Below are 57,425 nucleotides of genomic sequence, written 5' to 3'. Positions count from 1 at the left end.
ACCGCCGACAACGGCAAGCCGCCGGTCATGCCGGCCTCCGTGCTCGCCGAGGTCCGCAAGTCGCAGGGCGTGAAGTCCGCCGAGGGCGCGGTGTTCTCCACCTCGGTGACCGTCGTCGACGCCGACAAGGACAACCTGTCGCCGTCCAGCGGCGCGCCGACCATCGTCGGCGGCTGGAACGGCAACGAAGCCCGCACCATGAAGATCACCTCCGGTGCGGCGCCCAGGAGCGCCGACCAGATCATGGTCGACGCCGACACCGCCGACAAGCACGGCCTGAAGCTCGGCGACCCGATCGGCGTGATCAGCGCGACGGGCACCCACACCGCGAAGATCTCCGGCATCGCCGACTTCACCGTCACCAACCCCGGTGCCGCGATCTTCTACCTCGACACGAAGACCGCCCAGCAGACCCTGATCGGCGAGAGCGGCGTCTACACCAACGTCAACGTCACCGCGGCCGCCGGCGTCAGCGACGCGCAGCTGAAGAAGAACGTCTCGGCCGCGCTCGGCGGCGACTTCCAGGTGCAGACCGCCAAGGAGACCGCCGACGCCAACCAGAAGGGCGTCGCCGGCTTCATGAACGTCATGAAGTACGCGATGCTCGGCTTCGCCGGGATCGCCTTCCTCGTCGGCATCTTCCTGATCATCAACACCTTCTCCATGCTGGTCGCCCAGCGCACCAGGGAGATCGGCCTGATGCGGGCGATCGGCTCCTCCCGCAAGCAGGTCAACCGCTCCGTGCTGGCCGAGGCGCTGCTGCTCGGCGTCGTCGGCTCGGTGCTCGGCGTCGGCGCCGGCGTCGGCCTCGCGATCGGCCTGATGAAGCTCATGGGCCAGATGGGCATGGAACTGTCCACCGGCGACCTGACGGTGGCCTGGACGACCCCGGTGGTCGGCCTGGCCCTCGGCGTGATCGTCACCGTCCTGGCCGCCTACCTGCCCGCCCGGCGCGCCGGCAAGATCTCCCCGATGGCCGCGCTGCGCGACGCGGGCGCCCCCGCGGACGCCAAGGCCGGCTGGATCCGCGCCGCGATCGGCACCGTCCTCACCGGCGGCGGCGCCTTCGGCCTGTATCTGGCGGCGGCGGCCGACCAGGCCAAGGAGGGCTCGCTGTGGCTCGGCCTCGGCGTGGTGCTGTCGCTGATCGGCTTCGTCGTCATCGGCCCGCTGCTCGCCGGCGGTGTGGTCCGGGTCCTCGGCGCCGTCCTGCTGCGCATGTTCGGCCCCGTGGGCCGCATGGCCGAGCGCAACGCCCTGCGCAACCCGCGCCGCACCGGCGCGACGGGCGCCGCGCTGATGATCGGCCTCGCCCTGGTGGCGTGCCTGTCCGTCGTCGGCTCCTCCATGGTGGCGTCCGCCACCGACCAGCTCGACAAGACCGTCGGCACGGACTTCATCATCCAGTCCGACAGCGGCCAGCTGATCACCTCGCAGGCGGTCAAGGCCGCGAAGTCCGCGCCGGACGTGGAGCGGGTCACCGAGTACAAGTGGACCCAGGCCGACTTCACCACCCCCGACGGCAAGACGCTCAAGGACACGGCGATCACGGCCGCCGACCCCTCGTACGCGACCGACCTGCGCACCGAGACGGTCGCCGGCAAGCTCCCCGACGCCTACAAGCCCGACTCCATGTCCGTCCACGAGAAGTTCGCCAAGGACCACGGCATCAGCCTCGGCTCCAAGGTCGAGGTGGCGTTCAAGGACGGCCGTACGGCCGACCTGACCGTCCGGGCGATCACCAGCAGTGACGTCGTGATCGACGCGGGCGCGATGTACACGTCCATCTCGACGATGGCCAAGTACGTCCCGGCCGACAAGATGCCGCTGGACTCGCTGCTCTTCGTCAGCGCCAAGGACGGGCAGCAGGAGGCCGCCTACACCTCCCTGAAGTCGGCCATGCACGACTACCCGCAGTACACCGTGCGCGACCAGACCGACTACAAGGAAGCCCTGAAGGACCAGATCGGCCAGCTGCTCAACATGATCTACGGCCTGCTGGCCCTGGCCATCATCGTCGCCATCCTGGGCGTCGTGAACACCCTGGCTCTGTCCGTGGTGGAGCGCACCAGGGAGATCGGCCTGATGCGGGCGATCGGCCTGTCCCGCCGCCAGCTGCGCCGCATGATCCGCATGGAGTCCGTCGTCATCGCCCTCTTCGGCGCCCTCCTGGGCCTCGGCCTGGGCATGGGCTGGGGCGCCACCGCGCAGCAGCTGCTCGAGCTGGAGGGGCTGATGATCCTGGAGATCCCCTGGCCGACGATCATCGGCGTCTTCGCCGGCTCGGCGTTCGTGGGACTGTTCGCGGCACTGATCCCGGCGTTCCGGGCGGGGCGGATGAACGTCCTGAACGCGATCGCGACGGAGTAGTCAGTCGCACTGAGAACCACCGCACACGGGGGTTGCGGGGGACCGGCGCCGGGGAGTCCATGACTCCCCGGCGCCGGGTGCTGTGCGGCCCCGCGAGCCCGGCTTCCTGCTCGACCGCTTCGGGCGGCGGGTGGGCGTAGGTACCGGGGGTCCAGGGGGCGGAGCCCCCTGGTGGGCCAGGACACCGACGCCCAGCACCTGAGACGGGGCGTTATCCACAGCCCCCGCCGCCCGGCCGCGCAGCGTCGTACGCTGGAGACCCCCGGCCCGCGGCGCGCGTCGGGCCCGTCGTGATGTCCACCCTGGACGGAAAAACCCGAATGAGCCGGACGGAAAAGCCCGAATGAGCCTGCACGGTCTGCTCGACGCCGTAGTCCAAGACGCCGCCCTCGCGGAAGCGATCAGCGCGGCCGCAGACGGCAACCGCATGCACGTCGACCTGGTCGGCCCCCCGGCCGCCCGCCCCTTCGCGGTCGCCGCCCTGGCCCGGGACACGGGCCGCCCGGTGCTGGCGGTGACGGCGACGGGCCGCGAGGCCGAGGACCTGGCCGCGGCCCTGCGCTCCCTCCTCCCGCCGGAGGGGGTCGTGGAGTACCCCTCCTGGGAGACCCTCCCGCACGAGCGGCTCAGCCCTCGAAGCGACACCGTCGGCCGCCGCCTGGCCGTGCTGCGCCGCCTGGCCCACCCCCGCCCCGACGACCCCGAGACCGGCCCGGTCTCCGTCGTCGTCGCCCCCGTCCGCTCCGTGCTCCAGCCGCAGGTCAAGGGCCTCGGCGACCTGGAGCCGGTCGCCCTGCGGCCGGGGCAGACCGTCGACCTCGAGGAGATCGTCGACGCCCTCGGGGCCGCCGCGTACGCGCGCGTGGAGCTGGTGGAGAAGCGCGGCGAGTTCGCCGTGCGCGGCGGCATCCTCGATGTGTTCCCGCCCACCGAGGAACACCCCCTGCGCATCGAGTTCTGGGGCGACGACGTAGAGGAGATCCGCTACTTCAAGGTCGCCGACCAGCGCTCCCTCGAAGTCGCCGAGCACGGTCTGTGGGCGCCGCCGTGCCGCGAACTGCTGCTCACCGAGGACGTCCGCGCGCGTGCGCGTGCCCTGGCCGAACAGCACCCCGAGCTGGGCGAGCTGCTCGGCAAGATCGCCGAGGGGATCGCGGTCGAGGGCATGGAGTCCCTCGCCCCGGTCCTGGTCGACGACATGGAACTGCTGCTCGACGTGCTGCCCAAGGGCGCCATGGCCGTCGTGTGCGACCCGGAGCGGGTCCGTACACGCGCCTCGGACCTGGTGGCCACTTCGCAGGAGTTCCTCCAGGCCTCCTGGGCGGCCACCGCCGGTGGCGGAGAGGCGCCCATCGACGTCGGCGCGGCCTCCCTGTGGTCCATCGCCGACGTCCGGGACCGGGCCCGCGAGCTGGACATGATGTGGTGGTCGGTGTCGCCGTTCGCCGCCGACGAGGAGCTCACGGAGACATTTGCCGCTGACGCGGCGGGGGACACCCTCAAGCTCGGCATGCACGCCCCGGAGACCTACCGCGGCGACACCGCCAAGGCCCTCGCCGACACCAAGGGCTGGCTCGCCGACGGCTGGCGCACGGTGTTCGTCACCGAGGGGCACGGCCCGGCGGCCCGTACGGTCGAGGTGCTGGGCGGCGAGGGCATCGCGGCCCGCCTCGACTCCGACCTCGCGGAGATCTCCCCGTCGCTGGTGCACGTGGCGTGCGGCTCGATCGAGCACGGCTTCGTCGACACGGCCCTCGGACTGGCGGTGCTGACCGAGACGGACCTGACCGGCCAGCGGGCCGCGGGCCGCGAAGGCGCCAGGATGCCTGCCCGCCGCCGCAAGACCATCGACCCGCTCACCCTGGAGCCGGGCGACTACATCGTCCACGAGCAGCACGGCGTGGGCCGCTACATCGAGATGGTGCAGCGCACCGTGCAGGGCGCGACCCGCGAGTACCTGGTCGTCGAGTACGCGCCCGCCAAGCGCGGCCAGCCCGGCGACCGCCTCTACATCCCCACCGACCAGCTGGAGCAGATCACCAAGTACGTCGGCGGCGAGGCACCCACCCTGCACCGCCTGGGCGGCGCCGACTGGACGAAGACGAAGGCCCGCGCCAAGAAGGCCGTCAAGGAGATCGCCGCCGACCTCATCAAGCTGTACAGCGCGCGCATGGCGGCCCCCGGGCACGCCTTCGGGGCGGACACCCCCTGGCAGCGCGAGCTGGAGGACGCCTTCCCCTACGCGGAGACGCCCGACCAGCTCACCACCATCGCCGAGGTCAAGGACGACATGGAGAAGACGGTCCCGATGGACCGGCTGATCTGCGGCGACGTCGGCTACGGCAAGACCGAGATCGCGGTCCGGGCCGCCTTCAAGGCCGTCCAGGACGGCAAGCAGGTGGCCGTCCTGGTGCCCACGACCCTGCTGGTGCAGCAGCACTTCGGGACGTTCAGCGAGCGGTACGCGCAGTTCCCGGTCAGCGTGAAGGCGCTCTCCCGCTTCCAGACCGACACCGAGGCCAAGGCGGTCCTGGAGGGCCTGCGCGAGGGCTCGGTCGACATCGTCATCGGCACCCACCGGCTGTTCTCCTCGGAGACCAAGTTCAAGGACCTGGGCCTGGTCATCGTCGACGAGGAGCAGCGCTTCGGCGTCGAGCACAAGGAGCAGCTGAAGAAGCTCCGGGCGAACGTCGACGTCCTGACGATGTCCGCGACCCCGATCCCCAGGACCCTGGAGATGGCGGTCACGGGCATCCGGGAGATGTCGACGATCACCACCCCGCCCGAGGAGCGGCACCCGGTGCTGACCTTCGTAGGCCCCTACGAGGAGAAGCAGATCGGCGCCGCCATCCGCCGTGAACTGCTGCGCGAGGGCCAGGTCTTCTACATCCACAACCGGGTCGAGTCGATCGACCGGGCCGCTGCCCGGCTGCGCGAGATCGTCCCCGAGGCGCGCATCGCCACCGCCCACGGCCAGATGTCGGAGCAGGCGCTCGAGCAGGTCGTCGTCGACTTCTGGGAGAAGAAGTTCGACGTACTCGTCTCCACGACGATCGTCGAGTCCGGCATCGACATCTCCAACGCCAACACGCTCATCGTGGAGCGCGGCGACAACTTCGGGCTCTCGCAGCTGCACCAGCTGCGCGGCCGGGTGGGCCGAGGCCGCGAGCGCGGTTACGCGTACTTCCTCTACCCGCCGGAGAAGCCGCTGACCGAGACCGCGCACGAGCGGCTCGCGACCATCGCGCAGCACACCGAGATGGGCGCGGGCATGTACGTGGCGATGAAGGACCTGGAGATCCGAGGCGCGGGCAACCTCCTCGGCGGCGAGCAGTCCGGCCACATCGCGGGCGTCGGATTCGACCTGTACGTACGGATGGTGGGCGAGGCCGTCGCGGACTACCGGCGCCAGCTGGAGACCGGCGAGATCGAGGAGGAGCCGCCGCTCGAGGTCAAGATCGAGCTGCCCGTCGACGCGCACGTCCCGCACGACTACGCGCCGGGCGAGCGGCTCCGTCTCCAGGCGTACCGCGCCATCGCCTCCGCCAACACGGAGGAGGACGTCAAGGCCGTCCGCGAGGAACTCGTCGACCGCTACGGCAAGCTGCCCGAACCGGTGGAGAACCTGCTGCTCGTCGCCGGTCTGCGGATGCTCTCGCGTGCGTGCGGCGTCGGCGAGATCGTGCTCCAGGGCAACAACATCCGCTTCGCCCCCGTGGAGTTGCGCGAATCGCAGGAACTGCGGCTCAAGCGGCTCTATCCCGGGACGGTCATCAAGCCGGCGGCGCACCAGGTGCTGGTGCCGCGCCCGAAGACCGCGAAGGTCGGCGGAAAGCCGCTGGTCGGGCGGGAGTTGCTGGGCTGGGTCGGGGAGTTCCTGACGTCGGTGCTGGGGTCCTGACGCCCTGAGTGCGAAGGACCGCCGCCAGCCGGTCGCGCACCGCCACCTGCGCGGCGATGCGCGCGTCCAGCACGGCGAGGCGCTCGGCGGCGGTCCGCACGGCCCGGCCGGAGGCGGGTCCGGCCATGACATCGCCGTCCAGGCACGGCAGGAACACCCGTACGTCGTCGAGCGTCAGCCCCACGTCGAGCAGCTGCCGGATGTTGCGGACGCGGACCACCGCGGTGGCGTCGTACAGGCGGTAGCCGTTCGCGGCCCGTTCGGAGGTGATGAGGCCCGCCTGCTCGTAGTGGCGCAGGGCGCGCGGGCTCGTGCCGGCCGCCTCGGCGAGCTCGCCGATCCGCATTCGATGTCCGGCCATGCGCGTCAGTCTCATGTGACGAGCGCGCCGCCGTCCACCGGAAGTACCACGCCGGTGATGAACGAGGCCTGCGGCGAGGCCAGTCGGGCGATCGCCCACGCCACCTCCGCGGGGTGGCCGACCCGGCCGAGCGGTGTGTGGGCGAGCTGCCACGAGCGGATCGCGGCGCGCTGCTCGGGGGTGTGACCGGCGTGGTCACCGATCGGGGTGTCGATCGCGCCCGGGGCCACGGCGGCGACCCGGATCCCCAGCGGGGCGAGCTCCACCGCCCAGCTGCGCGTGAGCACCTCCAGGGCCGCCTTTCCGGCCGCGTACAGGGAGTTGCCGGGCCAGCCGCGCTGTCCCACCGCTGTCGTCACGTTCACGATCACTCCGCGGCTCTCCTCCAGCGCCGGGAGCGCGGCCTGGGTGAGCAGGAGGGGCGCGAGGAGATTCGTCGCCAGCTGTGGCTCGACGGCGGCACGCGTGTACGTGCGCAGGGACTGGGTGCTGACGATGCCCGCGTTGTTCACCAGTACATCGATACGGCCGTGCCGGTCGAGCGCCGTACGGACGATGGTCTCCGGGCCGTCCTCGGCCGTGATGTCGGCGGCGAGCGGGCTGATGCGGGACGGGGCGTGGGCGGCGGTCTCGGCCAGGGGCGCCGCGCGGCGGCCCACCGCCACGACGTGCGCGCCCTCGTCGGCGAACGTGTGGGCGGTGGCCCGGCCTATGCCGGTGCCGGCGCCGGTGACGAGCACGGTTCGGGCGGTCTTGGGATCGGAGGATGCCGCGGTCTTCGGATCGGGGGCTTCCGGGGTCTTCGGATCGCGGGATGCCGAGGATTTCGGATCGGGGGATGTCATGCGGTGATCGTCCGACCTTGACGCCGATGTCAAGGTCAAGCCCCGCGTGGGAAGCCGCCCCCGGAACGTCGGAAGCCGTCCGTGGGAGGTGCGTACGCGTCTCCCACGGACGGCCTCTGCGGGAGGAGGGGCCTTATTGCTGGTCGGGCCGGTCGCGGTCCCGGTCCATGCCGAGCGAGCCTTCCACCCGCTGCTGCCCGGAGTCGACCTGGTCCTCGTACTTGCCGCCGGTCCTCTCGTTGACCTTCTGTTCGGCGGCGTCCGAGCCTTGCTTGCCCTTGTGCCGCCCCTGGCTCTTGAACTTGTCGAAGATGCCCATGCAGAACTCCTTCGGAAAGTGATTCAGGACCGACGATACGCGTGACATGCGAGGTATGCCCATTTAGGACGGGTGTGGTCTGGACCTCTTCCTCGCTACCGTGGACCAGGCACGGACAAGCAGGGGAGGGGCGCACGGTGACGCGTCTGAGGGGCGGGGCGGCGCTGGCTGTCGCGATGGTGTTCGCCGGTTCGACGCTGGCCGGCTGCGAGGGCCTGGCCCCGCCCGCGGACGGCGGCGGACCCTCCGGTTCCGGAGCGGCGGCCGCCGGTGACGACCGGGCGGTGAACCCGCTGGACAACCCGGACGGCACGAAGCCGGGGCTCGCGGCGATCACCTCCACCGCCGACCGGGCGAAGGCACGCGCCCTGATCGAGAAGGTGGCGACGAAGGGGCGCGGCCCCAGGACGGGATACGAACGGGACGAGTTCGGCTACGCCTGGATGGACTCGGCGCCCCGCGACGTTCCCTTCTCGCGCAACGGCTGTGACACGCGGAACGACCTCCTGAAGCGCGACGGGCAGGACCTCCGGTTTCGGTCCGGGTCGGACTGCGTCGTCATGGCGCTGACGCTGCACGACCCGTACGCCGGGAAGGACATCGAGTGGACCAAGTCCCGTGCGACGAGGGTCCAGATCGACCACGTCATGCCCCTGTCGTACGACTGGCAGATGGGCGCCGCGCGCTGGACGAAGGACAAGCGGGAGTCCATCGCCAACGACCCGCTCAATCTCGTCCCGGTCGACGGCCCCACCAACAGCTCGAAGGGCGACTCCGGCCCCGCGTCCTGGCTGCCGCCGAACAAGACGATCCGCTGCTCCTACTCGGTGCGCTTCGCCCAGGTCTCCCTCGAGTACGACCTGCCCGTGACGGCCGCCGACAAGGAGATGATGCTGCGGCAGTGCGGGGGGTGAAGGGTCTGGCGTCCTTCGTCATGACGGCCGATTCGCTCGACACCTTGCGGACCGAGCTCCGGGGGCTCGCGGAACCCGGGGCCAGAGTGCAGCAACTGCGGGTGCTCCGTCCCCCGGAGGACGACGAACTGCTCGGCGTGCGCGTGCCCGCGCTGCGCGGGCTGGCCCGGGCCCACCGTGACCTGGCACTGGAGGACGTGGAGGTCCTGCTGCGCAGCCGCGTCCACGAGGAGCGGCTCGCCGGGCTCCTCGTCCTCGCCGAGCGGATGCGGAAGGCGCGTGGGGCGGAGCGTGCGGCGCTGGTCGACTTCTACCTGGCACACACCGACTGCGTGGACAACTGGGACCTGGTGGACGCCTCCGCGCATGTCGTGCTTGGGCCCTGGCTGGTGGACGGTCCGTCGGACGCCCCGCAGATCCTGGACCGGCTCGCCGCGTCGGCGTGGCGGTGGGACCGCAGGATCGCCGTGGTCGCCACGCTGGCACTGATCCGCGAGGGACGCTTCGAGCCGACGTTCCACCTGGTGCGCGGGCTGTGCCGGGATCCGGAACCGCTGGTCCACAAGGCGCTCGGCTGGATGCTGCGCGAGATCGGCCGCCGGGACGCGCCCCTGCTGGTGACGTTCCTCGAACGCCATCAGGCCGAACTGCCGCGCGTCACCGTGCGGTACGCGACCGAGCTGCTTCCGGCGGGCGAGCGGGCACGGTTCGTGCGCACGCGATAGTGCGTACGACAGAGAAGGGGGAGCGAAGGGGGAGCGAAGAATGCCGTCCGGACTCATAGCCCTGGCCCTCGGCGGCTTCGGGATCGGACTCACCGAGTTCCTGATCGCCGGCCTGCTGCCACAGGTGTCGTCGAGTTTCGAAGTGTCCGAGGCGGCTGCCGGGTGGCTGATCTCCGGGTACGCCCTGAGTGTCGCGGTCGGGGCGATCGCGCTGACCGCCGCGACGGCACGGCTGCCCCGGAAGCCGGTCCTGGTCGGCCTGGTCGCGCTGTTCGTCATCGGGAACCTGCTCTCCGCCGCCGCCCCGAACTATCCGGTGATGCTGCTCGGCCGGATCGTGGCGGCGCTGTGCCACGGCTCGTTCTTCGGGATCGGCTCGCTGGTCGCGCGGAGCCTGGTCGCGCCGGAGAGGAAGTCCCGGGCCGTGGCCGTCATGTTCGCGGGGCTGACGGTCGCGAACGTGCTGGGCGTGCCGTTCGGTGCGCTGGTCGGTGAACGCTGGGGCTGGCGGGCGGCGTTCTGGGCGGTCACCGCGATCGGCGTGCTCGCGATGGCGGGAATCGCCGCACTCGTCCCCGGCCGGGCGGGGGAGCGGGGGCCGGCACCGCCCAGCGGCCTGCGGGACCAGCTCCGGGCCTTCCGGTCCGCGCAGGTCTGGCTGACCCTGACGGCCACCGCGCTGGGCTACGGCGGCATGTTCGGCGCGTTCAGCTACATCGCGTACACGTTCACCGAGGTCAGCGGCTTCGCCCCGGCGGATGTCGCCTGGCTGCTGATGGTGTACGGCGTCGGCCTGGTCGTCGGCAACCTGGTCGGCGGGCGCGCGGCCGACCGCGACCGGGACCGCGCCCTGATCCTGGCCCTGCTCGGACTCACCCTCACCCTGGCCCTGTTCGGACTGCTGGCCCACAGCGCCACCGCGTCCGTCGTCCTGGTGTTCCTGATGGGGGTGACCGGGTTCGCCAGTGTGCCCGGCATGATCACCCGCGTCACCGACGTCGCCGGCGGGGCGGCGCTGGCCGCCAGTGCCAACGTGTCCGCGTCCAACATCGGCAACGCCCTCGGCGCCTGGCTCGGCGGCCTGGCCATCTCGGCGGGCCTCGGCTACACCGCACCGCTCTACGCCGGCGCCGGGATCGCCCTGACCTCTGTCGTCGTCATGGCGGTGGCCGCACGCCAGGCCAAGTCGCCCCAGGCGGCGGACCGGGTTCCCGCCGGGTAATTCGATTCCGGGTGGGCGCCCGCTCGCCTAGCGTGACCGCATGCAGCCGAAGATATCGACCCTCGCCGACCGCCCCGACATGACGGAGCGGGTCGCCGGGATGGCGGACACCTGGCCGGAGTTCGTGATCCAGGACCTCGTGGGCGCCGCGCACTTCCCCCGGATCGCCGCCGAAGTCCCCGAGTACGTGCTGTTCGCCGAGGACGAGCGGGGCGAGGTCGTGGCGAGCGCCTACAGCGTGCCCTTCGCGCTCGGCGCCGAGGGCCGCGGCGAACTGCCCGCGGGCGGCTGGGACACGGTCCTCGTATGGGCCTTCTCCGACCTGCGCCGCGGTGTCCGCCCGGACACCGTCAGCGCGGTCTCGGTCTCCATCGCCCCGCACGCCCAGGGCCGCGGTCTGTCCGCTGTGATGCTCTCGGCCATGCGCGACAACGCCCGGGCCCACGGCTTCAGCGAGGTCGTCGCCCCGGTCCGCCCCAACGCCAAGCACCTGGAACCGCACACCCCGATCGAGGAGTACGCCCGCCGCGTGCGCCCCGACGGCCTGCCCCAGGACCCGTGGCTGCGCGTCCACGCCCGGGCCGGCGCCACGATCGACTCCGTGGCGCCCACGTCCATGACGGTGGCCGCCTCACTGGCGCACTGGCGCCGCTGGACCGGGCTCCCCTTCGACACCGAGGGCGACATCGAGGTGCCCGGCGGTCTGGTGCCGGTGCGCTGCGAGCCCGCGCGCGGGTACGCCGTGTACGTCGAGCCCAACGTGTGGATGCGGCACCCCTTGTGAGGGCCGGGGGCGGAGGTGTGACCGGCGCGAAGTGATCAGCACGACAACGGTTCGGTACAACCCGTGACGGGTCGTCCGTGTCGGGCTATACGCTCGGACTCCCATCCGGGCTCTGCCATTCGCACACCCGTCCCCATCGGCTACACCGGTCCAGGAGCAGTCATGTACGGCCACGGCGCGGCCCCGCCTCCCCGCAGCGCGGCAACGGTCATCTCCCTGCGCGTGCTGTTCGCCGCGGCCGGTTTCCTCACGTGCGGAGTGCTGGCCTGCGTACCGCTCTTCCGGGTGGCCGTCCTGCGCGGCCGGGGCCTCCACTGGGCGCTGGCCTGGGTGAGTCTGCCGCTGTCCATCGCGTGCTTCGCGGTGATCGGCACACTGCCGGAGGGCGACTACCGGACCGACATCGCGCTGGCCGTGATGCTGCTGCTCGGCCTGGGCGCCTCCATCTACTTCCTGATCGTGGACATCGGCCATCACCACGGCGGACCACGGCAGTTCACCGGCTATCCGTCGCCCCACGCGCAGACGGCGACGCACACCCCGTACGGCTATCCGCACCCCGCCGCGCCGCCCTACGCTCCGACGTCCACTCCGATTCCACAGCAGCAGCCGCCGCACGCACCCGTCGCCGGCGACACCCCTCCCCCCGGCCCCGTACCGCCGTCGCCGCAGCGCCCCGCCCCCGCCCGCATCGACCAGGTACGCGCCGAACTCGACGAACTCAGCGACTACCTGCGCCGCCACGAGGGCGAAGGCCACCGGGACGGCAACCCCGAGGGCGGCAGGTGAGCGCGGCGGCGGGACGTGTCGTCGCCGGCCGCTACGAGCTGTCCACGCTCCTCGGCCAGGGCGGCATGGGCCAGGTCTGGACGGGGTACGACCAGCGGCTCGACCGGCGCGTGGCGGTGAAGCTGCTGCGCCCCGACAAGGTGGCCGGACAGGACGCGGAGGAACTGCGCCGCCGCTTCGTGCGCGAGTGCCGGGTGACCGCCCAGGTCGACCACCCGGGTCTGGTCACGGTGCACGACGCGGGCAGTGAGGGCGAGGAGCTGTTCCTCGTCATGCAGTACGTCGACGGGGCCGACCTCGGGGACCATCTCGCGGAGCAGGACCCGTACCCGTGGCAGTGGGCGGTCGCGGTCGCCGCGCAACTGTGCGCCGTGCTCAGCGCCGTGCACGCCGTGCCGATCGTCCACCGCGACCTCAAGCCGCGCAACGTGATGGTGAAGCAGGACGGCACGGTCACCGTCCTCGACCTGGGCATCGCCTCCGTCATGGACACGGACACCACCCGCCTCACCCACACCGGCACCCCCATAGGCTCACCCGCCTACATGGCCCCCGAGCAGGCGATGGGCGGTGCGGTCGGCCCCTACACCGATCTGTACGCGCTCGGCGTGGTCCTGCACGAACTGCTCAGCGGCGACGTCCCCTTCGCCGGCTCCACCGCGCTCGGCGTACTGCACCGGCACCTGTACGAGCCCCCGCTGCCCGTGCGCCGGACCCGCCCCGAGGTCCCCGAGGCCCTGGAGGCCCTCGTCCTGCGCCTCCTCGCCAAGGACCCGCAGCACCGGCCGGCCTCCGCGCAGGAGGTGTACGAGCATCTGGAGCTGCTCCTGCCCGCGCGCGGGACGCCCACCGGAGCACCTCTCGACCCCACCCGCCCGTTCCTGCGCCCGCACGCCCCCTGGCCGGACCGGGCGCGCACCCCGGCGCCCCAGCCCGCGCCCGCCACGCCCGTCACCGAGACGCCCGGCAAGACGGACATCGCCCGCGCCGTCGACGAGGTCAAGCGGCTCCTCGGCGAGGGCCGCATCACCCAGGCCGTCGACATCCTCGGCGCGACCCTGCCCGCCGCCGCCGAACAGCACGGCGAGCACTCCCCGGTCGTACGCACCCTGCGCAAGCAGTACGCGGCCACGCTCCTCGACGACGGCCAGTACCGGCGCGCCCTGCCCGAGCTGCGCCGCCTCGCCGACGAACGGGCCGCCGAGGCCGGCCAGGCCGACCCGCAGTCCCTGCGCTTCCGCTACGAGGCCGCCCAGTGCCTCGAACAGCTGGGCGAACCGGCCGCCGCGCTCGCCGAGTACCGGGCGGTGCTGCCCTACTACGAGAACCAGTACGTCGCCGCCGGCGGCCCTGAACTCGCGCACGACGTCCGCCGCCGCATCGGCCATCTCCTGCTCGCTCTCGGTGACCGCGGCGCCGCCCACGACACCCTCGCCCGGCTGCTGCACGACGTGGAGCGCACGCACGGCGCCGGCCACCCGCTGGGCGCGGAGATCCGCCGGACGCTGCAGTGGCTGGGGCAGGTCCGCGGCTGACCACCGGCCCGGGGACGGCGCGGCGGTGCCGGAAGTCCTGGTGAATCGTTGGTCGAATGGGTTGGCCAGAGCCTGCTCACTGCCTAACATCGATCAACGCAAGACCTTGTGCGCCCGCCCGTCGCCCGACCATCACCCCTGGCGGAGGCGCTACGCGCCGCACCTGTTGTTGCAATCTCCCCAGGAGGTTCCCTTGCACCGCCGCCGTCGCACCGCGCTCGTCCTCACCGCCGCGATCGCCGTCGCGGCGCCCCTCCTCACCGCCTGCGGGAACGACGCGCATCCCGGCGCCGCGGCCGTGGTCGGCGGGCAGCGGATCACCGTCTCCCAGCTGGAGGAGCGGGTCGGCGAGGTACGCGCGGCCCAGCGGGCGACCGTGCGGGACGACGCCCAGTACCAGCAGGCCATCGCCCGGACCGGCACCCTCACCCGCGACACCCTGCACACCATGATCCTCGACCGGGTGCTGCACCGCGCGGCCGAGAACGCCGGGGTGACCGTCACCCGCAAGGAGATCCAGGAGATGCGGTCCGGCCTGGAGGAGCAGGCCGGCGGGGCCAAGGCGCTGGAGACGACCTGGCTCCAGCAGTACGGCGTCCCGCCGGAGCGCCTGGAAGAGAACCTCCGCCTCCAGCTGGAGGCCCAGAAGCTCGCCGAGAAACTCAACACGGACACCAGCCGTCCCGAGTTCTGGAAGGCCCTGTCAGAGGCCTCCAAGGACCTGGACGTCGACCTCAACCCGCGTTACGGAGCCTGGGACGTCCAGAAGAGCAGCCGCGCCGACGCGAAGACGCCGTGGGTGCGGGACGTGACGACGGCCCAGACGCAGCAGGGCATGTAGGGCGCTCCTCCGCGGGGCCTGTGGATAACTTCGGGGGCTGTCGGCGACGTGGGATAGCTTCGAACCGTGAACGCAACCAGCGCCGAAGCCACTCCCGCCACCACCCCCACCCCCGGCCGCATCGTCCTGCTCACCACCAGTCACCGCGTCGCCCCCGGCCTGCTCTCCTGGCCCGCCTGGCAGGCACTGCGCGCGGCCGACCGGGTGCTGTGCGCGGACGGCACCCACCCCCAGCTGCCGTACCTGCGCGAGGCGGGGATAGCGGTGGACGAGGCGTCCCCGGCCGCCCAGGAGCTGGTCGACGCCTGCGCCGGGGGCCGCACGGTGGTCGTCGTGGCGACCGGCGAGGGCGAGCCGGCCCTCACGGACGGCCTGGCGCGCCTCGCCGGCACCGGCCGCGTCGACATGCCCGAGCTGGAGCTGCTCCCCGCCTCCTACGACCTGCCGGGCGCCCGCCTCCTCGACCTCGTCCAGGTCATGGACCGCATCCGCGCCGAGTGCCCCTGGTCGTCCCGCCAGACCCACAAGGGCCTGGCGAAGTACGGCATCGAGGAGGCGTACGAACTCGTCGAGGCGATCGAGGAGGGCGACCGCGACGAACTGCGCGAGGAGCTCGGTGACGTCCTCCTCCAGGTCGTCTTCCACGCCCGCATAGCCGAGGAGGACCTGGAGGCGCCCTTCTCCATCGACGACGTCGCCGGCGGCATCGTCGCCAAGCTGATCCACCGCCACCCGCACGTCTTCGGCGAGGAGACGGCCACCACGCCCGAGGAGGTCAAGGAGCACTGGCTGCGCACCAAGGCGGTCGAGAAGCAGCGCACCTCCGTCACCGAGGGAATCCCCCTCGGCCAGCCCGGCCTGGCCCTCGCCGCCAAGCTGGCCTCCCGGGCCCGCACAGCGAACCTGGACATACCCCTCCCACCCGTCGAAGGCATCGGCTACGACCTCCTCGCCCTGGCGGTCCGCGCCGAGTCGGAGGGCGTGGACCCGGAGGCGGCCCTGAGAGCGGCGGCCCGCGCCTACCGGGACGCGATCAGGGAGACCGAGGGCTGAGCGGACCGAGGCAGGGCGGCCCCGGAAGGCCGGATACGGTCGAGGAGTGACCGACCAGCACCGGCCCAGCCCGCCCGCCGCCGCTCCCGACCTCTTCACCTGGGAGTTCGCGAGCAACCCCTACCCCGCCTACGCCTGGCTCCGCGAGCACGCCCCCGTGCACCGGACCAAGCTGCCCAGCGGTGTGGAGGCCTGGCTGGTCACGCGGTACGCCGACGCCAAGCAGACCCTCGCCGACAACCGGCTCTCCAAGAACCCGGCGCATCACCGCGAACCCGCGCACGCCAAGGGCAAGACGGGTATCCCGGGTGAGCGCAAGGCCGAGCTGATGACGCATCTGCTCAACATCGATCCGCCGGACCACACCCGGCTGCGGCGGCTCGTGTCCAAGGCGTTCACGCCCCGCCGGGTCGCCGAGTTCGAGCAGCGGGTGCAGGAGCTCACCGACGGTCTCATCGACGGGTTCGCGGAGCGGGGGTCCGCCGACCTGATCCACGAGTTCGCCTTCCCGCTCCCCATCTACGCCATCTGCGACCTGCTCGGCGTCCCCCGCGAGGACCAGGACGACTTCCGGGACTGGGCGGGCATGATGATCCGTCACCAGGGCGGGCCCCGGGGCGGCGTGGCGCGGTCCGTGAAGAAGATGCGCGGCTACCTCGCCGACCTCATCCACCGCAAGCGGGAGGCGCTCCCCGCCGAACCCACCCCCGGCGAGGACCTCATCTCCGGTCTCATCCGGGCCTCCGACCACGGCGAGCACCTCACCGAGAACGAGGCCGCCGCCATGGCCTTCATCCTGCTGTTCGCCGGTTTCGAGACGACCGTGAACCTGATCGGCAACGGCACCTACGCGTTGCTCACCCACCCCGAGCAGCGCACCCGGCTCCAGGCCTCCCTCGCCGCGGGGGAGACCGGCCTCCTGGAGACCGGTGTCGAGGAACTCCTGCGCTTCGACGGCCCCGTCGAACTCGCCACCTGGCGCTTCGCCACGCAGCCGCTCACCATCGGCGGGCAGCGCATCGAGACCGGAGACCCGGTCCTCGTCGTCCTGGCCGCCGCGGACCGGGACCCGGAGCGGTTCGCCGATCCGGACGTGCTCGACCTCGCCCGCCGCGACAACCAGCACCTCGGATACGGCCATGGCATCCACTACTGCCTCGGCGCCCCGCTCGCCCGCCTGGAGGGCCAGACCGCCCTCGCCACCCTGCTCACCCGCCTCCCGGACCTGAGGCTCGCGGCCGACCCGGCCGAGCTGAGGTGGCGCGGCGGCCTGATCATGCGCGGGCTGCGCACCCTGCCGGTGGAGTTCACGCCCGCATCCAAAGGTGACACGCCGTCAGGGCTGTGATCTTCACGTGATCTACGCGGCATTAACTTGTGACAAGTGATCGTCTGCCTATACGTTCACCCATCATCAGTGCGACCCGGGAAAACCTGCGGAGCGCTGGTCACTGCTGTCTTCGCGAAAGGTCTCCGTATGCTCTCCGGGAACGGTCGGCACCGTCGCCCCCGCCAGGCTCCGGCTCTCCTCGTCGCGGCCGGGGTGACCGGGTCCGCCATCGCGATCCCGCTCCTCGGAGCCACCGGCGCGAGCGCGGCCGACGGCACGACCTGGGACCGGGTCGCGGACTGCGAGACGGGTGGCTCCTGGAGCCAGAACAGCGGCAACGGATACTTCGGCGGCCTGCAGTTGTCGCAGGAGGACTGGGAGAACCACGGCGGCCTCGACTACGCCCCGAGCGCCGATCTGGCCAGCCGTTCCCAGCAGATAGCCGTGGCCGAGAGAATCCTCGCCGACCAGGGGGTCGGCGCCTGGCGCACCTGCGGACTGCTCTCAGGCCTGGAGCAGGACAAGAAGTCGTCCGACTCGGAGGACTCATCCGAATCATCTGATGCGTCGGAGTCACCCGGATTGCTCGACTCTCTCGGGTCATCCCCTTCGTCGTCCGAGTCGCCGTCTTCTGACGAGTCGTCGACTTCGAAGGACGAATCCGGCAAGTCAGACAAGTCATCTGAATCCGAGGAGTCCGCCTCGCGGGGCGAGGGGTCCGGCAGCTCCCCGTCGGCGACGCCCGAGAGCGACAAGTCCGACAACTCGGGGCAGAGCGGGGACTCTTCGGAGCCCACCGGGACCGACACCGGCTCCGGCCGCCACCGCGGCCCCAGCGCCGACGAGACCCAGGCGCCCGAGGATGGCCGTACGGACGAGTCCACGGGCCGTCACGCCTCGCGTGACGACCGCGGCGACGAGGGCTCCGGCGACTCGTCCCAAGGTGCCTACATCGTGGGCATCGGCGACAGCCTCTGGTCCATCGCCGAGTCCTTTGACATCAGCGGCGGATGGCACGAGCTGTACGACGGCAACAAGAAGGCCGTCGGCGGCGACCCGAACCTCATCCGCCCCGGTGAGAAGCTCACCGTAGAGGGCGAAGCGGACGGGAAGTAGCGGTTCGGGCAGTGCGGAAACGGGGGTGGAAGTCGCCCCGAAACCGTGCGAGTTCGCGTCCTGCTTCACACTGAATGTCCCGTTTGATGCCCGTGAGAGATAGATCTCAGAAGCCCTGATCGTCTTTGAAATTCGGCGGATCGCGTGGCTACGGTCGTGACCGCTCGTCACCACGAGCCCCGGCTGCCGCAACGCCGAATCCTGCCAGCGGCCGTACGGGAACAGTCGTCGCGTCAAGCGCCGTAGGCAGGAGCGGGGGACCCAAGGTAGGTGCCCGACCGGCCAGTTGCGCCGGAAGGGCTAGGGGTGAAGCCGTGTCCCGGGAGGGGCGCGGCCGGGCAACTCAACCGGCCCGAACCCGACAGCTCACCTCGCAGGCGTCGGTGAGGGGATCCTTCCATGCTGTTTTCCAGCAAGGGCAAGCACCGCCGTCCGTCCAAGGCCAGCCGTGCCATCGCCGTCGCCGGTGTCACCGGCGCCGCTGTCGCCGCCCCGCTGATGGCCGCCGGCGGCGCCTCCGCCGCCACCGCCTCCGAGTGGGACGCCGTCGCCCAGTGCGAGGCCGGCGGCAACTGGTCCATCAACACCGGCAACGGCTACTACGGCGGTCTGCAGTTCTCCGCCTCCACCTGGTCCGGCTACGGCGGCACCAAGTACGCCGCCACCGCCGACCAGGCCACCAAGGAGCAGCAGATCGAGATCGGCGAGAAGGTCCTCGCGGGCCAGGGCAAGGGCGCCTGGCCGGTCTGCGGCAAGGGCCTGTCGAACGCCAGTGGCGGCGGCTCCTCCTCGAACGACTCCGGCGACTCCGGCAGCTCCTCGCAGCAGAGCGAGCAGAACACCGAGTCCCGCGAGACCCAGCAGCAGCCGGCCTCCCGCTCCGACGAGCGCCCGGCCGCGAAGAAGACCGTCACCACCCCGACCGGCAAGAAGGTCAAGAAGGGCGACGGCGAGTACAAGGTGGCCAAGGGCGACACCCTGAGCTCGATCGCGGCGGACAAGAAGGTCGAGGGCGGCTGGGAGAAGCTGTTCCAGCTGAACAAGGACATCGTCGAGGACGCCAACCTCATCTACCCGGGCCAGCAGCTGCACCTGAAGTAAGCAGCGGCCCTCCGCCCCCCAGGGGGCGGTCCCCGTCCCCACGGGCTCCCCGCCCCGGTGCGTGTTCCCCCGTACGCGCCGGGGCGGGGTCATGTCTGCCGGGCTTCGCCACCGGTCTTTTCCGCGACTCTCTCCGAGAGCGTCTTTGTTCCGTTCGGAAACAATTTACTCTCGGTTCTGTCCATGAGGTGGGCGACCCGGTGGCCGATCGGCCCGAGCCGGTTAGGCTCATGTCGCGAGCCACCACGGCCCGCACCTCGCCGGGTCCACGCGACCCGCGTACCCGCGTCACATAAGAAGGAGATGCTCGTGCCGTCCATCGACGTCGTCGTAGCCCGGGAAATCCTGGACTCCCGAGGCAACCCCACGGTCGAGGTCGAGGTCGGCCTCGACGACGGCAGCACCGGTCGTGCCGCCGTCCCGTCCGGCGCCTCCACGGGCGCCTTCGAGGCCATCGAGCTGCGTGACGGCGACTCGAACCGCTACCTCGGCAAGGGTGTGGAGAAGGCCGTCCTCGCGGTCATCGAGCAGATCGGCCCGGAGCTCGTCGGCTACGACGCCACCGAGCAGCGCCTGATCGACCAGGCCATGTTCGACCTGGACGCCACCGACAACAAGGGCTCCCTCGGCGCCAACGCCATCCTCGGCGTCTCCCTCGCCGTCGCCCACGCCGCCTCCGAGGCCAGCGACCTGCCGCTGTTCCGCTACCTGGGCGGCCCGAACGCGCACCTGCTGCCGGTGCCGATGATGAACATCCTGAACGGCGGCTCGCACGCCGACTCCAACGTGGACATCCAGGAGTTCATGATCGCCCCGATCGGCGCGGAGTCCTTCTCCGAGGCCCTGCGCTGGGGCGCCGAGGTCTACCACACGCTGAAGAAGGTCCTGAAGAGCAAGGGCCTGGCCACCGGCCTCGGCGACGAGGGCGGCTTCGCCCCGAACCTCGGCTCCAACCGCGAGGCCCTCGACCTCATCCTCGAGGCGATCAAGGAGGCCGGCTACACCCCCGGCGAGCAGATCGCCCTCGCCCTCGACGTGGCCGCGTCCGAGTTCTACAAGGACGGCGCCTACACCTTCGAGGGCAAGACGCGCTCCGCCGCCGAGATGACCGAGTACTACGCCGAGCTCGTCGACGCGTACCCGCTCGTCTCCATCGAGGACCCGCTGTTCGAGGACGACTGGGACGGCTGGAAGACCATCACCGAGAAGCTCGGCGACAAGGTCCAGCTCGTCGGCGACGACCTGTTCGTCACCAACCCCGAGCGCCTCGCCCGCGGCATCGACGAGAACGCCGCCAACGCCCTGCTGGTCAAGGTCAACCAGATCGGCTCGCTGACCGAGACCCTGGACGCCGTCGAGCTGGCCCAGCGCAACGGCTTCAAGTGCATGATGTCCCACCGCTCCGGCGAGACCGAGGACGTCACCATCGCCGACCTGGCCGTCGCCACCAACTGCGGCCAGATCAAGACCGGCGCCCCGGCCCGCTCCGAGCGCGTCGCCAAGTACAACCAGCTGCTGCGCATCGAGGAGATCCTCGACGACGCCGCGGTCTACGCCGGCCGCAGCGCCTTCCCGCGCTTCAAGGGCTGACCCGGGTGACCCGTTAAGGGTCAAGCCTGAGCCAGTCGTACGTACGTCCCCGTACTCGGTCCCGTACCGTGTCCGGGGACGTACGCGCGTTGGACGGTGGAGCGGGAGAGCGGGGAGACCATGGCCGTGAAGGACCGGGACCGTTTCTCCACCGCGACCAGGATCCGGCTGCTCGGTGAGCAGACCGCGGCCCGGGTCTACCGCTCCCAGACCCGGCGCCAGGCCCGCCGCTCCCGGCTGACCGGCCGGGCCGCGCTGCTCGCGCTGGTGATGTGCACGCTGATCGTGGCGCTGGCCTACCCGATGCGGGAGTTCGTCTCCCAGCGCGCCGAGATCGACGACCTCCAGCGCGAACAGCAGCAGGCCCGGGAGCGCGTCGAACGGCTGCGCGACCAGAAGGCGCGCTGGCAGGACGACGCGTACGCGGAGCAGCAGATCCGGCAGCGGTTGCACTACGTCATGCCGGGGGAGACGGGGTTCATCGTCGTCGACCCGCACGCGGCGCGGCAGTCGCACGCCGTGCTCGGGACGTCCGACCGCCCCTGGTACGCGAACGTGTGGGACGGCGTCGACAAGTCGGACGCCTCCGCCCGGTGAACCCGGACCCCAGCCAGATATCTGACTCAGAGAAAGACAGCCTGAAGACAGTCATGGAAACGCCCCCGCCGACCACCCCGCGCACCGAGCCCACCGACGCTGACGTCGAGGCCTTCAAGCAGCAGCTCGGCCGGCCCCCGCGCGGTCTGCGCGCGATCGCGCACCGGTGCCCGTGCGGGCAGCCCGACGTCGTCGAGACGGCACCCCGGCTGCCGGACGGGACGCCGTTCCCGACGCTGTACTACCTGACGTGCCCGCGCGCCGCCTCTGCCATCGGCACGCTGGAGGCGAACGGCGTGATGAAGGAGATGACCGAGCGGCTGGCCTCGGACCCCGAGCTGGCGGCGGCCTACCGGGCGGCGCACGAGGACTACATCAGGCGCCGGGACGAGATCGAGGAGCTGAAGAACTTCCCCAGCGCGGGCGGCATGCCGGACCGGGTGAAGTGCCTGCACGTGCTCGTGGGCCACTCGCTGGCCGCGGGGCCCGGGGTGAACCCGCTCGGCGACGAGGCGATCGAGATGCTCCCGGAGTGGTGGCGCAAGGGCCCGTGCGTGACGGGCGTGACGACCATTGAGGAGGACGACCGATGACCCGTGTCGCCGCCGTGGACTGCGGTACGAACTCCATCCGCCTCCTGGTCGCCGACGCCACTGTGTCGCATGGCGCCTCCGGCGCGGGGGCCACCGGCGAGCTGGTCGACCTGGACCGCCGGATGACGGTCGTGCGGCTCGGGCAGGGCGTCGACCGCACCGGCCGGCTCGCCCCCGAGGCGCTGCGGCGGACCTTCGCGGCGTGCCGCGAGTACGCCGCGATCATCAAGGAGCACGGGGCGGAGCGGCTGCGGTTCGTGGCGACCTCCGCCTCCCGGGACGCCGAGAACCGCGACGAGTTCGTGCGCGGCGTGCTGGACATCCTCGGCGTCGAGCCCGAGGTGATCTCCGGGGACCAGGAGGCCGAGTTCTCCTTCACCGGCGCCACCAAGGAACTCGCCGGGGGAGACCACCTCCCGAAGCCCTACCTCGTCGTGGACATCGGCGGCGGCTCGACGGAGTTCGTCGTCGGCGACGACCATGTCCGGGCGGCCCGCTCGGTGGACATCGGCTGTGTCCGCATGACCGAGCGGCACCTGGTCCGGGACGGTGTGGTGAGCGACCCGCCGTCGAAGGAGCAGATCGCGGCGATGCGGGCGGACATCGAGGCCGCCCTCGACCTCGCCGAGGAGACGGTCCCGCTGCGCGAGGCCCGCACCCTGGTCGGCCTCGCCGGGTCCGTGACGACCGTGTCGGCGATCGCCCAGGAGCTGCCCGAGTACGACTCGGCCGCCATCCACCACTCCCGCGTCTCCCACGCCCGCGTCCGCGAGATCACCGAGTGGCTGCTGCGCTCCACCCACGCCGAGCGCGCGGCGGTGCCCTCCATGCACCCGGGCCGGGTCGACGTGATCGGCGCGGGGGCTCTCGTACTGCTGTCGATCATGGAGCGGATCGGCGCCGAGGAGGTCGTGGTGAGCGAGCACGACATCCTCGACGGCATCGCGTGGTCGGTCGCGTAGCCCGCTTCTGAGCAGGCATGGATCACGTTTGAGCGCGTCCGGGGGGCTCCTGTGGACCCCCCGGCGACAGCTCGTCGGAAAAGTTCGTGAAGTTCTTCACAAGGAATTCGGCCCGCGAGAGCGACAAGAAGCGTCCCGTTGACCCATCCGGGGCCCTTGGGTGCCTTTGAACATGTTCAGAAGCATGGTATGGAGGTGCCGGGGAAGGGGCCCGGAGCGGGACTCCGGGATGGCCTCACGGAGGCCCTTTCCGCCCAGAGAGGCAGCTCACGCGGCATTGACAACGGTCCGGGGTGCACAAAGGAGCCCGGTTGTCACCATGACATGGATCACGCGGGCCGCGGAGGATAACACACACCCTGCAGGAGCTTGTGAAGGGGCGCACGAGCCACCCCCCTGAGGCGGGTGGATACTCGATGGCATGAGCACCACGGAGCGTCCCAGGATCCTCGTAGTAGGCGGTGGGTACGTAGGCCTGTACGCAGCTCGGCGCATCCAGAAGAAGATGCGCTACGGCGAGGCGACCGTCACGGTCGTCGACCCCCGGTCGTACATGACCTACCAGCCCTTCCTCCCCGAAGCCGCCGCCGGCAACATCTCCCCGCGCCACGTCGTCGTCCCGCTGCGACGCGTGCTGCCCAAGGCGGAGGTTCTCACCGGCCGGGTCACCACCATCGACCAGGACCGCAAGGTCGCCACGGTCTCCCCGCTGGTCGGCGAGGCCTACGAGCTGCCCTTCGACTACCTGGTGATCGCGCTCGGCGCGGTCTCCCGCACCTTCCCGATCCCCGGCCTCGCCGAGCAGGGCATCGGCATGAAGGGCGTCGAGGAGGCCATCGGCCTGCGCAACCACGTGCTGGAGCAGCTCGACAAGGCCGACTCCACCACCGACGAGGAGATCCGCCGCAAGGCGCTCACCTTCGTCTTCGTGGGCGGCGGATTCGCCGGTGCGGAGACCATCGGCGAGGTCGAGGACATGGCCCGCGACGCCGCGAAGTACTACAAGAACGTGTCCCGTGAGGACATGCGCTTCATCCTGGTCGACGCCGCGGACAAGATCCTCCCCGAGGTCGGTCCCAAGCTCGGCAAGTACGGCAAGGAGCACCTCGAGGGCCGCGGTGTCGAGGTCTACCTGTCCACCTCCATGGACTCCTGCGTCGACGGCCACGTGGTGCTGAAGAACGGCCTCGAGGTCGACTCCAGCACCATCGTCTGGACCGCCGGCGTCAAGCCCAACCCGGCCCTGTCCCGCTACGGCCTGCCGCTGGGCCCCCGCGGTCACGTCGACTGCGAGCCGACCCTCCAGGTCAAGGGCACCGACTACATCTGGGCCGCCGGCGACAACGCCCAGGTCCCGGACCTCGTCGGCCGCAAGGCCGGCAACGAGAACGCCTGGTGCCCGCCGAACGCCCAGCACGCGCTGCGCCAGGCCCGCGTCCTCGGCGACAACGTGGTCTCCGGCATGCGGGGCTTCCCGCAGAAGGACTACGCGCACGCCAACAAGGGCGCGGTGGCCGGTCTCGGCCTCCACAAGGGCGTCGCGATGATCGTCATGGGCAAGATGAAGATCAAGCTCAAGGGCCGTCTCGCCTGGTACATGCACCGTGGCTACCACGGTCTGGCGATGCCGACCTGGAACCGCAAGATCCGCGTCTTCGCCGACTGGACCCTGGCGATGTTCCTCAAGCGCGAGGTCGTCTCCCTCGGCGCGATGGAGACGCCGCGCGAGGAGTTCTACGAGGCCGCCAAGCCGGCCCCGGTCGCCGCCGCGCCCAAGGAGAAGACCGAGGAGAAGGCCAAGGCCTCCTGACCCTCCCCCGGTCACCCGCCTGACGAAGGACCTCCCGCCATCCGTGGTGCGGGAGGTCCTTCGGCGTTGTACGGAACCCGCCGCCGGGTGGGCGAAGTGGCGGTTTTGCTCAGACATGACGCGTGCCGGGGACTGCGGTGAGGCCCCGCAGGTGTTTACGTGGTGTCGGACATTCCGGGATTCCCCGTCACGGAGGTGTACACCATGGCAGACGCCGCGCAGCGGCTGCAGGGCCTCTTCGCACAGTTGCTGGGAGCACCGCCCCCGGTGCGCATCCGCGCCTGGGACGGTTCGCAGGCGGGCCCGCCGGGCGCGCCCACCCTGGTCGTACACAACCGCCGCGCCCTGCGCCGCCTGCTGTGGAAGCCGGGCGAACTGGGTCTGGCCCGCGCCTGGGTGGCGGGCGACCTGGACATCGAGGGCGACCTCTACACCACCCTCGACCTGCTCGCCGGGGACATCTGGGAGCGCGGCGAGGACGCCCGCACCCTCACCCAGGCCCTGCGCGACCCCGAGGTCCGCGCCGCCGTACGCGGCCTCATCAAGCTCGCCGGCACCCCGCTGCCGCCCGCCCCGCCCCCCGAGGAGGCCCGGGCCCCCCGCCGCCACCTGCACACCAAACGCAGCGACAGACGCGCCATCAGCCACCACTACGACGTCGGCAACGACTTCTACGAGATCGTCCTCGGCCCGTCCATGGTGTACTCCTGCGCCTACTGGGACAGCCCGGACAGCACCCTCGAACAGGCCCAGCACGACAAGCTCGAACTCGTCTGCCGCAAGCTCGGCCTGAGCCCCGGTCAGCGGCTGCTGGACGTGGGCTGCGGCTGGGGCTCCATGGCCATCCACGCAGCCCGCGAGCACGGCGTGAGCGTCGTGGGCGTCACGCTCTCGCAGGAGCAGGCCGCCTACGCCCGCAAGCGCGTCGCCGAGGAGGGCCTCACCGACCGGATCGAGATCCGCGTACAGGACTACCGCGACGTCCGCGACGGCCCGTACGACGCGATCTCCTCCATCGGCATGGCCGAACACGTCGGCGCCGAACGGTACCTGGAGTACGCCGACGGCCTGTACGACCTGCTCAAGCCCGGCGGCCGGCTGCTGAACCACCAGATCGCCCGCCGCCCGCAGCGGGACGAGACGACGTACGAGGTCGACGCGTTCATCGACTCCTACGTCTTCCCCGGCGGCGAACTCCAGCCCATCGGCGTCACCGTCACCCAGCTGGAGCGCGCCGGGTTCGAGGTACGCGACGTCGAGTCGATCCGCGAGCACTACGCCCTCACGCTGCGCCGGTGGGTCAGCCGCCTGGAGGCCGACTGGAAGCGTGCCGTCCAGCTCACCGGGCCCGGCCGCGCCCGCGTCTGGCGCCTGTACATGGCCGCCAGCGCGGTCGCCTTCGAGCGCAAGCGCATCGGTGTCAACCAGGTCCTGGCCGTGCGGGCCCCAGAATCAGGGGAGTCGGGCATGCCCCTGCGCGCCCGCACCTGGAACTGACACGGCGAAGGCCCCCTCTCCCATCCGGTGGGAAAGGGGGCCTTCACCGTCCTCACTACTCCGCCTTGATCGCTTCCAGCATGTTCAGCCGGGCCGCCCGCCGGGCCGGCCACAGCGCCGCGAGGACACCCACCGTCGCGGCCAGCAGCAGGAAGACACCCATCCGGGCCCAGGGCAGGACCAGCGCGTAGGTCGGCATCTTCGAGGCCAGCAGCTCACCGGCCGCCCAGCCGAAGAACACGCCCAGGCCGATGCCCAGCACCCCGCCGAACAGCGAGATCACCAGGGACTCCATCCGGACCATCCGCTTGATGCCCTTGCGGTCCAGGCCGATCGCCCGGAGCATGCCGATCTCCTGGGAGCGTTCGAAGACCGACATGGCCAGGGTGTTGATGACCCCGAGGACCGCCACGATCACGGCCATGGCGAGCAGTCCGTAGAGCATGTTCAGCATCAGCGTGAACATCTGCGCGATCTCGTTGGAGATGTCCTGCTTGTCCTGGACCTTGATCGCCGGGTTGTCGTCGAGGGCCTTCTCCAGCTTGTCCTGCGCCGCGCCGGACGGGCCGCCGGAGGTCTTCGCCATGACCTTCATGACGTACGGGTCGGACGTGTGCGGCGCGAGCGTCGACTGGTCGAGCAGGATGCCGCTGAGGTACTCGTTGCTCTCGTAGGTCCCGGCGACGGTGAGCCGCTGCTTCTTGCCGTCCTCGAAGGCGACGCTGAAGCTCGAACCGGCCTTCCAGTGGTTGGCCTTGGCGGTCGTGCTGTCCACGACGACCTGGGAGCCGCCGACCTTGAAGGAGCCGTCCTCGACCTTCGGGGCCGCCAGCTCGCCGATCGCGGCGCCGTTGACGCCGGTCAGGTACTCGTCGGTCTTGCCGTCGACACGGGCCATGGCATTGGTCATCGCGCTGGTGGCGGTGACGCCGTCGGTCTGCTTCAGCTTCTTCTCGACGTCCGGGGAGAGCGGGTTGCCGTTCGCCATGGACACCACGTAGTCCGCCTTGATCGCGGACGCCGCCATCTTGTCGATGGCCTGCTGGAGGCTGCCCGCCGTCACCGTCATACCGGTGATCAAGGTCAGGCCGATCATCAGCGCGGAGGCGGTGGCGGCCGTACGGCGCGGGTTGCGCACCGAGTTCTGCCGGGCCAGCTTGCCGGAGACGCCGAACGCGCGCAGCACCGGCGCAGCGGCGGCGATCAGCGGCCGGGACAGCAGCGGGGTCAGGATGAACACGCCGATGATCAGCAGCACCGCGCCGAGGCCCATGGGCATCTGGCCGTCCGAGCCGTCCATGGTGGTGGCCGCCAGGACCACCGCGACGCCCGCGGCCGAGAAGAGGGCGCCCAGCGTGTTGCGCAGCACCAGCGACTTGGTCGTGGCCTTGGCGTGGACGCTGCTCATGGCCGCGACCGGCGGGATCTTCGCGGCCCGGCGGCCCGGCAGCCACGCCGCCAGCATGGTCACCAGGATGCCGACGGCGAACGCGGCGGCGATCGTGGCCGGCTTGATGATCAGCGGGCCGTCGGGAACGGTCGCGCCGAACGAGCCCATCAGGGAGCGCAGTCCGGCCCCGATGCCGATGCCCGCGACCAGACCGGTCACGGCGGCGACCGCGCCGACCACGAACGCCTCGATCAGCACCGACCGCGTCACCTGCCGGCGCGAGGCGCCGACCGCTCGCATCAGTGCCAGCTCCTTGGTGCGCTGGGCGACCAGCATGGTGAAGGTGTTGGCGATGATGAACGTGCCGACGAACAGGGCGATGCCGGCGAAGACCAGCAGGGCCGTCTGCATGCCGCTCATCGACCGGGAGATGGTCTCCGCCTGGTCGTCGGCGAGCTGTTTGCCCGTGGTGGTCTGGACGGTGCCCTCGGGCAGCGCCTTGTCCAGCTCCGCCTTGAGCGCGGCCTGCGAGACGCCCGGCTTCGCCTTGACGTTGATCTGGTCGTAGACGCCCGCCTTGCCGAACTGCTGCTGCGCCGTCGCCGTGTCGAACAGGGTCAGGGAGCCACCGGCCGCGACATTGCCGTCGTCGGTGGTGAAGATGCCGGCGATCCTCGGGGTCAGGACCGGCCCGTCGACCGACATGCGTACGGTGTCGCCGACTTTGTACCCGGCGCGCTTCGCCGTCTCGGAGTCGATGAGGATCTCGCCCGCGCCCTTGGGCGCGTGACCGCTCGTCAGGGGGTAGCGGGGGTCCTTGTCCCCCCAGTAGTTGCCGCCCTGCGACTGGAAGCCCTCGCCGATCAGCTTGCCGTCCTTGTCGGCGATGGCCGTGAAGCCCTGCACGACCCCGATGGCGGACGCGGCGCCGGGAACCCGCTCGCTCTTGTCGAGCACGGCCCGGTCCAGGTCGTGGACCTTGCCGACCTTGTCGCCCTCGGATTCCTGGTAGTCCGAGGTCACGGCGACGTCGACCCGGTCGAAGCCCTTGGCGGAGCTCTTCTGGAAGGCGTCGGAGATGGTGTTGGTGAAGACCAGGGTCCCCGACACGAAGGCCACGCCGAGCATCACGGCGAGGACGGTCATCAGGAGCCGGGCCTTGTGCGCGAGCACATTGCGCAAGGCGGTACGGAACATGGGTTCTTCTTCTCAGTCCTGTCGGTCCTGACGGGGGATCAGCTGGTGCGGCCCTTGGCGTCGAACGCCTTCATGCGGTCGAGCACCGAGTCGGCCGTCGGCCCGTGCATCTCGTCCACGATCCGGCCGTCCGCGAGGAAGACGACCCGGTCCGCGTAGGCCGCGGCCACCGGGTCGTGCGTGACCATCACCACCGTCTGGCCCAGCTCCCGCACGGAGTTGCGCAGGAAGCCCAGCACCTCGGCGCCGGAGCGCGAGTCGAGGTTTCCGGTGGGCTCGTCACCGAAGATGATCTCGGGCTTGGAGGCCAGCGCCCGCGCCACGGCGACGCGCTGCTGCTGACCGCCCGACAGCTGCGAGGGCCGGTGGCCCAGCCGGTCCGCCAGGCCGACCATGCGGATGACGGAGTCCAGCCACTGCTTGTCCGGCTTGCGGCCCGCGATGTCCATCGGGAGGGTGATGTTCTCCAGGGCCGTCAGCGTCGGCAGCAGATTGAAGGCCTGGAAGATGAAGCCGATCTTGTCCCGGCGCAGCTTGGTCAGCTGCTTGTCCTTCAGGGAGCCGAGCTCGGTGTCGCCGATGCGCACCGACCCGGAGGAGAAGGAGTCGAGACCGGCCACACAGTGCATCAGGGTCGACTTGCCGGAGCCGGAGGGGCCCATGATCGCGGTGAACTCGGCCTGCCGGAAGTCGGCGGAGACCCGGTCCAGGGCGACCACCTGGGTCTCACCCTGCCCGTAGATCTTCGAGAGATCCGTGGCGCGCGCGGCCACGGTGGTGGCCCGGTCGGCGAGGGAAGCGGTGGTCACGGGATGGCACTCCTGTCGGACGGTGATGCGGTCAGGGGGATGTGATCCATCGTCCGGGTCCCCCGCCGCCGTGTAGTCACCCGCAGTTCCCGTTCCGGGGGCCGACTTCGGACTGACCAGGAGCGGCGGTGTCATACCTGGGGATGACGAACGCCCCTGAGCGGCCCCGGTGTCGGGAGCCCGAGAGGTCCTGATGTCGAGAACAGGTGGAGTGCCCTCGTTCGGGCGGTGAAATTCCGTCATTCCGCATGCGGCGCCCACCGCCGCACGGAAGGCTATTGGCAAGTGCGGATGGCGCGTTCCGTGTGCTGATGCACCCTCAGACGTCAATAAAATAAGACAACATCGGTCCGTGCTTCCGCTGTTCGGGGGATCCGTCCCGATAGTCTCGGAACCTCGACGCGGAGCCCATGGCCTGCCCGGATGGTGGAATGCAGACACGGCGAGCTTAAACCTCGCTGCCCCTTCGCGGGCGTGCCGGTTCGAGTCCGGCTCCGGGCACCCTTCCGACTCCTGCATGGTTCATTGAAGACTTCACGGCATGCCCGTTGACAGCGGGCGCATGCCGTCGGAAACTCACATCCAGTCGTGGTGAAAAAATTTTCACCACACGAACAAGAGTGAGAGAAGGTGCCCGATGCGCACCACCGTCGGCATCATCGGAGCCGGCCCCGCCGGCCTCCTCCTCGCCCGGCTGCTCCACAACGCGGGCATCGACTCGGTCGTGCTGGAGAGCCGCGACCGTGCCTATGTCGAACGGCGGCAGCGGGCCGGGATCCTGGAGCAGGGCACGGCGGACGTGCTGCGCGCGGCCGGCGCCGGGGAGCGCATGGACCGCGAGGGCCTGCGCCACGACGGCATCGAACTGCGCTTCGACCGCCGACGGCACCGCGTCGACTTCCCCGCCCTCACCGGCGGCCGGTCCGTGATGGTCTACGCCCAGACCGAGGTCTGCAAGGACCTCATCGCCCTTCAGCTCCGGGAGGGCGGCCCGCTGCTGTTCGAGGCGGAGGCGCTGGCCGTGGAGGACGCCGCCACCGACGCCCCGCGCGTCCGCTTCCGGCACGAGGGGAGCGAGGACGTCCTGGAGTGCGAGTACGTCGTCGGCTGCGACGGCTTCTGGGGCGTGGCCCGCAACGCGATCCCGGCCGAACTGACCCAGGTCTTCGAACGGACGTACCCCTTCGGCTGGCTCGGCATCCTCGCCGACGTGCCGCCCTCGCACGACGAGCTGGTCTACGCCCGCCACGACCGCGGCTTCGCCCTTCTCTCCATGCGCTCACCGTCCGTCTCGCGCCTCTACCTCCAGGTGCCCGACGGCACCGACGCCGGCGCGTGGAGCGACGAGGAGATCTGGGAGGAGTTGGAGCGCCGCTTCGAGACCGCCGACGACTGGCGCCTCGAACGCGGCCCCATCACCCAGAAGTCCGTCACCCCGATGCGCTCCTACGTCCACGAGCCCATGCGCCACGGCCGCCTCTTCCTCGCCGGTGACGCCGCCCACATCGTGCCGCCGACCGGCGCCAAGGGGCTGAATCTCGCCGTCGGCGACGTCGTGACGTTCGCCCGGGCCCTGACGCACCGCGAGAAGACCGGTTCGGCGGAACTCCTGGACACCTATTCCGAGACCTGCCTGCGCCGGATCTGGCAGGCCGAGCGCTTCTCCTACGACATGACGACCCTGCTGCACCGCGCCCCCGGCGCGACCGGCTTCGAGGACCGGCTCCAGCTCGCCCGGCTGGAGCGCATCGCCTCCAGCCGCGCCGCCGAGACCGACCTGGCTGAGGGGTACACGGGCTTCCCCTTCGGGTGAGACATGAGTGACCCCCTCCGGTGAGGGGAATCACGAAGCCGCGTAGCGTGTTGCGCAGCACGACGAGGGAAAGATCCTCCCCAAGCACTAGGGTCATTCCTTTGCCTACCTATTACTCTTGAGCCAAGGCCACGACGTGTGGCCATGGAGGAGTGAAATGAGGAGCAGAAACCCGGTCTTCTCGCGACGGGGGTTCAGCCGCGACAACGGCTACGCGGGCTTCAACACCGCGCCGCAGGCCGGGGGTCCCGCTGTCGCCACGCAGGGCAACCCGTACGCCCAGCCGACGGGCGACCAGTACGCGCAGAACCCGTACGCGCAGAACCCTTACGCCCAGCAGGACCTGCAGCACGGCGCACCGCCGCAGGCACCGGCCACCACCGGCCGGATGACGATCGACGACGTCGTCCTGCGCACGGCGAGCACGCTCGGTGTGCTCATCCTCACCGCGGCGCTCTCCTGGGCCCTGCTGCCGATCGACGACGCCAACATCAGCCGTAGCTACGGCATCGGTATCGGCGCCGCGCTGATCGGCATGGTCCTGGCGTTCGTACAGTCCTTCAAGCGCAAGGCCTCGCCCGCGCTGATCCTGACGTACGCCGCGTTCGAGGGTGTCTTCCTCGGCGTCGTCTCCAACATCGTCGACAACCGCATCGCCGACGGCGCGGCCATGCAGGCCGTGATCGGCACCATGGCGGTCTTCGCCGGTGTGCTGATCGCGTACAAGGCCGGCTGGATCCGCGTCAACCGCCGCTTCTACGGCTTCGTGATGGCGGCGGCGCTCGGCTTCATCCTGCTGATGACCGTGAACCTGCTGTTCGCGGTGTTCGGCGGCGGTGACGGCCTCGGCTTCCGCAGCGGTGCCATGGGTGTCATCTTCGGCATCGTCGGCATCATCCTCGGCGCCTGCTTCCTCGCCCTGGACTTCAAGCAGGTCGAGGACGGCATCGCCTACGGCGCCCCGCGCGAGGAGGCGTGGTTCGCGGCCTTCGGGCTCACGCTGACGCTGGTGTGGATCTACCTGGAGTTCCTGAGGCTCATCTCGATCCTCAACAGCAACGACTAGTACGGCTCGTACTGACCGTCGTACGCGATGGGGCCCCGGCTTCGGCCGGGGCCCTTCTCGTTGTCCGCGCCTAGAGCAGTTTGCGCGCGGCCCTCCTGAGGTCGTACTCGTGGACGATCGCCTTGGCGTGGCCGTAGGCCAGATTGTGTTCGTGCCGGAGCCAGCTGACCTTTTCCTCGAAACGGAAGAGCGCCGGGCCGTCTTCGACGGTGCGGAGCCAGTCGGTGATTTCACGACCGGTGCAGTGCGGGATGCGGGCTAGCAGGTTGCGATGGGTCTCTTCGGAGAAGACTTGGGACATCGGCGCCTCCGGACGCTGGGATGTAAGCCGGTCCTTCAGGTCACCGTGCCTGAGTGTTCGCCCGTTGGCAACAGTCCCGGTGCGACGCGTACGCTCGCGGCGTGGTTGATACGACGCCTCTGACCCGTGCGGTGGATCACTTCGCCGATCGTTTGAGGGCCGCGCCCCAGAGCCGGCTGCAGCGCAGCGCTGCCGCTGAGGCTCTTGAGCTGGCCCGGGAGTTGGCCCGGAGGGCGCAGGCTCTTGAGGAGCCGGGGGTGGAGCCTCGGGAGATGCCCGACGCGGGGATGTTTGCTGCCGCAGATCAGATCACCGTGGCCGGGCATGATCTGGCCGTGGTGATTCCCAGTGACGCGGATGTCGATGACGCGGTGAGGGTGGTGGAGGAGGCGCAGAAGCGGGCGGGGGTTTAGCACCGTGCGCGAGTGCCGGGTGCGCTGTGGTTGCTCGCGCAGTTCCCCGCGCCCCTGAAGGGCGCTTCACTACAGGGACGAGATGACCCGGTCCGCCAGGATGTAGACGTTCTCCTCGCCGCATTCGAACGTCAGGGTGTACGCGCCCGCGATGCCGGAGCCGCCGAGGAGGACCGGGGTCTCGCCCGCGCGCAGGGCCGTGGCGAGGTGCTCCGCGGTCTCCCGGTGGCCCGGGGTCATGCACAGGGTCGTGCCGTCGGCGAAGACGTAGACGTCGAGGGTGCCCAGCGGGCCCGGGCGGACGTCCGTCAGCTCGACGCGGGAGGAGGCCAGCTCCTCCAGGGTGGCGACCGTGCGCTCGTGGTCGTTCACCACGGGGGACTGCGCCGGTACGAAGTCCGGGTGGGAGGGGTGGCGGCGGCGGGCCGCGGCCAGCTCCGGGGACTCGGCGACCGGTTCCTCGGTGTCCGCGCCGGGCTCGGACACCGGCTCCAGACCCGCGAAATCGGCCTGCCGGGGCAGGAACAGATCGGGGTCGGGCAGGCCCAGCAGGGTCGGCGCGTCGGAGGCGTCACGGGTTTCCTGGGCGGCCCAGAACGCCCGCGCCTCGGCGAGCTCCCGCTCCCGCTCCTCGGCCAGCGCGGCCGCGACCGCGGCGCGTATCTCCTCGGCGTCGGCAGTGGTGCGGGCGGCCGGCAGCAGCGCACGCGTGGTGGCGGCACGGCTCTCGGCCAGCGCGGTGTGCAGGGCCGCGACCTGTCGCCGCAGCTGCAGAACGGTGCGCAGGACGGCAACGCCCACGGCGCCTGTGGCGGCCGTGGTGACCAGCAACGCGATCGGCATGGCGCTCACTGACGTACTCCCGGTTCAAAGTCGACCCCCGACTTCCTACATCAGCTTGAAGGGCGGACTAACCAGCTGTCAGTGCGTAACGTCACCAAACGGACAGGGCTTCCGCCTCGGGGGAGGGGCTGTGGCTGCTGTGACCTGCGCTTCTCCCCAGCCGGAGGGAGATAGGTCACATCCTGGGGGAGATTGGATCACAAAACGGCCCAGAACCCCGGGGATTTCGGGGTTCCGGGCCGACACCTCACAGCCGGTGCTATGGCGGCTACGGTGCGGTGCTCAGCTGAGGCGCTCGATGACCATGGCCATGCCCTGGCCGCCGCCGACGCACATCGTCTCCAGACCGAACTGCTTGTCGTGGAACTGGAGGGAGTTGATGAGCGTGGTGGTGATGCGGGCGCCGGTCATGCCGAACGGGTGACCGACGGCGATGGCACCGCCGTTGACGTTCAGCTTCTCCAGCGGGATGCCCAGGTCGCGGTAGGAGGGGATCACCTGGGCGGCGAACGCCTCGTTGATCTCGACCAGGTCGATGTCGTCGATCGACAGGTTCGCGCGGCGCAGCGCCTGCTTGCTCGCCTCGACGGGGCCGAGACCCATGATCTCGGGGGAGAGGCCGGAGACGCCGGTCGACACGATGCGGGCGAGCGGGGTGAGGCCGAGCTCGCGGGCCTTGGTGTCGGACATGATCACGAGCGCGGCGGCGCCGTCGTTCAGCGGGCAGCAGTTGGCGGCGGTGACCAGGCCGTCCGGGCGGAAGACCGGCTTGAGGCCCTGGACGCCCTCCAGGGTGACGCCGGCGCGAGGGCCGTCGTCCTTGGCGACGACCGTGCCGTCGGGGAGGGTCACCGGGGTGATCTCGCGCTCCCAGAAGCCGTTCTTGATGGCTTCCTCGGCGAGGTTCTGCGAGCGGACGCCGAACTCGTCCATGTCCTGGCGGGTGACGCCCTTGGAGCGGGCCAGGTTCTCGGCGGTCTGGCCCATCGCGATGTACGGGTCGGGCAGCAGGCCGTCCTCGCGCGGGTCGTGCCAGGTCGAGCCCTCGGACTGGGCGGTCTCGACGGTGCGGGCCTCGGCGTCGGCGAAGAGCGGGTTGTGCGTGTCGGGCAGGCCGTCGGAGCTGCCCTTCGCGTACCGGGAGACGGTCTCCACGCCGGCCGAGATGAAGACGTCGCCCTCGCCCGCCTTGATGGCGTGCAGGGCCATGCGGGAGGTCTGCAGGGAGGAGGAGCAGTACCGGGTGACGGTGCAGCCCGGCAGGTGGTCCATCCCCATCTGTACGGCCACGATGCGGCCGAGGTTGTGGCCCTGCTCGCCGCCGGGCAGGCCGCAGCCGAGCATCAGGTCGTCGATGTCCTTCGGGTCCAGCTCGGGGACCTTGGCCAGGGCGGCCTGGACGATCGTGGCGGTCAGGTCGTCCGGGCGGAGGTCCTTGAGGGAGCCCTTGACGGCGCGGCCGATGGGGGAGCGGGCGGCTGAGACGATCACGGCTTCGGGCATCACGGCTCCATTGACGTACCGGGTGGTCTGGCTGGGCTGTCTGGGAAGTTACCCGTACGTATGGGCTGGGTCACGGGTCTCGCGGTGTGACCCTGACCGCAGTTTTCTAAGCGCTTGCTTTTCTCGCTCCCGTTTTTCTCCCCCGCTCTCAGTTCGAGGGCGTGGCAGGCGCCGGCTCCTGCTCGGGTACCCGCCTGCGCCGCCTTCGCTTCAGCAGGGCCCACGGCCCGCGCGACCCGGTCGGCATCGCCGCCGCGACCTCCGTGCCCGCCTCCGAGGCGGCCTCCGCGGCCGCCCTGGCCACCGGCAGGAAGCCCTCGCGACGGGAGGCGTCCGGGCGCTCCTCCTCGGCCGGCCACAGGCCGAGGGAGGCGCAGACACTGGGCAGGACCGCCATCGCCGCCGTCGCATAGCCCTCGGCGGAGGGGTGGTAGCTGTCGGGGCCGAACAGCTCGCGCGGGTTCTCGGCGAACTCGGGGCCCAGCAGGTCGCCCAGGGACACCGTGCGACCGCCCTGCTCGACGACTCCGATCGTCTGGGCGGCCGCCAGCTGGCGGGAGGCCCGTCGCGCCAGCCAGCGCAACGGCTGCCGGACCGGCTCGATGGTGCCCAGGTCGGGACAGGTGCCCACCACGACCTCCGCACCGGCCGTGCGCAGCCGCCGTACCGCCGAGGCCAGGCAGCGGACCGAGCGGGTCGGGGGCATGCGGTGGGTGACGTCGTTGGCGCCGACCATGATGACGCAGATGTCCGGCACCGGATCGGGGTCGGCCAGCACCAGGGCCACCTGGCGGTCCAGGTCGTCCGAACGGGCTCCGGGCGTCGCCACCGTGCGCAGCCGCACCGGGCATTCCGCCAGTGCCGCGAGTCCCGACGCCAGCAGCGCCCCGGGGGTCTGCCCGGACCGGTGCACGCCCTGGCCCGCCGCCGTTGAGTCGCCCAGCATCACCAGCCGCAGCGGCGACTCGGCGGAGCCGGCGTACGCACGGCCGTACAGTCCGTCCGCGTTCGGCACGTGACCGGACGTGCCGTTGCCCACCCGGCGCCGCGCCAGCTGGACCTCCGCCAGCACAAGCCCCACGGCGGCCGCCCCGGCCAGACCGATCCCGCCGCCGCCGTACGCCGCGCCGGCCGCGATCCGCCGGGCCACCCTCGCCCTCGACATGCTCGTCATGCGTCGCCGCCACCTCCTCGAACCCGTACACCCAGTGCTTGCCCCGTACAGGCCGTCGCCCAATCTCAACGCGGAGTGAACGACCGTCACGGACCACGGGCAGCACATAGGCTGGCGGCACCACACAGACCACTTCTTCTGCGGCATCCGGAGACAACGGTGCAGTTCCACGACTCGATGATCAGTCTCGTCGGCAACACCCCGCTGGTGAGGCTCAACAGCGTGACCAAAGGCATCAGGGCGACCGTCCTGGCCAAGGTGGAGTACTTCAATCCCGGCGGTTCCGTGAAGGACCGCATCGCCCTGCGCATGATCGAGGCCGCCGAGGAGAGCGGCGCGCTCAAGCCGGGCGGCACGATCGTCGAGCCGACCAGCGGGAACACCGGCGTGGGGCTCGCCATCGTGGCGCAGCAGAAGGGGTACAAGTGCATCTTCGTGTGCCCCGACAAGGTGAGCACCGACAAGATCAACGTGCTGCGCGCGTACGGCGCCGAGGTGGTCGTGTGCCCGACCGCCGTCGACCCCGAGCACCCGGACTCGTACTACAACGTCTCCGACCGGCTGGTCCGTGAGACGCCGGGCGCCTGGAAGCCCGACCAGTACTCCAACCCCCACAACCCGCTCTCCCACTACCACTCCACCGGCCCCGAGCTGTGGGAGCAGACGGAGGGGAGGATCACCCACTTCGTGACGGGCGTGGGCACCGGCGGCACCATCTCCGGGACCGGGCGCTATCTGAAGGAGATCAGCGACGGCAAGGTGCGGGTCGTCGGCGCCGACCCCGAGGGCTCCGTCTACTCCGGCGGCTCCGGGCGGCCGTACCTCGTCGAGGGCGTCGGCGAGGACTTCTGGCCGACCGCCTACGACCGGACCGTCGCGGACGAGATCGTCGCCGTGTCCGACAAGGACTCCTTCCAGATGACCCGCCGCCTGGCCAAGGAGGAGGGCCTCCTGGTCGGCGGCTCCTGCGGCATGGCGGTCGTCGCCGCGCTGGAGGTCGCCGGGCGCCTCGGCGAGGACGACGTCGTGGTGGTGCTGCTGCCGGACAGCGGGCGCGGCTACCTCAGCAAGATCTTCAACGACGAGTGGATGGCCGACTACGGCTTCCTGGAGGACACGGGCCCGAGCGCTCGCGTCGGCGACGTCCTGGCCGACAAGGAGGGCGACCGCATGCCCTCCCTCGTCCACATGCACCCGGAGGAGACGGTCGGCCAGGCCATCGACGTGCTGCGTGAGTACGGCGTCTCGCAGATGCCGGTCGTGAAGCCGGGCGCGGGCCACCCCGACGTGATGGCCGCCGAGGTCGTCGGCTCGGTCGTGGAACGCGAGCTGCTGGACGCGCTGTTCAGCAAGAGCGCCTCGCTCGACGACCCGCTGGAGAAGCACATGTGCGGCCCGCTGCCCCAGGTCGGTTCCGGCGAACCCGTTGAGGACCTGATGGCCGTGCTGGGCAAGGCGGACGCGGCGATCGTCCTGGTCGAGGGCAAGCCGACCGGTGTGGTCAGCCGGCAGGACCTGCTGTCCTTCCTCGCCCGGACCGGGAAAGCGGCGGCGAACGCCCGGTGAACCACCCGTGAACCGGGTGAACTTGAGGCGTCCGTGATCTTCGCGGACTTCGCGGAAGTGGTACGAGGGTGTCACGTTCGCGCAGCACCCGCTTAACACGAGTCCTGCACATTGGTGGGTGTCGGCAGGGCGGGAGCGGCTCCCCGCCCGGGCCGACGCCGTAGGCGTCACGGACCTCCGGAGCGGCTCCCGGACCTCCATGGACCCTACTGACGCGCCAGCCCGGCCCTGACCAGGCCCGCGTCCCTCGCGGGGACCGCCGTCGTCCCGCCCCCCGAACAGGGGGTGCGGCGGTCCCCGCGCTATCTCTTCCCGGCCTCAGCCGGCCCGGCTCGTCGCCCAACTCCCCAGCAGCGCCAGGCGCTCCGCCGTCTCCGAGCCCGGTTCCGGTGTGTAGGCGACGATCGTCTGGTCCGGCGCCCCGGGGATCGTGAGGGTCTCGTAGGGGAGGGTCAGCAGGCCCGCGACCGGGTGCCGGAGGTGCTTCACACCGTGGTCGCAGGGCTTGACCCGATGGTCGGCCCACAGGTTGCGGAAGTCCTCGTCGGCGCGGGAGAGTTCCGCGACGAGCTCCCCGGTGGCGGTGTCCCCGGGGTGATGGCCCGCCTGCAGGCGCAGATGGGCGACCGTCTGGCCCGCGATCGCGGCCCAGTGCGGATAGATCTCGCGGGCGGCGGGGTCGAGGAAGATCCGGCGGGGGATGTTGAGCTCGCCGGGGCCGGGGCCGGGGCCGGGGCCGGGGCCGGAGCCGGAGCCGGAGCCCGAGCCCGAGCCCGAGCCGGAGCCGGAGCCCGAGCCGGAGCCCGAGCCGCTGAAGTCGAGCAGGGCGTCGGCGAGCGCGTTCCAGCCGAGCACCTCCATGCGGTGGTCCAGGACGTACGCCGGATTGCGGTCCATGCCGTCGAGGATCAGCTGGACACCCGGGCGTACTCGCGAGGCGACATCCCCCGGCTCGGACCGCGGGGACGCGGCCGGAGCGCCCTCGACCCGGCGGGGGCGTGCGACCGCCCGCAGATACGCGTGCTCCGCCTCGTCCAGCCGCAGCACCCGCGCCACCGCGTCCAGCACGGAGTCCGACACGCCCCCGGACTTCGTCCGGGACGGGTCCCCGGGGCCCCTGCCCTGCTCCAGCCGGACGTAGTAGTCGACGCTCACCCCGGCCAGCTGCGCCACCTCCTCGCGGCGCAGACCCGGGACCCGGCGGCGGCCGTAGGAGGGCAGCCCCACCTGCTCCGGCCGGATACGGGCGCGGCGCGAGCGCAGGAAATCTCCCAGTTCTCCGTCCATGCCTTCGAGCCTAGGCGCCCCGCGCGCGGTGAGCCTGGTACTGGCAGACCCAGGAAAAGCGCCCCCCTGGGTACGGCGGCCGACGGCGCCGAGGGTGGTGGACGAGGCCGGGGAGACGCCCCGGCCACCACCGAGGGGATCTCCCATGTCGTACGAGAACCTTTCCGGCCGCACCGCCGTCGTCACCGGAGCCGCGAGCGGGATCGGCGAGGCCATCGCCGTCCTGCTGGCCGCCCGGGGCGCGCGGGTGGCCCTGCTGGCCCGGCGTGCGGAACGGCTGACGGAACTCGCCGGGAAGATCCGGGCCGACGGCGGACAGGCCCTGGCCGTCGTCGCGGACGTCACCGACGACACGTCCGTGGCGGCCGCCGCCGACCGGATCCACGCCGAGTACGGGCCCGTCGACCTGGTCGTCAACTCCGCCGGCGTCATGCTGCCGCACCCCGTCGACGCCCGGCGCACCGACGAGTGGCAGCGCATGCTCGACACCAACGTCGCCGGCGTGCTGCGGATCACCGGCGCGTTCACCGCCGACCTGGTGGACGCGGCGGCGGACGGCCGTACGGCCGACATCGTGAACATCTCGTCCATCGCCGCGCACGTCAGCTTCCCGAACTACGCGGTGTACGGCGCGACCAAGGCGGCCGTCACCTACCTGTCGGAGTCCCTGCGCGGCGAGTTCGGGCCGCGGGACGTCCGGGTCACCAACATCGAACCCGGGTTCGTGGAGAGCGAGCTGCTCACCCATATCGGCGACGCGGAACTGGCCCGCCAGGTGCAGGACATGCGGGACCAGGTGGGCGCGCTGTCCGCAGAGGAACTGGCCGACCTGGTGGCCTACACGACCAGCCGGCCGCGCCGCGTCAACCTGCGGCAGATCGTCGCGCTGCCCACCAGGCAGGCCTGAACCGCGTACGCCCGCTCAATCCTCCCAGCCGCTGTCCCGGGAGGACGTGCGGCGGCCGAACAGGTCCGGGTTGGTGCGGGCGGCCTGGACGAGGTTGACGCCCACGATGCCGGCCCAGGCGACGAGCATGCCGGGCAGCTGGGCCACGCCCCCGCCGATCGCGGACAGCGGCACCGCGAGGACCAGGGAGACGATGCCGAAGCCGAAGCGCTCGCCCCAGGAGTCGGTGGGCCGCGTCGACCGGGACTCCCGGGCCGTCTGCATCTGCTGCTCGGCGAGCTGTCGGCGCACCCGGCGGTCCACCGCGCCGTCGATCCGCTGGTCGACCTTCTCCAGGAACGAGTCGACCAGCGCGGACTCGTACTCCTCGCCCAGCTCCCTGCGTGCGTGCAGGGTGGCGTCGAGTTCCTTCTTCAGCTCGGTGTCCCGCGCGTCCATTCCGGTCATGAAACTCACGGTAGAAAGAAGAGGCGCCCGCCGCACTGGGGTTAGCCCCCCTTTCGGCGCGGGGGCTGCCGGGCGGGCGGGGAGGCCGGGCGCGGCGTCGCCGCCCGCCATCCCTCCGCACGGCGCGCACATGCCGGTGTCATGCCTCGCCCATGCCTCCGTGCGCCGCCGCGGCCCCCGGTACGCCGGTCGCCGCCGCCTCGTTCCTCCCACGACGGCGGAGCGGAATCGGGACCCGACGGGGGGCGGCCGGATGTGGACGGCACTGCGGGACGCACGGGTGCAGCGGCGCGCGGGACTGGGGGTGGTGGCCGCGGGGCTGGTGGCGCTGACCGTCGTTCTGGCGAGGGGGGAGGGGCCCGACCGGACGTCCATGTGGATCTCGGCGATCTCGGCGCTCGTGTCCGCGTGCGCCTTCGCGGCCGACCTGCTGCGTGAGCCGGCCGAGGCGGGGCCGTCCGGCCCCGGGCGGCGGCAGCGGGCAGCGGACGAACTGGCCGAGGCGATGCGGGACCAGTGGGCCGTGGAGGCCCGGCGGCGACGGTTGCAGGACCCCGCTCCGCTGGACGTCCACTTCAGGCGCGTCGGACCTCCGCTCGCCGACCATGCGCGCAACATCCGGCGCGGGCTGCCGCTGCCCGCGCCCCGCGACGGGGACCAGCGGCTGGCCCGGATCGTCGAGACGTTCCAGGGCCTGCCGTCCCACCGCCTGGTCGTGCTGGGCGAACCAGGGGCGGGCAAGACCGTCCTGGCCGTCGAGTTCCTCCTCGGCGCGATCGACGCCCGGCAGCCCGGCGACCCTGTCCCGGTGCTGTTCGCCCTGGCCGACTGGGACCCCCGGTCCGCGGGCCTGCGCGCCTGGCTGGCCGAGCGGCTGGCCGCCGAGTACCGGCCGCTGGGCGCGGTCCGGGGCGAGCGCACGCTGGCGGCCGAGCTGCTGGACGCCGGCCTCGTCCTGCCGGTGCTCGACGGCTTCGACGAACTGCCGGCCGGGGCGCACCCGGACGCGCTGCGCCTGCTGAACGCCGAGCTCGACGACCGGCTGCCCGTCCTGCTGACCTGTCGTACGGCGGTCTGGGAGAGCGCGGTGCGCGGCGCGGACGTGCTGACGGCCGCGGAGGTCGTGGAACTGCGGCCGCTGGAGCGGGCCGCCGCCCGGGACTACCTGGAGCGCACGACACGATCGAGCGGCGACACCGGCCCGGGCGACAGGCCCGCCACCGCCTGGACCGCCGTCCTCGACACGCCTTCCGCGGCGCTGGCCGCCGTCCTCCGGTCGCCGCTGATGGTGACACTGGCCCGCACGGTGTACGGCGACACCTCCCGCGACCCGTCCGAACTCAACGACGAGGTGCGCTTCCCCACGGCCGGGGAGATCGAGAGGCATCTGCTGGAGGCCTTCGTCCCGGCCGCCTTCGCCGATTCGGCAAGCCCCTGGCGCCCGGAGCAAGCCGACCGCTGGCTGCGCCGCCTGGCCCGCCAGCTTCCCGGCCACCGCCCCTCCGACGACGGCGGCATCGCGGCGCAGGGCAGGACGGGGGCGCCGGTCACGACGGGCGCGCAGGGCCGGGCAGCGGTGACCGGCGGAACGGCGAGCGGTGCGGCGGGCGGCGCCGGTACGACGGGTGGTGCCGGCGCGGGGGATGGTGCCGGTACGACGGGTGGTGCCGGCGCGGTGGGCGGCGTTGGTGCGACAGGTGGCGTCGGCCCGGCGGACGGCGCTGGCTCGGCGGGCGGTGTCGGCACAGCGGGCGCCGCCGGTGCGGCAGGTGGTGTGCGCGCGGCCGATGTCTGGCGGCTGGCCTGGTGGGAGTTGCCCGCCGCGATGCCGCCCGCGCTGCGTGTGCTCGGCCCGGCGCTCCTGGCGCTCCTCGCCACCGCGACGCTGCTGGTCCCGCTCGCGGTGTACGGCGGTGGTGTGATCGCCAACTGGGACAGCCCGCTGTCGGCGGTGGTCAACCTCATGGGCATCTACACGGGCCTGTGCTGCGGAATGGTCCTGCTCATGCCCGCCACGGCCCGGGCTCCCCAAGGGCTTGCCCACCTGGGGCGCATGGCGGTGAGGATGACCGCCGCCGCCGTGGTGATCGCGGTGCCGCTGGGCCTGCTCGTACCGCCGCTCGTCAGCTCGCGGCTCGGCGCGGTGCTCACCCCGAGGCCCGCCTGGTTCCTCAACGGCTGCTGTCTCGGCCTCGCCCTGGCGATGATGTTCGCCGTCGCCGGCCTGCCCCGGCGGCCTCTGCCGCTGGGTCTGCCGTGGGCGTCGAGTCCGGACGGCCCCCGGGCGGTACGCGTGCTGGGCGGGGCGGTCGTCCTGGCCGGACTCGTGCTCTACGGCTGCGTCGGGGAGGTGCTCCCGGCCGCGACCTGCGGGGTGACCGGACTGCTGGTCCTCCTCGCGGGGGTGCGGCGCGGCGAACGGGCGGCGGGGCAGTACACGAGCCCGGCCGTCGTCCTGCGCGCCTTCCGGAAGGGACTGCTGCGGGGTTTCGTCGCCTGCATGCTCATCAGCGTCGCCGCCGGAGTCGTCGTCGGCTGCGTCACCAGCGTCTTCGCCACGTACGAGATCCGCTCCGCCGAGCGCCGGCCGCAGGGCGCCGTGCTCGACGGGTGGCGGCTCCAGGAGGCCGACGACGGCCGCCGCTCCGTCCGCGCGACGCGTCCGCAGAGGATCCTGCTGGTCCGGCGTACGGGGCTCCGCGACCCGTTCGTCGTGAACGACGGTGCCCGGATCTCGTACGACGACAAGCTCGGCGCGTTCACGGGGCGTCCGTCGATCCAGCGGAAGGACGACCGGTGGGCGATCGCCTGGAAGGGCGAGCCCGGCGGGTGGCGGGGCCGGACCGTCGACGCCCACAACCTGGTCGTCGCCCTGCCCCACGACGCCAAGGTGTGGCTCGTGCACCGCTCTGCCCGGTCCGTCCTGCGCGACGCCGTGGGGCCCTACCTGGGGTTCGGCATCCTCGTCGGCGCCATCGGCGGCTGCGCCTCCGGGATCTACCACGCCCTGAACACCCCCTCCGACACGATCCGCGCCGCCAGTCCGCGCAACGCCCTGCGCACCGATCGCGCCGCCACCTTCGGACGCAGCGCGTTCGCCGCCCTCCTCTCGGGCGGGGCCTGTGTGCTGCTGATCTCGGCGGCGGGGCGCGGCAGCACGCTGGGCACCATGCACACCGAGGTGTGGGTGCAGGTCGGCACCCACGCGCTCGCGCTGAGCGCCTGGGGGCGGATGGGCGCGGCCCGCATCTGGCTGGCCCTGACCGGCCGGGCGCCGTGGCGGCTCATGCGATTCCTCGCCGAGGCCCACCGGCGGGGGGTGCTGCGGCAGTCGGGGGCCCACTACGAGTTCAGCCATCTGCTGCTCCAGGAGCATCTGACGGCGCCCGCGACGCCCGGCCCGGTTCCGGGCTGTCCGGACGAGCCGGAACACCCCAGCCCCGCGGGCCGTGCCGTGCCCTGAGAGCCGGTCCGGCTTGCCGGTCTGCATATGCTCATGCAGAATCCTCAGCTACTGAATAGGCGAGGGGGAAGCACGTCATGAGCGTGACCGACAGCCCTGCCGCGCGGCTCCAGGCGCTCTTCGAGGGGCACCGGCTGACGCCGACCCAGCGGCGTATCGCGCACAGCATGGTGCGGCGGGCCGCCGACGTGCCGTTCCTGTCGAGCGTGGAGCTCGCCGAACTGGCCGGGGTCAGCCAGCCGTCCGTGACCCGCTTCGCCGTGGCCCTGGGCTTCGACGGCTACCCGGCCCTGCGCCGTCATCTGCGCGAGGTCGCCCCGGCCGAACCCGCGGCGGACGCCGGGTCCGTCAACGAGTACCAGCAGGCCGTCGAGGCCGAGATCGAGAACCTGCGGCACCTCGCGGAGGCCCTGGCCGACACCGGGCCCGTGCGGCGGGCCGGGCGCCTCCTCGCGGCCTCCCGCCCGCTCCCCGTCCTCGGCCTGCGGGCGGCGGCCGCACAGGCGCACGGCTTCGCCTACTTCGCCGCCAAGGTCCATCCCGACGTACGGCTGCTCAACGAGGGCGGCACGATGGTCCAGGACCGCGTCGACGCCGCCGTCCGGGCCGGTGCGAGCGCACTGCTCTGTTTCGCGCTGCCCCGGCACCCCCGCGAGGTCGTCGACACCCTCGCCCACGCCAAGGAGGCCGGGCTGACCGTCGTCACGGTCGCCGACTCCGCCTTCGCACCGGTCGCCAAGGTGTCCGACCTGCTGCTCCCCGCCGCGGTCGGCACCGGCCTGGCCTTCGACACCGCCTGCGCCCCGATGCTGCTCGGCCGGGTCCTGCTGGAGGCGATGTGCGACGACCTGCCCGAGGCCCAGTCCCGCCTGGAGGAGTTCGACGCGAAGGCGGCGGCGCGGGGGCTGTTCGTGGACTGACGGCAGGGGCATCGTCCTCTCATGCGTGTCTCACGTTGCCTCGCTAACGTGCGTCTCCTGCACCACCCTTCAGGCGCTTCGGAGACCGACGGAGGCTTAACGTGACGCGCGGAGGACAGGGACGGGGACACGGCCATGGACAGGGACTGGCTCGGGTCGCCGTCGTCGTACGGGCGGGGGCCGCACCGCTGTGGTGGCTGGGCATGTGCGCCGCGGGCATCGGCGTCCTCGCACCGGGACTGACCGGCCGCCGCATCGGCGTCCTGGCCGGGGCGGCGCTGTTCGTCCTGGCGACGGCGGCGGTGGCCTGCGGACGCCGCAAGCGCTACACCGCCCTGGCCGCCTCCGCGTCCCGCGCCGGCAAGCACGACGTGCTCCAGGACCGCGCGGTGACGGTACGCAACTGGCGCCGCCACCACCGCTGGTGGCTCCTCCTCGCCTTCCTCACGGCCCTGGCCACCGCCTTCGCCGTCCCGGCCACCGGCGGCCTGCTCCTGGCCGGCTGCGGAGCGGGCCTGTGGCTCAAGGCGGCGTGGCTGGGCCGCCGGGAGCGGGCCGGCGAGGCGTTGCTGTGGGTCCGGGTGGACTGGCTGCGCGCGGGCGTGGGACGCCCGGCGGGCAAGCCGGTCAAGGCGTACCGCAGCACGGGCATCGCGGCGGGCGACGCGGCCCCGGGCGGGGCGAGAAGGAAGTCACCGGCACTCGTGTAGCGGGCCCGGGGCGCATGCCCTGCTTTCAGGGGCGCGGGGCTGTGTTGAACATGCGGCTCCGCCGCGTGGGCGCGACCAGCCACAGCGCACCCGCGCGACGGAAACTACGGAAGCCCCCACGGCGCCTGGCCACCCAACAGCGCCTCCACATGCGCCCCGCCGGACTCCGCCACAACCTCCTCCACCGTCTGCGCCTCCCGCACGACCGCGAAGACCACACCCCCGTCCCCACCGGGCCCGAACCCGTAAACCCCCGGCCGGGCCAGCGAGTTGTACCCATAGTGATGCGCGAAGTAATACGCCCCCGTATCCAGCGCAGCCGCATACTCCCCCTGCTCCAGCACCGGCATGGACCGCCCCTCCGCCAGCAGATCCCCCGAGAAGCAGGCCGGCCCCGCGACGTCCTGCACCACGACGGGCCCCTCCTTCACCCGCCCCTTCGCGTCATACGCCGCGATCCTCAACGGCCAGCTCTCCGGCGCGTACACCGTCCGCGTGGCGACCTGCACACCGGCATGCGTCACCGCGACCGCCCGCCCGCCGGAGGACTTCGCGTACTCGACCCGCGCCACCACCGTGCCGTGCTTGGCCAAGAGCGACCGCCCGAACTCGGTGACCAGCCCGTACCGCCCGTCGAACAGCCCCGGCACCTCCTCGGCCAGCATCCGCGCGTACTGCGCGTACGTCGGCGTCGTCGCCTCCGACGCGAAGTTCACCGGCAGCCCGCCGCCGATGTCGAGCGTGTCGATCTGCCGCCGCCCGATCCGCCCGTTGATCTCCTCGGCGAGCGCGTACACCTCCGCCACACCCCGGGCCAGCAGCGACAGCGGGATGCCCTGGGACCCGGTGTGCGCGTGCAGCCGGGTCAGCCACGGGCGGTCCTGGTACGCCCGCACGACCCACTCCCGGGCCCCCTCGTCGCGCAGCGCCACCCCGAACTTCGACGTCGGCGTGGCCGTCGAGGTCGCCCCGATGGAACCCCCGCCGACCTGCGGATTCACCCGGATCCCAAGCGGGGAGCGACTGCCGCCGGCGCGCATGAGGCCGTCGATGCGGTCCAGCTCCTGCGGATTGTCCGCGTTGACGGCGATGCCCAGCGCCAGCGCCTCGCGCAGCTCGGCCGGTGTCTTGGCGGGTGAGTCCAGGACCGTCATCTCCGGACCCAGCCCCGCCGCCCGTGCCAGCGCGAGCTCACCCGGGCTCGCCACCTCCGCCCCGATGCCCTCCTCGCGCAGCAGCCGCAGCACCGGCACCAGTGGGGTCGCCTTCACCGCGAAGGCGTGCAGCACGGGCGTGCCCGGTGCCACGACCGCGTCGAACGCCGCCCGCAGCTCCGCCGCCGACTCCCGGATGCCGGTGATGTCCAGCAGCCCGACCACGGGGCTGCCGGCCCCGACCAGTCCCTGCTCCACGGCCGCCCGCACCGCCTCGTCCCGCCGGGCCGCCCGCCCGGCGCCGGAATCGCCTGCCCGCATGTCGTCATCCATGGATCCAGCCAAACATCCGGGGCAGCGCCGCGCCGACCTCCCCACGTATTGACTAGCTCTATTCAGGGAGCCAGGATGTGAATAGACGCTACAACAGTCCCCGGGAGGCAGACCATGTCAGGACCCCGCGCCGTCCGAGCACCGCGTGGCACGGAACCGAGCGCCCTGGGATGGCAGCAGGAAGCCGCCCTGCGGATGCTGCAGAACAACCTCGACCCGGAGGTCGCCGAGCACCCCGACAAGCTCGTCGTCTACGGCGGCACCGGCAAGGCGGCCCGCGACTGGCGCTCCTTCGACGCGATGGTCCGCACCCTGAGGACGCTCAAGCAGGACGAGACGATGCTGGTCCAGTCCGGCCGCCCGGTCGGCGTCATGCAGACCCATGAGTGGGCCCCGCGCGTCCTCATCGCCAACTCCAACCTCGTCGGCGACTGGGCGAACTGGGAGGAGTTCCGCCGCCTGGAGGCCCTCGGCCTGACCATGTACGGGCAGATGACGGCCGGCTCCTGGATCTACATCGGCACCCAGGGCATCCTCCAGGGCACCTACGAGACCTTCGCCGCCGTCGCGGCGAAGAAGTTCGGCGGCACCCTCGCGGGGACCATCACCCTCACCGCCGGTCTCGGCGGCATGGGCGGCGCCCAGCCGCTCGCCGTGACGATGAACGACGGCGTCGCCATCTGCGTCGACTGCGACCCGCGCGCCATCGAGCGGCGTATCGAGCACCGTTACCTGGACGTGAAGGCCGACAGCCTCGCCCACGCGCTGCAGCTGGCCACCGAGGCCCGCGACCAGCGCAAGCCGCTGTCCATCGGCCTGCTGGGCAATGCCGCCGAGCTGCTCCCGCGGATGCTCGCCGAGGGCGCCCCGATCGACATCGTCACCGACCAGACCTCCGCCCACGACCCGCTGGCCTACCTGCCGGCCGGCGTCGCCTTCGAGGACATGGCCGACGCCGCCGCGAAGGACCCGGCCGGCTTCACCACCCGGGCCCGCGAGTCCATGGCCACGCACGTCGAGGCCATGGTCGGTTTCATGGACGCCGGCGCCGAGGTCTTCGACTACGGCAACTCCATCCGAGGCGAGGCCCAGCTCGCCGGATACGACCGGGCCTTCGCCTTCCCCGGCTTCGTCCCCGCCTACATCCGCCCGCTGTTCTGCGAGGGCAAGGGCCCCTTCCGCTGGGCCGCGCTGTCCGGCGACCCGGCCGACATCGCCAAGACCGACAAGGCGATCCTCGACCTCTTCCCCGAGAACGAGTCCCTGGCCCGCTGGATCAAGATGGCCGGCGAACGCGTCCACTTCCAGGGCCTGCCCGCCCGCATCTGCTGGCTCGGCTACGGCGAACGGGACAAGGCCGGCGAGCGGTTCAACGACATGGTCGCCAGCGGGGAGCTGGCCGCGCCGGTCGTCATCGGCCGCGACCACCTCGACTGCGGATCCGTCGCCTCCCCCTACCGCGAGACCGAGGCCATGCTCGACGGGTCCGACGCGATCGCCGACTGGCCGCTGCTCAACGCGATGGTGAACGTGGCGTCCGGAGCGTCCTGGGTGTCCCTGCACCACGGCGGCGGGGTCGGCATGGGCCGCTCCATCCACGCCGGGCAGGTGACGGTCGCCGACGGCACGGCACTGGCCGGTGAGAAGATCCGCCGCGTCCTCACCAACGACCCCGGCATGGGCGTCATCCGGCATGTCGACGCCGGGTACGACATCGCGGAGTCGGTGGCGGGGGAGCGGGGCGTGCGGGTGCCGATGCGTGAGGGTGACGACGCGTGACCTTCCACGGCATGTGGGCGGAGCTGCTGCCGATCGGCCGCGACTCCGCCTCCGGCGGCTACCGTCGCTTCGCCTGGACCGGGGCCGATCTCGACTGCCGGGCCTGGTTCAAGGACCAGGCCGAGGCGCGCGGGCTCACCTACGAGACCGACCGGAACGGCAACCAGTGGGCCTGGCTCGGCGACCCCGCCGCCGGGGACGCCGTCGTCACCGGGTCGCATCTCGACTCCGTACCGGACGGCGGGGCCTTCGACGGGCCCCTCGGCGTGGTTTCGGCCTTCGCCGCGCTGGACGAACTGCGCCGCCGAGGCGCGCGGTTCACCCGCCCCCTCGTCATCGTGAACTTCGGTGACGAGGAGGGCGCCCGGTTCGGGCTCGCCTGCGTCGGATCCCGGCTCACCGCCGGACAGCTCACCGTCGACAGCGCCCACAAGCTGACCGACGGTGACGGAGTGAGCCTGCCGCGCGCCATGGAGGCCGCCGGATACGACCCCGAGGCCATCGGGCCCGACCCCGAACGGCTCGCCCGGCTCGGCGCCTTCGTCGAACTCCACGTCGAGCAGGGCCGGGCCCTGGACCTGTCCGGCGACCGGGTCGGCATCGCCAGCGCGATCTGGCCGCACGGCCGCTGGCGGTTCGACTTCCGGGGCGAGGCCAACCACGCCGGTACCACCCGGCTCGCCGACCGGCGCGACCCCATGCTGTCCTACGCCGAGACCGTCCTCGCCGCCCGCCACGAGGCCGAACTCGCGGGTGCCGTCGCCACCTTCGGCAAGATCGCCGTAGAGCCGAACGGCGTCAACGCCATCCCCTCCCTCGTGCGCGGCTGGCTCGATTCGCGTGCCGAGGACCAGATGAGCCTCGACGCCGTGGTGGGCGGTGTCGAGAAGGCGGCCCGGCAGTACGCGGACGCGCACGGCATCGACCTCGACGTCGTCCGCGAGTCGTTCACCCCCGTCGTCGAGTTCGACCACGCCCTGCGCGACGAACTCGCCCGCATCCTCGGCAAGGACACCGGCCTCACGGTCCCCGTCCTCGGCACCGGCGCCGGACACGACGCCGGGATCCTGTCCGGGAGCATCCCGACCGCCATGCTGTTCGTGCGCAACCCCACCGGCGTCTCCCACTCCCCGGCCGAGTCCGCGAGTGAGGACGACTGCGTGGCCGGGGTACTCGCACTCGCAGACGTACTGGAGGGACTGGCGTGCAGGTGACGACAGCGGCCACACGGACCTACTGGCTGGAACACGCCTGGCTCGGCACGCATGTCGAGCCGGGCGTCGCGCTCGACGTCCACGACGGCCGCATCACCACCGTCCGGACCGAGGTCACCACCCCGCCCCCCGGCGCCGAGGCCCTGCGCGGCCTCACCCTCCCCGGCCTCGCCAACGCCCACAGCCACGCCTTCCACCGGGCCCTGCGCGGCACCGCCCAGGTCGGCTCCGGGACTTTCTGGACCTGGCGCGAGGTCATGTACGCCACGGCCGCCCGGCTCACCCCGGACACCTACCACGCCCTGGCCCGCGCCGTGTACTCCGAGATGGCCCTGGCCGGCATCACGGCGGTCGGCGAGTTCCACTACGTCCACCACGCCCCCGGCGGCGTCCCCTACGCCGACCCCAACGCGATGGGCGAGGCCCTGATCGCGGCCGCCGCCGAAGCCGGGATCCGCATCACCCTCCTCGACACCGCCTACCTCTCCTCCGGCTTCGGGCAGCCGCCCTCCGCCCAGCAGCTCCGCTTCTCCGACGGCACGGCGGACGCCTGGGCCGAACGCTGTTCAGTTCTCAAGGAACGGGATCACGCACGGATCGGAGCGGCGATCCACTCCGTACGGGCCGTGCCCGCCGACCAGCTGGCGAGCGTCGCGAGGTGGGCCGAGGAACGGCGGGCCCCGCTGCATGTGCACCTGTCGGAGCAGACCGCCGAGAACGAGGCCTGCCTGGAGATCCACGGGTGCACCCCGACGCAACTGCTCGCCCTGCACGGTGTCCTCGGGCCGCGCACGACCGGCGTCCACAACACCCACCTCACCGCCGAGGACGTCTCCCTCGTCGGCGGCAGCGGCACCGGCACCTGCATGTGCCCCACCACCGAGCGGGACCTGGCCGACGGCATCGGGCCCGCCGCCGCCCTGCAGAACGAGGGCTCCCCGCTCTCCCTCGGCTCCGACAGCCACGCGGTGATCGACCTGCTGGAGGAGGCGCGCGCCCTGGAGCTGAACGAGCGGCTGCGCACCCGAACCCGAGGTCACTGGACGGCCGCGGCCCTGCTGCGGGCGGCCTCGGCCGACGGGCACGCGGCCCTCGGCTGGGAGGACGCGGGCGTCCTGGAGGCCGGGGCGCTCGCCGACTTCACCACCATCGCGCTCGACTCGGTCAGGACGGCAGGGCCGCTCCCGCGGCTCGGGGCCGAGACGGCCGTATTCGCCGCGTCGGCAGCGGACGTGTCGCACACGGTCGTGGGTGGTCGGCATGTCGTACGGGACGGGGTCCACTCCCTCGTACCGGATGTGCCACGAGCCCTCGCGGACGCCGTCGAAGCCCTGCGCGGATGACGGCAGCGGGCCGTCCACCCGCACGGCCCGCGCCTGCCTCCGTCCCCGAACCCGACCCCACCGCCGACCAGGCCACCAAGGACGCCATGAGCAACGCGACGACCGTCAGCCCCGCCCACTCCGCGAGCACCGCAAGCACGCTCATCACGAACATCGCCAGCCTGGTCACCAACGACCCCTCCCTCGGTGACGAATCCCCCCTCGGACTGGTCCAGGACGCGGCCGTCGTCATCGAAGGCGACCGCGTCGTGTGGACCGGTGATCAAAGCAAAGCACCCGCCACTGACAATCGGGTCGACGCGGGCGGCCGGGCGGTCGTCCCGGGCTTCGTCGACTCCCACTCGCACCTCGTCTTCGCGGGTGACCGCACGCAGGAGTTCAACGCCCGCATGTCGGGGCGGCCCTACAGCGCGGGCGGCATCCGCACGACCGTCGCCGCCACCCGCGCCGCGAGCGACGAGGAACTCGAGGCCAACGTCACCCGTTACCTCGAAGAGGCCCTCCGCCAGGGCACCACCACCTTCGAGACCAAGTCCGGCTACGGCCTCACCGCCCACCACGAGGCCCGCGCCCTGCGCATCGCCGCCGCCCACACCGACGAGGTCACCTACCTCGGCGCCCACATCGTCGCCCCCGAGTTCGCCGAGGACCCGGCCGGCTACGTCGCCCTCGCCACCGGCGAGATGCTCGACGCCTGCGCCCCGTACGCCCGCTGGATCGACGTCTTCTGCGAGAAGGGCGCCTTCGACGGCGACCAGGCCCGCGCGATCCTCACCGCGGGCAGGGCCAAGGGCCTGCACCCCCGTATCCACGCCAACCAGCTCTCCTACGGCCCGGGCGTCCAGCTGGCCGTCGAGCTGGACGCCGCCAGCGCCGACCACTGCACCCACCTGACCGACGCGGACGTCGACGCGCTCGCGAGCGGCGACACGGTCGCCACCCTGCTGCCCGGTGCGGAGTTCTCCACGCGGGCCGAGTGGCCGGACGCCCGCCGTCTCCTCGACGCGGGCGTCACCGTGGCCCTGTCCACCGACTGCAACCCGGGCTCGTCCTTCACCTCGTCCGTCCCGTTCTGCGTCGCGCTCGCCGTACGGGACATGGGCATGACCCCGGACGAGGCCGTATGGTCGGCCACGGCGGGCGGTGCGGCGGCCCTGCGGCGCACCGACATCGGCCGCATCACCCCGGGCGCCTACGCCGACCTGGCCCTCCTCGACGCCCCGAGCCACGTCCACCTGGCCTACCGCCCCGGCGTCCCGCTGGTCAGGGGAGTCTGGCGGCGCGGCGAAAGGGTTCTCTGATCACCCACGGAGAGCGGGACGGATGACGAGGCACTGGTCGGCACCGCTCGCGGTGAACCTGCTGCTCGGAATACCGGGCGTGGTGCCGTTCTGGCTGCTGTGGTACCTCGCGGCGAACGGGCCGCTCGCCGCGGCCGGCTGGACCACGCGGGAACCCACCGAGAACGACGGCATGGCCCTCTGGCTCGTGATCGTGGTCCCCGTCGTCACGCTGTACGGCCTGGTCTGGTGGCTCGCCAACATGCCGCTGCGGCGCAGGACGACCCTCGCTCCGCACACCTACTGGCTACTGAGCCTGACGGCCCCGCTGCTGCCGACGGCGGCGCTGTTCCTCGACTCCTGAAAAGACGCCGCGGACCAGAGGTGTCACGCGCCCGGGGGCGGACCGTTCGGTCCGCCCCCGGGGGACACGTCACCCGACTGGGATCACATGAGGATCACTCCTCGACGGTCAGCCCCTTGCGGAGCCGTACCAGCGTCCGCGACAGCAGCCGCGACACGTGCATCTGAGAGATGCCCAGTTCCTCGCCGATCTCCGACTGCGTGAGACCCGCGACGAACCGCAGCGACAGGATCTTCCGGTCGCGCGGGGGCAGTTCGGCGATCAGCGGCTTCAACGACTCGACGTACTCGATGCCTTCGAGTCCGTGGTCCTCGTAGCCGATGCGGTCCGCGAGGGCGCCCTCGGAGTCGTCCTCCTCCGGCTGGGCGTCCAGCGAGGAGGCGGTGTAGGCGTTCGACGCGGCCATGCCCTCGACGACCTCGTCCTTGGACAGGCCCAGGCGCTCGGCCAGTTCCGTCACCGTCGGGGCGCGGTCCAGCTTCTGCGCCAGCTCGTCACCGGCCTTGGCCAGGTCGAGCCGGAGCTCCTGGAGCCGCCGCGGGACGCGCACGGACCACGAGGTGTCGCGGAAGAAGCGCTTGATCTCGCCGACGATGGTCGGCATGGCGAACGTGGGGAACTCGACGCCCCGGGAGAGTTCGAACCGGTCGATCGCCTTGATCAGGCCGATGGTGCCGACCTGGATGATGTCCTCCATCGGCTCGCTGCGGGAGCGGAACCGGGAAGCGGCGAACTTGACCAGCGCGAGATTCAGTTCGACAAGCGTGTTGCGGACGTACGAGTACTCGTGCGTGCCTTCCTCCAGCGCTTCGAGGCGCTCGAAGAGGGTCTTGGACAGAGCCCGTGCGTCGACCGCGCCGACCTGCTCGTACGGGGGGATGTCCGGAAGTCCGGCGAGAACGTCGTCCTGTGTGACGAGCGTCTCGTCCTGCTCGATGGGATCCAGATGTTCCGGAGGGGGTGTCGACGTCGCTTTCTGGGTACGCGATGCGTCGAGCCGGGGTGACATGATGTCCTCCATCGTTCTCGGCATAAGGCTGCCGGAGCCAATTACGTGCACTGCGGTGTGCGGCGCCTCCAAAGCCGGCCGTGTGTCGGGTACGTGTCCTTACTAGGCCTACCCGCTTTCCCGAGCCGACCGCAAGTGCGTTCTGTGGGCATATGTCCGTTTGTGTGTAGTTGTTCGGGTGTCGAAGCACGTCAGGAAGGCGTAGTGTTCGAGGGCGTCAGCAAGCAGCCTCGACGTCAGGAGAGAGAGACGGCATGGACCGCGGGACGGTCGGCAGCGCACAGTCTGGCCGGCTTCTGGTGGAGGTGCGGGAAGAGGGCTCTAGTGCCGTCGTGACTCCGGCGGGTGAGTTGGATCACCACACCGCCGATTTGTTGCGTGAGCCACTCGAGGACTGCCTCGCCAAGGGATTCAAGCGCCTGGTCATCGACTGCGCGCGCCTGGAGTTCTGCGACTCCACGGGGCTCAATGTGCTCCTCGGTGCTCGGCTGAAGGCGGAGGCCGCCGGTGGCGGTGTGACTCTCGCCGGGATGCAGCCGGTGGTGGCGCGCGTATTCGAGATCACGGGCGCGGACGCGGTCTTCACCGTCCACGACACGCTCGAGGCGGCCCTGGCCGACGAGTCGAGCTGAGCGGCGGTGCGTCGGCGCGCCGAGCCTTGGCCTTCCCCCTGTGACCGACGTCCTATGTCCGTCACGCCTTTCGTGCCGAATCCGGGGGTGTTCCCCCGGGACGCCAGGGCAGGAGACATCCTGAACCTGTTGGCTGCCGGGGTGGCGGGGGCACCGCGAAACCGATATGCCGCGCACCGCGTGACTGACTGTGTACAGAATCTTGTGAATCGTGAACTGGTGAATCGGTGAGGTGAAGCGCTGATGAGCACCACCCGGCCTTACCCGCCGGGCGACCGCGGGCCGGAGCCCAGCGGCGCTTCCGGGGTGTCCGAGGGTGGCGTACCGGCGGCCACTGCGTCCGGCGAGGGCGTGGGCGCGCCGTCCGGAGCCGTGGCGCCGCCGGGGGGCCGGCAGGTGCGCCGGCTGAGCTTCGAGGGGGAGAGCGGTGTCGTCCCGCTGGCCCGCGACTTCACCCGCCAGGCGCTGTACGCGTGGGGCTGGCTGCCCGCCGCCGCCGCCGACCAGCGGGCCGCCGCCGAGGATGTGCTGCTCGTCGTCTCCGAGCTGGTCACCAATGCCTGCCTGCACGCCGAGGGGCCGGACCAGCTCCGGATCACCTGCGACAACAAGGTGATCCGGCTGGAGGTCGCCGACCGGGGCACCGGGCAGCCCGCTCCCCGTAATCCGCACCGGGCGGGGCGTCCGGGCGGTCACGGCATGTTCATCGTCCAGCGGCTGTGCCTGGACTGGGGCGTGGTCCGCACGCCGGGGGTCGTCGGCAAGACGGTGTGGGCGGAACTGGGCGCGCCTGCCTGACCGGGACCGTCCGCCGGTCCCCACGGATTCCCCGCCGTACATCCCCTCGTACGTCACTCGCCGCGCGCCGGATCGCCACGGATCCGGGGCGTGCTGTGTCTTCCTTCCTCAAGGCCCCGGGCGTACCTTGACGGCCCGATCTGATACGCCGTCAGGAAACAGGAAGGGGAGTGGCGCCGTGCCGTACCGGAATCGAACCGTCGCGCTCGCGTCCGCCGCGGCCCTGGCCGGCTCGGTGGTGCTGATGGCCGCCCCCGTGGCCCGGGCCGAGGTCGTCGACGTCAACTACCAGTGCAAGACGCCGATCGGCGACAAGAGCGCCGTCTCGCCCATCGACATCAAGGGCGTCGAGGACGGCGACGGCTACAAGGTCACCATGTCCTGGCAGAAGGGCGTCTCCTCCAGCCCGGTCGAGCTGGGCAAGGGCGCGATGACCCCGAGCGCCACGATCGCCCTGGGCGGCGCGGACAGCGGCAGCCTGACGGTGACCGGCCCCGCCAACGACGCCGCCATACCGGCCAACACCCCGATCAAGATCAACGACCTCAGCGGGACGTACACGCCGAAGAAGAGCGGCGAGGTCACCTTCACCGCCGGTGTGCTCACCATCAAGGCGCTCGGTACGACGACCACCTGCACCCCGACCAATGATCCGGGCCCGTCCCTGACGCTCGACGTCAAGGCCGCGAGCGGCGGCGGCAGCACCGGCTCCGCCCAGGGTGGCGGCTCCGGCCCGGGCTCCGGCACCGGCGCCGGGCTCCCGCAGACCGGGCCCGAGGACTCGGCCATCGCCCTCGGCACCCTTGGCGGAACGGTCCTGCTGGCCGGCGCGGCGGGCACCCTGTGGCTGACACGGCGTCACCAGAACGCCCGTACCCGCCACTGAGCATGCCCGGGACGCGTGCGGGATCCGACGCGGTAGGCCCGCCCGGGCCGCCTGCCGAAACCGGCACCGCCAGTCACCGACGGCCCGGCCGGCCCCCGCCGTTGGCACGAGTTCGTGCGTACGCCGCTGAACGCCGGTCGCCGTGCTCGCCCGCGCGTCTGCTGGAGCCGGCCGCCCGGGCGGCCGGTGCTGCGCGCGTGGCCGGGCGGCGGCCGTCGTCGGCGCGCGCGGACCCTGGACCTCCGCTGGCGGCGGGTTCTCGCGCGGCCGACGCCGTGAGTCCGCTGGAGGTGACGCCGAGCGCCCGGCCCGGGCGCTTGGTGGAGCGGGGCGCTCGGGCTGTCGGGGGCGTGCGTATGGCAGGACGTCCGCTGGAGTTGGTTGTTCGGGTCGCCGGTGCCGTGTGTGTGCCCTCATGCCGGCTGAGGGCGGCGCACGCAGGTCCCGGGCGCTTGGTGGAGCGGGTCGCTGGGGCTGTCGGGGGCGTGCGTATGGCAGGACGTCCGCTGGAGTTGGTTGTTCGGGTCGCCGGTGCCGTGTGTGTGCCCTCATGCCGGCTGAGGGCGGCG

The 57,425-nt window shown here is 71.6% G+C and carries 47 protein-coding genes, 1 tRNA gene, 1 pseudogene and 1 riboswitch (1 of these 50 running past the window's edge); of the genes and pseudogenes, 36 read left to right on the top strand and 13 right to left on the bottom strand.

Annotation, left to right across the window (positions count from 1 at the left end; all coding sequences use genetic code 11):
• On the top strand, positions 1-2,370 hold the 3' portion of the coding sequence (locus ACFZBT_RS29800; protein WP_391109843.1) for an FtsX-like permease family protein. The gene continues 210 nt to the left of window position 1, outside the view; only the last 2,370 of its 2,580 coding nucleotides appear in the window; its start codon lies beyond the left edge, outside the window; its stop codon occupies positions 2,368-2,370.
• Positions 2,371-2,713: 343 nt separating this feature from the next.
• Positions 2,714-6,271, top strand: coding sequence for a transcription-repair coupling factor (mfd, locus tag ACFZBT_RS29795; RefSeq protein ID WP_391109840.1), 3,558 nt, complete (start codon positions 2,714-2,716; stop codon positions 6,269-6,271).
• Between the two features lie 31 nt (positions 6,272-6,302).
• On the opposite strand, the pseudogene ACFZBT_RS29790 reads toward mfd, so the two are convergent.
• The 3 genes and pseudogenes from ACFZBT_RS29790 to ACFZBT_RS29780 all read right to left on the bottom strand — a co-directional run.
• A pseudogene (locus ACFZBT_RS29790) lies at positions 6,303-6,617 on the bottom strand (MerR family transcriptional regulator); the annotation flags it as partial.
• A 26-nt stretch (positions 6,618-6,643) separates the two neighbouring features.
• Positions 6,644-7,477, bottom strand: a complete 834-nt coding sequence (locus ACFZBT_RS29785; RefSeq protein WP_391109837.1) for an SDR family oxidoreductase — start codon at positions 7,475-7,477, stop codon at positions 6,644-6,646.
• A gap of 133 nt (positions 7,478-7,610) precedes the next feature.
• Positions 7,611-7,796 (bottom strand): Rv0909 family putative TA system antitoxin, encoded by a 186-nt coding sequence (locus tag ACFZBT_RS29780; protein WP_391109835.1) that lies wholly within the window; start codon positions 7,794-7,796, stop codon positions 7,611-7,613.
• 137 nt (positions 7,797-7,933) lie between these two features.
• On the opposite strand from ACFZBT_RS29780, the gene ACFZBT_RS29775 reads away from it, so the two are divergent.
• The 17 genes from ACFZBT_RS29775 (at position 7,934) to ACFZBT_RS29695 (ending at position 26,255) form a co-directional block, all read left to right on the top strand.
• Positions 7,934-8,710 carry a DUF1524 domain-containing protein gene (locus ACFZBT_RS29775; protein ID WP_391109832.1) on the top strand — a complete coding sequence of 259 codons (777 nt, stop codon included), beginning with the start codon at positions 7,934-7,936 and terminating at the stop codon, positions 8,708-8,710.
• Positions 8,711-8,730: 20 nt separating this feature from the next.
• Positions 8,731-9,435: a DNA alkylation repair protein gene (locus tag ACFZBT_RS29770; protein ID WP_391109830.1), complete on the top strand. Its 705-nt coding sequence runs from the start codon at positions 8,731-8,733 to the stop codon at positions 9,433-9,435.
• A gap of 40 nt (positions 9,436-9,475) precedes the next feature.
• Positions 9,476-10,657 carry an MFS transporter gene (locus tag ACFZBT_RS29765; RefSeq protein ID WP_391109827.1) on the top strand — a complete coding sequence of 394 codons (1,182 nt, stop codon included), beginning with the start codon at positions 9,476-9,478 and terminating at the stop codon, positions 10,655-10,657.
• A 40-nt stretch (positions 10,658-10,697) separates the two neighbouring features.
• Positions 10,698-11,441 carry an N-acetyltransferase gene (locus ACFZBT_RS29760; protein ID WP_391109824.1) on the top strand — a complete coding sequence of 248 codons (744 nt, stop codon included), beginning with the start codon at positions 10,698-10,700 and terminating at the stop codon, positions 11,439-11,441.
• A 162-nt stretch (positions 11,442-11,603) separates the two neighbouring features.
• Positions 11,604-12,230 carry a hypothetical protein gene (locus tag ACFZBT_RS29755; RefSeq protein ID WP_391109822.1) on the top strand — a complete coding sequence of 209 codons (627 nt, stop codon included), beginning with the start codon at positions 11,604-11,606 and terminating at the stop codon, positions 12,228-12,230.
• Positions 12,231-12,268: 38 nt separating this feature from the next.
• A complete protein-coding gene (locus ACFZBT_RS29750; protein ID WP_391110016.1) occupies positions 12,269-13,765 on the top strand; it encodes a protein kinase in 1,497 nt (498 codons plus the stop codon).
• Between the two features lie 193 nt (positions 13,766-13,958).
• A complete protein-coding gene (locus ACFZBT_RS29745; protein ID WP_391109819.1) occupies positions 13,959-14,606 on the top strand; it encodes a SurA N-terminal domain-containing protein in 648 nt (215 codons plus the stop codon).
• Positions 14,607-14,672: 66 nt separating this feature from the next.
• Complete coding sequence (locus ACFZBT_RS29740; RefSeq protein ID WP_391109816.1) at positions 14,673-15,659, top strand: nucleoside triphosphate pyrophosphohydrolase; 987 nt, start codon at positions 14,673-14,675, stop codon at positions 15,657-15,659.
• A 46-nt stretch (positions 15,660-15,705) separates the two neighbouring features.
• Complete coding sequence (locus ACFZBT_RS29735) at positions 15,706-17,007, top strand: cytochrome P450 (protein ID WP_391109812.1); 1,302 nt, start codon at positions 15,706-15,708, stop codon at positions 17,005-17,007.
• A gap of 129 nt (positions 17,008-17,136) precedes the next feature.
• Positions 17,137-18,105, top strand: coding sequence for a transglycosylase family protein (locus ACFZBT_RS29730; RefSeq protein ID WP_391109810.1), 969 nt, complete (start codon positions 17,137-17,139; stop codon positions 18,103-18,105).
• Between the two features lie 228 nt (positions 18,106-18,333).
• Positions 18,334-18,500: riboswitch (cyclic di-AMP (ydaO/yuaA leader) on the top strand.
• A 4-nt stretch (positions 18,501-18,504) separates the two neighbouring features.
• Entirely contained in the window at positions 18,505-19,206 is a 702-nt protein-coding gene (locus ACFZBT_RS29725) for a transglycosylase family protein (protein ID WP_391109807.1), read from the top strand.
• A 309-nt stretch (positions 19,207-19,515) separates the two neighbouring features.
• The gene (eno, locus tag ACFZBT_RS29720) at positions 19,516-20,796 is read left to right on the top strand and encodes a phosphopyruvate hydratase (RefSeq protein ID WP_382832273.1); all 1,281 of its coding nucleotides are present in this window, start codon (positions 19,516-19,518) and stop codon (positions 20,794-20,796) included.
• Positions 20,797-20,916: 120 nt separating this feature from the next.
• Positions 20,917-21,393 carry a septum formation initiator family protein gene (locus tag ACFZBT_RS29715; protein WP_391109805.1) on the top strand — a complete coding sequence of 159 codons (477 nt, stop codon included), beginning with the start codon at positions 20,917-20,919 and terminating at the stop codon, positions 21,391-21,393.
• 53 nt (positions 21,394-21,446) lie between these two features.
• A complete protein-coding gene (locus tag ACFZBT_RS29710; protein ID WP_391109803.1) occupies positions 21,447-21,986 on the top strand; it encodes a DUF501 domain-containing protein in 540 nt (179 codons plus the stop codon).
• Positions 21,983-22,948 (top strand): exopolyphosphatase, encoded by a 966-nt coding sequence (locus ACFZBT_RS29705; RefSeq protein WP_391109800.1) that lies wholly within the window; start codon positions 21,983-21,985, stop codon positions 22,946-22,948. The genes ACFZBT_RS29710 and ACFZBT_RS29705 overlap by 4 nt, the downstream gene beginning before the upstream one ends.
• 421 nt (positions 22,949-23,369) lie before the next feature.
• Positions 23,370-24,758 carry an NAD(P)/FAD-dependent oxidoreductase gene (locus ACFZBT_RS29700; protein WP_184598197.1) on the top strand — a complete coding sequence of 463 codons (1,389 nt, stop codon included), beginning with the start codon at positions 23,370-23,372 and terminating at the stop codon, positions 24,756-24,758.
• A 204-nt stretch (positions 24,759-24,962) separates the two neighbouring features.
• Positions 24,963-26,255 carry a class I SAM-dependent methyltransferase gene (locus ACFZBT_RS29695; RefSeq protein ID WP_391109797.1) on the top strand — a complete coding sequence of 431 codons (1,293 nt, stop codon included), beginning with the start codon at positions 24,963-24,965 and terminating at the stop codon, positions 26,253-26,255.
• Positions 26,256-26,310: 55 nt separating this feature from the next.
• Here the strand turns inward: ACFZBT_RS29695 and ACFZBT_RS29690 are convergent, their stop codons facing one another.
• On the bottom strand, positions 26,311-28,842 hold the full coding sequence (locus ACFZBT_RS29690; protein WP_391109794.1) for an FtsX-like permease family protein: 2,532 nt from the start codon (positions 28,840-28,842) through the stop codon (positions 26,311-26,313).
• A gap of 38 nt (positions 28,843-28,880) precedes the next feature.
• A complete protein-coding gene (locus ACFZBT_RS29685) occupies positions 28,881-29,651 on the bottom strand; it encodes an ABC transporter ATP-binding protein (RefSeq protein ID WP_189726760.1) in 771 nt (256 codons plus the stop codon).
• Positions 29,652-30,068: 417 nt separating this feature from the next.
• On the opposite strand from ACFZBT_RS29685, the gene ACFZBT_RS29680 reads away from it, so the two are divergent.
• From ACFZBT_RS29680 to ACFZBT_RS29670, 3 genes are all read left to right on the top strand, one after another.
• Positions 30,069-30,152 (top strand) — tRNA-Leu (locus tag ACFZBT_RS29680).
• Positions 30,153-30,288: 136 nt separating this feature from the next.
• Positions 30,289-31,464, top strand: coding sequence for a 4-hydroxybenzoate 3-monooxygenase (locus ACFZBT_RS29675; RefSeq protein ID WP_391109790.1), 1,176 nt, complete (start codon positions 30,289-30,291; stop codon positions 31,462-31,464).
• Positions 31,465-31,621: 157 nt separating this feature from the next.
• Positions 31,622-32,530 carry a Bax inhibitor-1/YccA family protein gene (locus ACFZBT_RS29670; RefSeq protein WP_391109788.1) on the top strand — a complete coding sequence of 303 codons (909 nt, stop codon included), beginning with the start codon at positions 31,622-31,624 and terminating at the stop codon, positions 32,528-32,530.
• A gap of 70 nt (positions 32,531-32,600) precedes the next feature.
• Here ACFZBT_RS29670 and ACFZBT_RS29665 read toward each other — a convergent pair whose 3' ends face one another.
• Entirely contained in the window at positions 32,601-32,831 is a 231-nt protein-coding gene (locus ACFZBT_RS29665) for a DUF4287 domain-containing protein (RefSeq protein ID WP_215120964.1), read from the bottom strand.
• A gap of 101 nt (positions 32,832-32,932) precedes the next feature.
• Between ACFZBT_RS29665 and ACFZBT_RS29660 the strand changes: the two genes are divergently transcribed.
• A complete protein-coding gene (locus tag ACFZBT_RS29660) occupies positions 32,933-33,244 on the top strand; it encodes a hypothetical protein (protein WP_391109784.1) in 312 nt (103 codons plus the stop codon).
• Between the two features lie 69 nt (positions 33,245-33,313).
• Here ACFZBT_RS29660 and ACFZBT_RS29655 read toward each other — a convergent pair whose 3' ends face one another.
• The 3 genes from ACFZBT_RS29655 to ACFZBT_RS29645 all read right to left on the bottom strand — a co-directional run bounded on the left by ACFZBT_RS29655 (position 33,314) and on the right by ACFZBT_RS29645 (position 36,764).
• A complete protein-coding gene (locus ACFZBT_RS29655) occupies positions 33,314-34,096 on the bottom strand; it encodes a hypothetical protein (RefSeq protein ID WP_391109781.1) in 783 nt (260 codons plus the stop codon).
• Between the two features lie 273 nt (positions 34,097-34,369).
• On the bottom strand, positions 34,370-35,590 hold the full coding sequence (locus ACFZBT_RS29650; RefSeq protein ID WP_189726755.1) for an acetyl-CoA C-acetyltransferase: 1,221 nt from the start codon (positions 35,588-35,590) through the stop codon (positions 34,370-34,372).
• A 148-nt stretch (positions 35,591-35,738) separates the two neighbouring features.
• Positions 35,739-36,764: a GDSL-type esterase/lipase family protein gene (locus ACFZBT_RS29645; protein WP_391109777.1), complete on the bottom strand. Its 1,026-nt coding sequence runs from the start codon at positions 36,762-36,764 to the stop codon at positions 35,739-35,741.
• A 159-nt stretch (positions 36,765-36,923) separates the two neighbouring features.
• On the opposite strand from ACFZBT_RS29645, the gene ACFZBT_RS29640 reads away from it, so the two are divergent.
• Positions 36,924-38,330 (top strand): cystathionine beta-synthase, encoded by a 1,407-nt coding sequence (locus ACFZBT_RS29640; RefSeq protein ID WP_391109774.1) that lies wholly within the window; start codon positions 36,924-36,926, stop codon positions 38,328-38,330.
• 318 nt (positions 38,331-38,648) lie between these two features.
• Here ACFZBT_RS29640 and ACFZBT_RS29635 read toward each other — a convergent pair whose 3' ends face one another.
• Positions 38,649-39,617, bottom strand: coding sequence for a helix-turn-helix domain-containing protein (locus ACFZBT_RS29635; protein ID WP_391109771.1), 969 nt, complete (start codon positions 39,615-39,617; stop codon positions 38,649-38,651).
• Between the two features lie 145 nt (positions 39,618-39,762).
• On the opposite strand from ACFZBT_RS29635, the gene ACFZBT_RS29630 reads away from it, so the two are divergent.
• Positions 39,763-40,524 (top strand): SDR family NAD(P)-dependent oxidoreductase, encoded by a 762-nt coding sequence (locus ACFZBT_RS29630; RefSeq protein WP_391109768.1) that lies wholly within the window; start codon positions 39,763-39,765, stop codon positions 40,522-40,524.
• Between the two features lie 15 nt (positions 40,525-40,539).
• Here ACFZBT_RS29630 and ACFZBT_RS29625 read toward each other — a convergent pair whose 3' ends face one another.
• On the bottom strand, positions 40,540-40,962 hold the full coding sequence (locus ACFZBT_RS29625; protein ID WP_391110013.1) for a hypothetical protein: 423 nt from the start codon (positions 40,960-40,962) through the stop codon (positions 40,540-40,542).
• Positions 40,963-41,224: 262 nt separating this feature from the next.
• Here ACFZBT_RS29625 and ACFZBT_RS29620 point away from each other — a divergent pair, with 262 nt between their 5' ends.
• The 3 genes from ACFZBT_RS29620 to ACFZBT_RS29610 all read left to right on the top strand — a co-directional run bounded on the left by ACFZBT_RS29620 (position 41,225) and on the right by ACFZBT_RS29610 (position 46,064).
• Positions 41,225-44,434, top strand: a complete 3,210-nt coding sequence (locus ACFZBT_RS29620; protein WP_391109766.1) for an NACHT domain-containing protein — start codon at positions 41,225-41,227, stop codon at positions 44,432-44,434.
• 77 nt (positions 44,435-44,511) lie between these two features.
• Positions 44,512-45,354 carry a MurR/RpiR family transcriptional regulator gene (locus ACFZBT_RS29615; protein ID WP_391109763.1) on the top strand — a complete coding sequence of 281 codons (843 nt, stop codon included), beginning with the start codon at positions 44,512-44,514 and terminating at the stop codon, positions 45,352-45,354.
• Between the two features lie 101 nt (positions 45,355-45,455).
• The gene (locus tag ACFZBT_RS29610; protein ID WP_391109760.1) at positions 45,456-46,064 is read left to right on the top strand and encodes a hypothetical protein; all 609 of its coding nucleotides are present in this window, start codon (positions 45,456-45,458) and stop codon (positions 46,062-46,064) included.
• A gap of 104 nt (positions 46,065-46,168) precedes the next feature.
• On the opposite strand, the gene ACFZBT_RS29605 is transcribed toward ACFZBT_RS29610, so the two are convergent.
• Positions 46,169-47,551, bottom strand: a complete 1,383-nt coding sequence (locus tag ACFZBT_RS29605; protein WP_391109757.1) for a diaminopimelate decarboxylase — start codon at positions 47,549-47,551, stop codon at positions 46,169-46,171.
• 114 nt (positions 47,552-47,665) lie between these two features.
• Here ACFZBT_RS29605 and hutU point away from each other — a divergent pair, with 114 nt between their 5' ends.
• The 5 genes from hutU to ACFZBT_RS29580 are packed head-to-tail and all read left to right on the top strand — an operon-like array spanning position 47,666 to position 53,531.
• Complete coding sequence (gene hutU, locus ACFZBT_RS29600) at positions 47,666-49,330, top strand: urocanate hydratase (RefSeq protein WP_391109754.1); 1,665 nt, start codon at positions 47,666-47,668, stop codon at positions 49,328-49,330.
• Entirely contained in the window at positions 49,327-50,544 is a 1,218-nt protein-coding gene (locus ACFZBT_RS29595; protein ID WP_391109751.1) for an allantoate amidohydrolase, read from the top strand. Before hutU ends, ACFZBT_RS29595 begins: the two co-directional genes overlap by 4 nt.
• The gene (locus ACFZBT_RS29590; protein WP_391109748.1) at positions 50,535-51,887 is read left to right on the top strand and encodes a formimidoylglutamate deiminase; all 1,353 of its coding nucleotides are present in this window, start codon (positions 50,535-50,537) and stop codon (positions 51,885-51,887) included. Before ACFZBT_RS29595 ends, ACFZBT_RS29590 begins: the two co-directional genes overlap by 10 nt.
• Positions 51,884-53,188, top strand: coding sequence for an imidazolonepropionase (gene hutI, locus ACFZBT_RS29585; RefSeq protein ID WP_391109745.1), 1,305 nt, complete (start codon positions 51,884-51,886; stop codon positions 53,186-53,188). Before ACFZBT_RS29590 ends, hutI begins: the two co-directional genes overlap by 4 nt.
• 22 nt (positions 53,189-53,210) lie before the next feature.
• Positions 53,211-53,531: a hypothetical protein gene (locus tag ACFZBT_RS29580; protein WP_391109742.1), complete on the top strand. Its 321-nt coding sequence runs from the start codon at positions 53,211-53,213 to the stop codon at positions 53,529-53,531.
• Positions 53,532-53,625: 94 nt separating this feature from the next.
• On the opposite strand, the gene ACFZBT_RS29575 is transcribed toward ACFZBT_RS29580, so the two are convergent.
• On the bottom strand, positions 53,626-54,552 hold the full coding sequence (locus ACFZBT_RS29575) for an RNA polymerase sigma factor SigF (protein ID WP_184598226.1): 927 nt from the start codon (positions 54,550-54,552) through the stop codon (positions 53,626-53,628).
• Positions 54,553-54,794: 242 nt separating this feature from the next.
• Between ACFZBT_RS29575 and ACFZBT_RS29570 the strand changes: the two genes are divergently transcribed.
• From ACFZBT_RS29570 to ACFZBT_RS29560, 3 genes are all read left to right on the top strand, one after another.
• Positions 54,795-55,172, top strand: coding sequence for an STAS domain-containing protein (locus ACFZBT_RS29570; RefSeq protein WP_189726744.1), 378 nt, complete (start codon positions 54,795-54,797; stop codon positions 55,170-55,172).
• A gap of 243 nt (positions 55,173-55,415) precedes the next feature.
• On the top strand, positions 55,416-55,970 hold the full coding sequence (locus ACFZBT_RS29565) for an ATP-binding protein (protein ID WP_391109738.1): 555 nt from the start codon (positions 55,416-55,418) through the stop codon (positions 55,968-55,970).
• 178 nt (positions 55,971-56,148) lie between these two features.
• Positions 56,149-56,856, top strand: a complete 708-nt coding sequence (locus tag ACFZBT_RS29560) for an LPXTG cell wall anchor domain-containing protein (RefSeq protein WP_391109735.1) — start codon at positions 56,149-56,151, stop codon at positions 56,854-56,856.
• The last annotated feature ends 569 nt before the right edge of the window (positions 56,857-57,425 follow it).

The sequence above is a fragment of the Streptomyces sp. NPDC008137 genome, from assembly GCF_042957035.1.
In the GTDB taxonomy this organism is placed as follows: domain Bacteria; phylum Actinomycetota; class Actinomycetes; order Streptomycetales; family Streptomycetaceae; genus Streptomyces.
The sequence above is the reverse complement of the archived record's forward strand: the minus strand, read 5'-3'. Positions and strand labels throughout refer to the sequence as shown.

What these genes read in the sequence shown, in the direction of transcription:
- mfd (WP_391109840.1), top strand. Translation starts at nt 2,714, where the DNA reads ATGAGCCTGCACGGTCTGCTCGACGCCGTAGTCCAAGACGCCGCCCTC.
- ACFZBT_RS29785 (WP_391109837.1), bottom strand. Translation starts at nt 7,477, where the DNA reads ATGACATCCCCCGATCCGAAATCCTCGGCATCCCGCGATCCGAAGACC.
- ACFZBT_RS29780 (WP_391109835.1), bottom strand. Translation starts at nt 7,796, where the DNA reads ATGGGCATCTTCGACAAGTTCAAGAGCCAGGGGCGGCACAAGGGCAAG.
- ACFZBT_RS29770 (WP_391109830.1), top strand. Translation starts at nt 8,731, where the DNA reads ATGACGGCCGATTCGCTCGACACCTTGCGGACCGAGCTCCGGGGGCTC.
- ACFZBT_RS29765 (WP_391109827.1), top strand. Translation starts at nt 9,476, where the DNA reads ATGCCGTCCGGACTCATAGCCCTGGCCCTCGGCGGCTTCGGGATCGGA.
- ACFZBT_RS29760 (WP_391109824.1), top strand. Translation starts at nt 10,698, where the DNA reads ATGCAGCCGAAGATATCGACCCTCGCCGACCGCCCCGACATGACGGAG.
- ACFZBT_RS29755 (WP_391109822.1), top strand. Translation starts at nt 11,604, where the DNA reads ATGTACGGCCACGGCGCGGCCCCGCCTCCCCGCAGCGCGGCAACGGTC.
- ACFZBT_RS29730 (WP_391109810.1), top strand. Translation starts at nt 17,137, where the DNA reads ATGCTCTCCGGGAACGGTCGGCACCGTCGCCCCCGCCAGGCTCCGGCT.
- ACFZBT_RS29725 (WP_391109807.1), top strand. Translation starts at nt 18,505, where the DNA reads ATGCTGTTTTCCAGCAAGGGCAAGCACCGCCGTCCGTCCAAGGCCAGC.
- ACFZBT_RS29715 (WP_391109805.1), top strand. Translation starts at nt 20,917, where the DNA reads ATGGCCGTGAAGGACCGGGACCGTTTCTCCACCGCGACCAGGATCCGG.
- ACFZBT_RS29710 (WP_391109803.1), top strand. Translation starts at nt 21,447, where the DNA reads ATGGAAACGCCCCCGCCGACCACCCCGCGCACCGAGCCCACCGACGCT.
- ACFZBT_RS29705 (WP_391109800.1), top strand. Translation starts at nt 21,983, where the DNA reads ATGACCCGTGTCGCCGCCGTGGACTGCGGTACGAACTCCATCCGCCTC.
- ACFZBT_RS29700 (WP_184598197.1), top strand. Translation starts at nt 23,370, where the DNA reads ATGAGCACCACGGAGCGTCCCAGGATCCTCGTAGTAGGCGGTGGGTAC.
- ACFZBT_RS29695 (WP_391109797.1), top strand. Translation starts at nt 24,963, where the DNA reads ATGGCAGACGCCGCGCAGCGGCTGCAGGGCCTCTTCGCACAGTTGCTG.
- ACFZBT_RS29690 (WP_391109794.1), bottom strand. Translation starts at nt 28,842, where the DNA reads ATGTTCCGTACCGCCTTGCGCAATGTGCTCGCGCACAAGGCCCGGCTC.
- ACFZBT_RS29675 (WP_391109790.1), top strand. Translation starts at nt 30,289, where the DNA reads ATGCGCACCACCGTCGGCATCATCGGAGCCGGCCCCGCCGGCCTCCTC.
- ACFZBT_RS29670 (WP_391109788.1), top strand. Translation starts at nt 31,622, where the DNA reads ATGAGGAGCAGAAACCCGGTCTTCTCGCGACGGGGGTTCAGCCGCGAC.
- ACFZBT_RS29665 (WP_215120964.1), bottom strand. Translation starts at nt 32,831, where the DNA reads ATGTCCCAAGTCTTCTCCGAAGAGACCCATCGCAACCTGCTAGCCCGC.
- ACFZBT_RS29650 (WP_189726755.1), bottom strand. Translation starts at nt 35,590, where the DNA reads ATGCCCGAAGCCGTGATCGTCTCAGCCGCCCGCTCCCCCATCGGCCGC.
- ACFZBT_RS29645 (WP_391109777.1), bottom strand. Translation starts at nt 36,764, where the DNA reads ATGACGAGCATGTCGAGGGCGAGGGTGGCCCGGCGGATCGCGGCCGGC.
- ACFZBT_RS29635 (WP_391109771.1), bottom strand. Translation starts at nt 39,617, where the DNA reads ATGGACGGAGAACTGGGAGATTTCCTGCGCTCGCGCCGCGCCCGTATC.
- ACFZBT_RS29630 (WP_391109768.1), top strand. Translation starts at nt 39,763, where the DNA reads ATGTCGTACGAGAACCTTTCCGGCCGCACCGCCGTCGTCACCGGAGCC.
- ACFZBT_RS29625 (WP_391110013.1), bottom strand. Translation starts at nt 40,962, where the DNA reads ATGGACGCGCGGGACACCGAGCTGAAGAAGGAACTCGACGCCACCCTG.
- ACFZBT_RS29620 (WP_391109766.1), top strand. Translation starts at nt 41,225, where the DNA reads ATGTGGACGGCACTGCGGGACGCACGGGTGCAGCGGCGCGCGGGACTG.
- ACFZBT_RS29615 (WP_391109763.1), top strand. Translation starts at nt 44,512, where the DNA reads ATGAGCGTGACCGACAGCCCTGCCGCGCGGCTCCAGGCGCTCTTCGAG.
- ACFZBT_RS29605 (WP_391109757.1), bottom strand. Translation starts at nt 47,551, where the DNA reads ATGGATGACGACATGCGGGCAGGCGATTCCGGCGCCGGGCGGGCGGCC.
- hutU (WP_391109754.1), top strand. Translation starts at nt 47,666, where the DNA reads ATGTCAGGACCCCGCGCCGTCCGAGCACCGCGTGGCACGGAACCGAGC.
- hutI (WP_391109745.1), top strand. Translation starts at nt 51,884, where the DNA reads ATGACGGCAGCGGGCCGTCCACCCGCACGGCCCGCGCCTGCCTCCGTC.
- ACFZBT_RS29580 (WP_391109742.1), top strand. Translation starts at nt 53,211, where the DNA reads ATGACGAGGCACTGGTCGGCACCGCTCGCGGTGAACCTGCTGCTCGGA.
- ACFZBT_RS29575 (WP_184598226.1), bottom strand. Translation starts at nt 54,552, where the DNA reads ATGGAGGACATCATGTCACCCCGGCTCGACGCATCGCGTACCCAGAAA.
- ACFZBT_RS29570 (WP_189726744.1), top strand. Translation starts at nt 54,795, where the DNA reads ATGGACCGCGGGACGGTCGGCAGCGCACAGTCTGGCCGGCTTCTGGTG.
- ACFZBT_RS29565 (WP_391109738.1), top strand. Translation starts at nt 55,416, where the DNA reads ATGAGCACCACCCGGCCTTACCCGCCGGGCGACCGCGGGCCGGAGCCC.